Annotated in this window: 56 protein-coding genes (2 of these 56 cut by a window edge); 23 read left to right on the top strand and 33 right to left on the bottom strand. The window is 37.6% G+C overall.

Features of this window, described 5'->3' with window-relative positions; all coding sequences use genetic code 11:
• Positions 1-485 carry the 3' end of a LysM peptidoglycan-binding domain-containing protein gene (locus ABMA72_RS15345; protein WP_392860067.1) on the top strand. It extends 985 nt beyond the left edge of the window, so 485 of the gene's 1,470 nt are visible here — the last part of the coding sequence; its start codon lies beyond the left edge, outside the window; its stop codon occupies positions 483-485.
• Positions 486-517: 32 nt separating this feature from the next.
• Positions 518-1,648, top strand: coding sequence for a glycosyltransferase family 4 protein (locus ABMA72_RS15340; protein WP_393057806.1), 1,131 nt, complete (start codon positions 518-520; stop codon positions 1,646-1,648).
• Positions 1,649-1,661: 13 nt separating this feature from the next.
• Here ABMA72_RS15340 and ABMA72_RS15335 read toward each other — a convergent pair whose 3' ends face one another.
• Together ABMA72_RS15335 and ABMA72_RS15330 are read right to left on the bottom strand one after the other, a co-directional pair.
• On the bottom strand, positions 1,662-2,060 hold the full coding sequence (locus tag ABMA72_RS15335) for an ExbD/TolR family protein (RefSeq protein ID WP_392860070.1): 399 nt from the start codon (positions 2,058-2,060) through the stop codon (positions 1,662-1,664).
• The gene (locus ABMA72_RS15330) at positions 2,057-2,575 is read right to left on the bottom strand and encodes a MotA/TolQ/ExbB proton channel family protein (protein WP_392860071.1); all 519 of its coding nucleotides are present in this window, start codon (positions 2,573-2,575) and stop codon (positions 2,057-2,059) included. The genes ABMA72_RS15335 and ABMA72_RS15330 overlap by 4 nt, the downstream gene beginning before the upstream one ends.
• A gap of 206 nt (positions 2,576-2,781) precedes the next feature.
• Here ABMA72_RS15330 and ABMA72_RS15325 point away from each other — a divergent pair, with 206 nt between their 5' ends.
• Both ABMA72_RS15325 and ABMA72_RS15320 read left to right on the top strand, forming a co-directional pair.
• Positions 2,782-3,060, top strand: a complete 279-nt coding sequence (locus ABMA72_RS15325; protein ID WP_392860072.1) for an HPF/RaiA family ribosome-associated protein — start codon at positions 2,782-2,784, stop codon at positions 3,058-3,060.
• Between the two features lie 174 nt (positions 3,061-3,234).
• On the top strand, positions 3,235-4,053 hold the full coding sequence (locus tag ABMA72_RS15320) for a flagellin (protein ID WP_392860073.1): 819 nt from the start codon (positions 3,235-3,237) through the stop codon (positions 4,051-4,053).
• On the opposite strand, the gene ABMA72_RS15315 is transcribed toward ABMA72_RS15320, so the two are convergent.
• A complete protein-coding gene (locus ABMA72_RS15315; RefSeq protein WP_393057804.1) occupies positions 4,050-6,230 on the bottom strand; it encodes a cytochrome c biogenesis protein CcdA in 2,181 nt (726 codons plus the stop codon). The genes ABMA72_RS15320 and ABMA72_RS15315 overlap by 4 nt on opposite strands.
• Positions 6,231-6,473: 243 nt before the next feature.
• On the opposite strand from ABMA72_RS15315, the gene ABMA72_RS15310 reads away from it, so the two are divergent.
• From ABMA72_RS15310 to guaA, 4 genes are all read left to right on the top strand, one after another.
• Positions 6,474-7,193, top strand: coding sequence for a tol-pal system YbgF family protein (locus ABMA72_RS15310; protein ID WP_103219163.1), 720 nt, complete (start codon positions 6,474-6,476; stop codon positions 7,191-7,193).
• A complete protein-coding gene (locus tag ABMA72_RS15305) occupies positions 7,159-8,436 on the top strand; it encodes a hypothetical protein (RefSeq protein ID WP_393057802.1) in 1,278 nt (425 codons plus the stop codon). Before ABMA72_RS15310 ends, ABMA72_RS15305 begins: the two co-directional genes overlap by 35 nt.
• A gap of 93 nt (positions 8,437-8,529) precedes the next feature.
• Complete coding sequence (gene guaB, locus ABMA72_RS15300) at positions 8,530-10,008, top strand: IMP dehydrogenase (protein WP_393057800.1); 1,479 nt, start codon at positions 8,530-8,532, stop codon at positions 10,006-10,008.
• Between the two features lie 11 nt (positions 10,009-10,019).
• Positions 10,020-11,573 carry a glutamine-hydrolyzing GMP synthase gene (guaA, locus tag ABMA72_RS15295; RefSeq protein WP_392860081.1) on the top strand — a complete coding sequence of 518 codons (1,554 nt, stop codon included), beginning with the start codon at positions 10,020-10,022 and terminating at the stop codon, positions 11,571-11,573.
• A 350-nt stretch (positions 11,574-11,923) separates the two neighbouring features.
• Here guaA and ABMA72_RS15290 read toward each other — a convergent pair whose 3' ends face one another.
• From ABMA72_RS15290 to ABMA72_RS15250, 9 genes are all read right to left on the bottom strand, one after another.
• The gene (locus ABMA72_RS15290) at positions 11,924-12,271 is read right to left on the bottom strand and encodes a hypothetical protein (protein ID WP_392860085.1); all 348 of its coding nucleotides are present in this window, start codon (positions 12,269-12,271) and stop codon (positions 11,924-11,926) included.
• Positions 12,272-12,401: 130 nt separating this feature from the next.
• Positions 12,402-15,176 (bottom strand): fibronectin type III domain-containing protein, encoded by a 2,775-nt coding sequence (locus ABMA72_RS15285; protein WP_393057798.1) that lies wholly within the window; start codon positions 15,174-15,176, stop codon positions 12,402-12,404.
• A 384-nt stretch (positions 15,177-15,560) separates the two neighbouring features.
• Complete coding sequence (locus ABMA72_RS15280) at positions 15,561-16,472, bottom strand: hypothetical protein (RefSeq protein ID WP_392860087.1); 912 nt, start codon at positions 16,470-16,472, stop codon at positions 15,561-15,563.
• 106 nt (positions 16,473-16,578) lie between these two features.
• Positions 16,579-17,655: a hypothetical protein gene (locus tag ABMA72_RS15275; protein ID WP_393057796.1), complete on the bottom strand. Its 1,077-nt coding sequence runs from the start codon at positions 17,653-17,655 to the stop codon at positions 16,579-16,581.
• Positions 17,652-18,515 (bottom strand): TIGR02147 family protein, encoded by an 864-nt coding sequence (locus tag ABMA72_RS15270; RefSeq protein WP_393057794.1) that lies wholly within the window; start codon positions 18,513-18,515, stop codon positions 17,652-17,654. Before ABMA72_RS15270 ends, ABMA72_RS15275 begins: the two co-directional genes overlap by 4 nt.
• Position 18,516: 1 nt before the next feature.
• Complete coding sequence (locus tag ABMA72_RS15265; protein ID WP_392860091.1) at positions 18,517-19,023, bottom strand: hypothetical protein; 507 nt, start codon at positions 19,021-19,023, stop codon at positions 18,517-18,519.
• A 17-nt stretch (positions 19,024-19,040) separates the two neighbouring features.
• Positions 19,041-19,670 carry a hypothetical protein gene (locus ABMA72_RS15260; protein WP_393057792.1) on the bottom strand — a complete coding sequence of 210 codons (630 nt, stop codon included), beginning with the start codon at positions 19,668-19,670 and terminating at the stop codon, positions 19,041-19,043.
• Between the two features lie 24 nt (positions 19,671-19,694).
• Complete coding sequence (locus tag ABMA72_RS15255) at positions 19,695-20,321, bottom strand: hypothetical protein (RefSeq protein WP_393057790.1); 627 nt, start codon at positions 20,319-20,321, stop codon at positions 19,695-19,697.
• Between the two features lie 133 nt (positions 20,322-20,454).
• Positions 20,455-20,928, bottom strand: a complete 474-nt coding sequence (locus tag ABMA72_RS15250; protein ID WP_393057789.1) for a CBS domain-containing protein — start codon at positions 20,926-20,928, stop codon at positions 20,455-20,457.
• A gap of 97 nt (positions 20,929-21,025) precedes the next feature.
• Between ABMA72_RS15250 and ABMA72_RS15245 the strand changes: the two genes are divergently transcribed.
• From ABMA72_RS15245 to ABMA72_RS15220, 6 genes are all read left to right on the top strand, one after another.
• Positions 21,026-21,463, top strand: a complete 438-nt coding sequence (locus ABMA72_RS15245) for a YqaA family protein (protein ID WP_393057787.1) — start codon at positions 21,026-21,028, stop codon at positions 21,461-21,463.
• A 78-nt stretch (positions 21,464-21,541) separates the two neighbouring features.
• A complete protein-coding gene (dnaE, locus tag ABMA72_RS15240) occupies positions 21,542-25,171 on the top strand; it encodes a DNA polymerase III subunit alpha (RefSeq protein ID WP_392860098.1) in 3,630 nt (1,209 codons plus the stop codon).
• 36 nt (positions 25,172-25,207) lie between these two features.
• Complete coding sequence (locus ABMA72_RS15235) at positions 25,208-26,605, top strand: hypothetical protein (RefSeq protein WP_392860099.1); 1,398 nt, start codon at positions 25,208-25,210, stop codon at positions 26,603-26,605.
• Positions 26,602-27,525, top strand: coding sequence for a hypothetical protein (locus tag ABMA72_RS15230; protein WP_392860101.1), 924 nt, complete (start codon positions 26,602-26,604; stop codon positions 27,523-27,525). The genes ABMA72_RS15235 and ABMA72_RS15230 overlap by 4 nt, the downstream gene beginning before the upstream one ends.
• Positions 27,525-28,565, top strand: coding sequence for a quinone-dependent dihydroorotate dehydrogenase (locus tag ABMA72_RS15225; RefSeq protein ID WP_393057785.1), 1,041 nt, complete (start codon positions 27,525-27,527; stop codon positions 28,563-28,565). The genes ABMA72_RS15230 and ABMA72_RS15225 overlap by 1 nt, the downstream gene beginning before the upstream one ends.
• Before the next feature lie 97 nt (positions 28,566-28,662).
• A complete protein-coding gene (locus ABMA72_RS15220; protein ID WP_393057783.1) occupies positions 28,663-29,484 on the top strand; it encodes a hypothetical protein in 822 nt (273 codons plus the stop codon).
• Here the strand turns inward: ABMA72_RS15220 and sfsA are convergent.
• Positions 29,479-30,231, bottom strand: a complete 753-nt coding sequence (gene sfsA / locus ABMA72_RS15215; protein ID WP_393057781.1) for a DNA/RNA nuclease SfsA — start codon at positions 30,229-30,231, stop codon at positions 29,479-29,481. The two genes, ABMA72_RS15220 and sfsA, sit on opposite strands and share 6 nt — an antisense overlap.
• Before the next feature lie 81 nt (positions 30,232-30,312).
• Here sfsA and ABMA72_RS15210 point away from each other — a divergent pair, with 81 nt between their 5' ends.
• Positions 30,313-31,665, top strand: a complete 1,353-nt coding sequence (locus ABMA72_RS15210) for a hypothetical protein (RefSeq protein WP_393057779.1) — start codon at positions 30,313-30,315, stop codon at positions 31,663-31,665.
• Between the two features lie 10 nt (positions 31,666-31,675).
• Here ABMA72_RS15210 and ABMA72_RS15205 read toward each other — a convergent pair whose 3' ends face one another.
• From ABMA72_RS15205 to ABMA72_RS15195, 3 genes are all read right to left on the bottom strand, one after another.
• Positions 31,676-33,547 carry a DUF4105 domain-containing protein gene (locus ABMA72_RS15205; protein ID WP_393057777.1) on the bottom strand — a complete coding sequence of 624 codons (1,872 nt, stop codon included), beginning with the start codon at positions 33,545-33,547 and terminating at the stop codon, positions 31,676-31,678.
• Between the two features lie 59 nt (positions 33,548-33,606).
• Entirely contained in the window at positions 33,607-34,038 is a 432-nt protein-coding gene (locus ABMA72_RS15200; RefSeq protein WP_392860110.1) for a DUF3015 family protein, read from the bottom strand.
• A 130-nt stretch (positions 34,039-34,168) separates the two neighbouring features.
• Positions 34,169-35,533: a hypothetical protein gene (locus tag ABMA72_RS15195; protein ID WP_392860111.1), complete on the bottom strand. Its 1,365-nt coding sequence runs from the start codon at positions 35,531-35,533 to the stop codon at positions 34,169-34,171.
• Between the two features lie 179 nt (positions 35,534-35,712).
• Here ABMA72_RS15195 and pyrE point away from each other — a divergent pair, with 179 nt between their 5' ends.
• The 3 genes from pyrE (at position 35,713) to ABMA72_RS15180 (ending at position 38,847) form a co-directional block, all read left to right on the top strand.
• Positions 35,713-36,345, top strand: coding sequence for an orotate phosphoribosyltransferase (gene pyrE, locus ABMA72_RS15190; RefSeq protein ID WP_392860113.1), 633 nt, complete (start codon positions 35,713-35,715; stop codon positions 36,343-36,345).
• Positions 36,346-36,475: 130 nt separating this feature from the next.
• Complete coding sequence (locus ABMA72_RS15185) at positions 36,476-37,747, top strand: citrate synthase (protein ID WP_393057775.1); 1,272 nt, start codon at positions 36,476-36,478, stop codon at positions 37,745-37,747.
• Positions 37,748-37,815: 68 nt separating this feature from the next.
• A complete protein-coding gene (locus ABMA72_RS15180; protein ID WP_393057773.1) occupies positions 37,816-38,847 on the top strand; it encodes a small ribosomal subunit Rsm22 family protein in 1,032 nt (343 codons plus the stop codon).
• A 28-nt stretch (positions 38,848-38,875) separates the two neighbouring features.
• Here ABMA72_RS15180 and ABMA72_RS15175 read toward each other — a convergent pair whose 3' ends face one another.
• Positions 38,876-39,301, bottom strand: a complete 426-nt coding sequence (locus tag ABMA72_RS15175) for a hypothetical protein (RefSeq protein ID WP_392860119.1) — start codon at positions 39,299-39,301, stop codon at positions 38,876-38,878.
• 239 nt (positions 39,302-39,540) lie between these two features.
• Here ABMA72_RS15175 and ABMA72_RS15170 point away from each other — a divergent pair, with 239 nt between their 5' ends.
• The gene (locus ABMA72_RS15170; RefSeq protein WP_392860121.1) at positions 39,541-40,125 is read left to right on the top strand and encodes a hypothetical protein; all 585 of its coding nucleotides are present in this window, start codon (positions 39,541-39,543) and stop codon (positions 40,123-40,125) included.
• A gap of 56 nt (positions 40,126-40,181) precedes the next feature.
• On the opposite strand, the gene ABMA72_RS15165 is transcribed toward ABMA72_RS15170, so the two are convergent.
• Complete coding sequence (locus tag ABMA72_RS15165; protein ID WP_392860122.1) at positions 40,182-40,448, bottom strand: type B 50S ribosomal protein L31; 267 nt, start codon at positions 40,446-40,448, stop codon at positions 40,182-40,184.
• 123 nt (positions 40,449-40,571) lie between these two features.
• Complete coding sequence (locus tag ABMA72_RS15160; RefSeq protein WP_392860124.1) at positions 40,572-40,868, bottom strand: hypothetical protein; 297 nt, start codon at positions 40,866-40,868, stop codon at positions 40,572-40,574.
• Positions 40,869-40,994: 126 nt separating this feature from the next.
• Between ABMA72_RS15160 and rpmG the strand changes: the two genes are divergently transcribed.
• Entirely contained in the window at positions 40,995-41,171 is a 177-nt protein-coding gene (gene rpmG / locus ABMA72_RS15155) for a 50S ribosomal protein L33 (RefSeq protein ID WP_021268365.1), read from the top strand.
• A gap of 60 nt (positions 41,172-41,231) precedes the next feature.
• Here the strand turns inward: rpmG and ABMA72_RS15150 are convergent, their stop codons facing one another.
• From ABMA72_RS15150 to ABMA72_RS15105, 10 genes are all read right to left on the bottom strand, one after another.
• A complete protein-coding gene (locus ABMA72_RS15150) occupies positions 41,232-41,732 on the bottom strand; it encodes a hypothetical protein (protein WP_392860126.1) in 501 nt (166 codons plus the stop codon).
• 16 nt (positions 41,733-41,748) lie between these two features.
• Complete coding sequence (locus tag ABMA72_RS15145) at positions 41,749-42,273, bottom strand: hypothetical protein (RefSeq protein WP_393057771.1); 525 nt, start codon at positions 42,271-42,273, stop codon at positions 41,749-41,751.
• Positions 42,274-42,396: 123 nt separating this feature from the next.
• Positions 42,397-43,338 carry an ABC transporter ATP-binding protein gene (locus ABMA72_RS15140; RefSeq protein ID WP_392860129.1) on the bottom strand — a complete coding sequence of 314 codons (942 nt, stop codon included), beginning with the start codon at positions 43,336-43,338 and terminating at the stop codon, positions 42,397-42,399.
• Between the two features lie 16 nt (positions 43,339-43,354).
• Positions 43,355-44,317, bottom strand: coding sequence for an ABC transporter ATP-binding protein (locus ABMA72_RS15135; RefSeq protein WP_392860131.1), 963 nt, complete (start codon positions 44,315-44,317; stop codon positions 43,355-43,357).
• An 11-nt stretch (positions 44,318-44,328) separates the two neighbouring features.
• Positions 44,329-45,225 (bottom strand): ABC transporter permease, encoded by an 897-nt coding sequence (locus ABMA72_RS15130; protein WP_392860132.1) that lies wholly within the window; start codon positions 45,223-45,225, stop codon positions 44,329-44,331.
• Positions 45,225-46,250, bottom strand: a complete 1,026-nt coding sequence (locus ABMA72_RS15125) for an ABC transporter permease (RefSeq protein ID WP_393057769.1) — start codon at positions 46,248-46,250, stop codon at positions 45,225-45,227. The genes ABMA72_RS15130 and ABMA72_RS15125 overlap by 1 nt, the downstream gene beginning before the upstream one ends.
• Positions 46,251-46,261: 11 nt before the next feature.
• Complete coding sequence (locus ABMA72_RS15120) at positions 46,262-47,863, bottom strand: ABC transporter substrate-binding protein (RefSeq protein WP_392860135.1); 1,602 nt, start codon at positions 47,861-47,863, stop codon at positions 46,262-46,264.
• Positions 47,864-48,112: 249 nt separating this feature from the next.
• Positions 48,113-49,354, bottom strand: coding sequence for a hypothetical protein (locus tag ABMA72_RS15115; RefSeq protein WP_393057767.1), 1,242 nt, complete (start codon positions 49,352-49,354; stop codon positions 48,113-48,115).
• 199 nt (positions 49,355-49,553) lie between these two features.
• A complete protein-coding gene (gene ald, locus ABMA72_RS15110) occupies positions 49,554-50,663 on the bottom strand; it encodes an alanine dehydrogenase (protein WP_392860138.1) in 1,110 nt (369 codons plus the stop codon).
• Between the two features lie 85 nt (positions 50,664-50,748).
• Positions 50,749-51,537, bottom strand: coding sequence for an MBL fold metallo-hydrolase (locus tag ABMA72_RS15105; RefSeq protein WP_393057765.1), 789 nt, complete (start codon positions 51,535-51,537; stop codon positions 50,749-50,751).
• A gap of 66 nt (positions 51,538-51,603) precedes the next feature.
• On the opposite strand from ABMA72_RS15105, the gene ABMA72_RS15100 reads away from it, so the two are divergent.
• A complete protein-coding gene (locus tag ABMA72_RS15100; RefSeq protein WP_392860141.1) occupies positions 51,604-52,992 on the top strand; it encodes a M16 family metallopeptidase in 1,389 nt (462 codons plus the stop codon).
• Between the two features lie 19 nt (positions 52,993-53,011).
• Positions 53,012-54,391 (top strand): M16 family metallopeptidase, encoded by a 1,380-nt coding sequence (locus ABMA72_RS15095; protein ID WP_393057763.1) that lies wholly within the window; start codon positions 53,012-53,014, stop codon positions 54,389-54,391.
• Here ABMA72_RS15095 and ABMA72_RS15090 read toward each other — a convergent pair whose 3' ends face one another.
• On the bottom strand, positions 54,392-55,321 hold the full coding sequence (locus tag ABMA72_RS15090; RefSeq protein ID WP_393057761.1) for a hypothetical protein: 930 nt from the start codon (positions 55,319-55,321) through the stop codon (positions 54,392-54,394).
• Positions 55,322-55,455: 134 nt separating this feature from the next.
• Here ABMA72_RS15090 and ABMA72_RS15085 point away from each other — a divergent pair, with 134 nt between their 5' ends.
• On the top strand, positions 55,456-56,067 hold the full coding sequence (locus ABMA72_RS15085; RefSeq protein ID WP_393057759.1) for a hypothetical protein: 612 nt from the start codon (positions 55,456-55,458) through the stop codon (positions 56,065-56,067).
• Between the two features lie 14 nt (positions 56,068-56,081).
• Here the strand turns inward: ABMA72_RS15085 and ABMA72_RS15080 are convergent, their stop codons facing one another.
• The 3 genes in view from ABMA72_RS15080 to ABMA72_RS15070 are tightly spaced (at most 11 nt apart) and all read right to left on the bottom strand, a layout consistent with a single transcriptional unit that may run on beyond the window.
• Positions 56,082-56,420: a polymer-forming cytoskeletal protein gene (locus tag ABMA72_RS15080; protein WP_393057757.1), complete on the bottom strand. Its 339-nt coding sequence runs from the start codon at positions 56,418-56,420 to the stop codon at positions 56,082-56,084.
• Between the two features lie 9 nt (positions 56,421-56,429).
• Complete coding sequence (locus tag ABMA72_RS15075) at positions 56,430-57,167, bottom strand: hypothetical protein (protein ID WP_392860146.1); 738 nt, start codon at positions 57,165-57,167, stop codon at positions 56,430-56,432.
• 11 nt (positions 57,168-57,178) lie between these two features.
• Positions 57,179-57,671: the 3' portion of a L,D-transpeptidase family protein gene (locus ABMA72_RS15070; RefSeq protein WP_392860148.1), read on the bottom strand. Its footprint extends 569 nt past the window's final position; the window shows 493 of its 1,062 coding nt (coding positions 570-1,062); its start codon lies off the right edge, out of view — the gene reads right to left on this strand; the stop codon is at positions 57,179-57,181.

Below are 57,671 nucleotides of genomic sequence, written 5' to 3'. Positions count from 1 at the left end.
CTTCAAATGGTAAGAAGTCAAACGGTGTCTATAAAGTAAGACGTGGTGACAACCTATCAATTATTGCAAATCGTCTTGGTGTTAGAGTAACTGATCTAAAGAGAATTAATGGTATCAGAGGATCAAAGATTCTTGTGGGTCAAAGACTTAAGTATCATTCAAAAGGTGAGATTGTTACACATAAGGTTAGTCGAGGTGATAACCTTTCTGACATAGCTCGCAAATACGGTGTAAGTGTTTCGAAAATTAAATCTTTAAATAACCTTAGGTCTAGCCGTATCTTCATTGGGCAAAGATTAAAGATTTCGACAACGAGAGTACCATCAAGTGTAGCCTATAAGAGATACCGCGTTCGTCGTGGTGATAACTTAACTGCAATCGCTAGAAAATTTAAGACTTCAATCGGTACGATTAAAAAAGTAAATGATATCTCAGGATCTGCTTTATATGCGGGACAAGTGATAAAAGTTCCAAGTGAGGGATAGGCAAATAGTTGCCTTTCCCTTATACTAATCAAATGAAAATTGGATTTGATGCAAAGAGAGCATTTCATAACTTCAGAGGCCTTGGGAATTACTCAAGAGACCTCATTGCAAGTTTAAGTCGCTATCACACACAGAACTCATATTATCTTTTTACACCAGAATTTGATGACCCTAGGGCCATCCACTGGTTAGATCAATACGATAATTTAAATATTGTTAAGCCTAGTGATTTTTGGTCAAAGAAATTCCCAGCAGCATGGCGATCATTTAAGGTTGCAGATGAAGCAAAGAAATTAGAAATTGATATTTTCCATGGCCTATCACATGAGCTACCAAATGGAATTGAGAAGACTGGAATTAAGAGTGTCGTGACAATTCACGATCTTCTCTTTATGCGTTTTCCTGAAAATTTCAAGTGGCTTGATCGTCAGGTCTATCTTCGAAAAATTAAATATGCTACGGAAGTTGCAGATGTTGTTCTAGCAATTTGTGAGCAAACGAAGAGTGATTTAATAAATTATCTTGGTTGTGACCCAAATAAAATTAAAGTAGTTTATCAAACATGTAATCCACGTTTTTATTCTCCTATCCCTGTTGAGAAACAAGTTGCAACAGTTGAGCGCTATGGCGTTAATGACAAGTTCATTCTCTATGTTGGAGCAATCGAGCCAAATAAGAATGTTCTAACTCTCGTTAAGGCCTATGCTGATATTAAAAAATCAATTAATCATAAGCTTGTTATTATTGGAAATGGTGGTAGCTATAAGAAAGAAATTGAAAGCTACATTCACTCAAAAGGCCTTGAAGATCGCATCATGATTTTGTCAAATGTGACTAACGATGACCTTCCGGCATTTTATCAGCGAAGCGACTTATTTGTTTTTCCTTCTTTCTTTGAAGGGTTTGGTATCCCAATCATTGAAGCTCTTTTTTCAAAGACTCCTGTCATCACTTCTAAGGGATCTGTATTCCCTGAAGCTGGTGGCCCAAATACGATTTATATCGATCCTAAAGATAAGCATGAGATGAGTGAGCAAATTATTAATGTTCTTACGAATTCAGATCTTGCTTTTGAGATGGTAGAAGAGGGCCGTAACTTCGTTGAAAAATTTCATCGTCGTAAGACGGCCCAGAATTTAATTGATTTGTATTCTTCTATGTAAGGTTTTTCTAAATCTACTTTTCAGTAATTAATGAGAGGTTAGTTAAGCTGTATTTCTTTAGAACATCTAAAATACGCACTAGCCTCGAGTATTGAACTTCCTGGTCAACTCTAAGATCAATCGGCTTATTCTTATCTTTAATGGCCGCAAGTTCTGTATCAAGCTGATCGACAGTGTACTTCTTACCAGCGATGGCAACTTCTTCTTTAGATAATTCAATTGTTAATACTTTAGAATCTGCAGATGCTTGTTCTCCTGATTCTGTTTTTGGTAGATTTAATAGAAGTGCAAGCTCAGACTTCTTAAATACAGTCGAAGTCATAAAGAAAATTAAAAGTAGAAAGACGACGTCAATTAATGGGGTGATGTCAGCATTTGCTTCTTGTCTTGTTCTTTTTGTGCGAGAACTCATAGAACTTTTTCCATAATTTCTTTTTCAAGCTTTGTCTCTAGTTTATCTACTGAACCCAGTAGGTAGTTGTGACCAACAAAGTGAGGGATTGCAACGATCATTCCACCAACAGTTGTAATAAGTGCCATTGAAATACCTTGAGCAAATGATGCTGGATTTGAAAGTCCCGTTTCAGACATTACATGGAAGGCCGTAAGTACACCAACAACTGTTCCAAGAAGTCCAAGAAGAGGTGAAATCGTAGCAATAATCTTAACTGTGTTTAGACCTTTTTCAACATTCATAATATGTCCGGCCAGATATTGCTTTGCAATCTCGATAGTTGATGAAGTATCCATGTGCTCACCATTATCTTTGATTTTCTTTTGAATATCATTTGATGTCTGTGCCGTCATTTTCATCTCTACTGAAAGAAAATAAGCTTTTGATAACATGATTGCCCATCCCACTACATTGATAAATAGTAGAATATACATAATTAGACCACCCTGTTGGATGTATTCATATAAGCGCATTGCGTCTCCTTTATTATAAAACATATTAATTTTATTATAAAAATGGGGCCATGAGAACACTAAAATATTTTGATCAGATATGCTCAATTCAAACAATTTATTACTTTTAGAGAATTTTACAGAAATCTAACATAGCTCAGATAATTAATTGTGCTGGCCTGATATTATATATCCATAGAGGAACACAGGAAAAAATTGGAGGTCCTATGAACTACGAACTAAGCTTTCATAACGTTGATCACTCAGCTGCTTTTGAGAATTATGTAGCTAAAAAGTTAAAGGGAATTTCAAACGACTTTAGGAATGTGGGTCATATTCAGTTCGTGGCCGATAAGAAAGGTCCAGAATATGTATTCTCGGCCAATGTGAACGGTCACAAGCATCAGTTCCACAAAAAGGCCAAAGGAGATAATGTATACCAAGCAGCTTCTGATGTCTTAGTTGCTTTTAAAAACTGGTATCGCGACCAAAAAATTGCAAGCTAGTTAAATAAGATACTAAAGTACTAGGTTAATTTAACTCTCAATTCAAACTAAACATGTGCCCAAAGTTTTTTACTCAGACGTATAAACTTTGGGCATTTTTTTCCGATAAATTTTAAGTAGTAGACTCTTTCATGGTGGAAAGGGATCTCAAAATTTAAAGGATAGTCTTCAGGGATGAGAGTAGGGACTAATGTCACATCACAGCTGGCGCAAAGGATGCTAAGTGAAGTGAACGATCACCAAACGAGTGAGGTTCGCAAACTAGCAGGTGCAAAGCGCATTTATCAGGCCGCAATTGATCCGGCCGGTGCAGCGATATCTCTTAAGATGACGGCCCAAAACCGTTCCAATCTCCAGGCCCAGCGAAATTCAAATGATAGCTTTTCAATGCTTGAAGTTGCAGATGCAACGATGGGGAGTATGCAAGATATCGCAATTCGCCTAAAAGAGCTTTCAATTCAAATGGCCACTGATACCTATAATGACAGTGACCGCATTAATACAAATCGTGAATTTAAACAGCTTGCTCGTGAAATCATTCGTATTCAAGAAAATGCAGAATACAATGGAACAAAGCTTTTAAATGGTGGCCGTGATTTAGAGATGCAAATTGGAATTCGTAACTCTGAAAAAAATGATCGTATTAAATATAATATCAGTGATGTCATGACTTCTAATCGCAAATTACTCAGTCAAAATGTTCTTACAAAAGAAGGGGCAAGGTCAGCGATGGGAGCGGCCGATGCTTTAATTGATAAGATCTCTCACTCTCGTGCCAAAGTAGGTTCAACAATGAAGAGGGTAGAGAGTACGACAGTTAATCTACAACACAATTATGAAAATTCAGAAGCGGCAAGATCAAAAATAGAAGATACAGATATTGCTAAGGCGACAGCGGCAAAGGCCCTGGATTCGATTAAGATGGAGTCTGCAACAGCATTCCTAGCGCAAGCAAACACTGCGCCAGGAGCAATTGCAAAGCTTATTGGTTAGTTAACACCTAGGGCTTTCTTTACTTTTCCAAGTGTAATGGTTTCACCAAGTTTAATTAATTCACCATTTTCATTGATAACAAAATAGGCCGGAACTCCAACCATTCCTTGCGACTCTAGCCACTTTCCAATGGCCTCATCTTTACGTGTCCAGTCACCAAGTAGAAGGTCGACTTGATTTTCAGCAACCATATCTTTGAATGAATCAGTATTGATGACAAGCTTTTCATTTACCTTACAAGTGATACACCAACGGGCAGTAAAGTCGATAAACGTAAGCTTCTTCTGATCAATGCGCTTATTCATTTCTTCTTGTGTCCACTTTGTCCAATTAAGGCCTTCTCTCTTCTTATCTTCAATAAGAGAGTTTCCATTTCCACCAGTATTTAGAGGTGTTGTAATCGCTGAGTAACCTAAGTAGAAAACAGGCACGATGATAAGTAACGTTGTGATTACTTTCTTCGTCATATGTTTTCTCATATAGAAAAGGAAGAAAGTAAAAACAAGGGCCGAATTAATGTACATCATAGCAACAGGAGAGCCTACAAGTGCTGAGTAGACATCAAGTAGCCAAACAACTGTAAGAATAAGAGTTAGCCCTAAAAGCTTCTTAACATGATCCATCCACATTCCTGGTCTTGGCAGAAAGCGAATAAGTGCCGGAAAGATACCTGTTAGGATAAATGGAGCACTTAAACCGAATCCAATTGCTAAGAAGATCATTACGATATTTGTGCTAGACTCTGAAAAAGCAAAAGTCAGTGCTGTTCCAAGAAATGGAGCTGAGCACGGAGTTGAAAGAATTGTTGCTAGGACACCACTAATAAAGTCTCCGTAGAAAGTATTCCTAACTTCAACATTTCCAAGTTTTGTTCCCCCTGGAGTTTTAAATTCGAATAACCCAAAGAGATTAAGTGCCATTGTGAAAATGACAAAAACCATGATGGCAACAAACATCGGTGATTGAAGTTGGAAGCCCCAACCAATTTGTTCTCCAGATGACTTTAGCCCTACAACGGTAAGAGCAAGTGCTGCAAATGTTGCGAGAACACCTAGTGAGTAGAATAGGTTATGTTTTAATATTTTTGAACGGCTTTCATTTGAATGCTTTATAAGCCCAAATAGTTTTAAAGAAATAACAGGTAGTACACAAGGCATAATATTTAAGATCAAACCACCAATAAATGCCATTAGTAAAAAGTAAGGTAGGGAAGAAGAGCCTTCCTCGTTACTGACAATCTTTACGTCTTGAACAGCTTTGTCATTATTAACTTTAGTCAGACGCGAATAGAATGTTTTGAAAGATTCTTCGTTTGTGCCAAATGAATTAATATCGAAATCAACTCGGTATGTCTCACCAATAACAGGGTCATTAAAAACAAATTTAAAGGCCAGAGGTTCAACAAAACGTCCATCGGCCGGTAAAGGGTACTCAGGTTCTAGGTATTCACCATCCCAATCTAGTTGATAGAGGCCATAGTGATTTCCTTTTGTGTCTTTATAAAGAGCTTCTCTTTTAAAACTAATAGGATTTGTCGTATAAGGTGTTAAGACATTTTGTCCGGCACTAAGCTTTTGATTGTCTCCTGTAATATTGTAGACGAGAGCTAGTCCTCCTTCATACTTTGTTAGTTGAAGGTTTAGGTATGTCGGAGTTTCTCTTAGTGTTGGAAGATTATTAAATCTTTTTTCCATTTCTGAATTTGCTACCTGAATCTGATTATCTTTCGACTTAAAGATCCCGCCGTCAAAGTCACCCTTAATAATCTTTTCCTGTGGGATACAAATATCGTGGCAAATTAAATACTTTAAATGGACTTCAAAATTCTTTGCGTTATCAAATGAATTTCCTAAATAATAAAAGTAAGTATAGTCTCCTTTATGACCAAAGGTTTGAATATCACCTTTCTCAATAAATTTATGAGGTGTTGGCCATTCAACTAAATCAAGCACGATCTTATCGCCACCTTGTTTAAACTCAACTTCAGTTGCTAGTCCTGAATCACCTGGGTTTTGCCAGTACGTATGCCAACCATCTTTATTTCTTAAGTTGATTGTTAAGTACTTATTACTGTCCTTTTCAATTGTTGTTACCTGGGCCTTGAGTAGGTCTGAGTAATCTTTTTTATCGGCGTAGGCAAAGAGGGTGATGGCAAGGGCCAGTAGGATTCTGTACATTATTTTTTCCTTAAAATTTCTTAATTAATTTCATACCTTAGCGGTATTATACGCTAAAGCATGACGCTAAATCTAGGAATTGACAAAGATTTGACGATAAAAGCTGTTTCCTTAACATTGTGAAAAGATCTTAACATTCACATTGGTAAATCCTTGAAAATACGTAGTTGCAAATTTTGCTAAATATTTTAGTCCATTATCCGAAAAGATGAGCGAAGAGGTACTAATAACGAGGAAAAAAAAGTGAAAACCGTTAATTCTTTATTCTTTGGACTTGCATTGATGTCGCTAACATCGTGTAGCTATGTGGAGCATTTTGAAAAACGCGCCCAGGCCATTAACGAGTTAGAGGACAAGATTCTAGTTTTATCAAAAGAGAATCAAGAGATGAATAATAAGCTTATGCAAGCTAATTACAAAATCAAAACTCTTGAAAGCAAGAATTACTATCTCGAAACACAACTGAAAGATAAGGCTCCTAAGAAGGAGAGTTATACAAAGAGAACAATTGCAAGCGTTGCTCGAGTGGACAGTAATGATCTCGTTAAATATGACGTGTACAAGTGGGACGCTAAGGAAATGGTCTCAATTGCACAAAAAGAATTTGATTCAAAGAATTATGAAAAGAGTGCGCAATTCTTCAATGCATATACAAAGAACTTCCCAAATTCAAAAGAGCTTGATGCTGACTTCCTATTTCAGGCCGGTGTTGCAAGCTATGAGTCTGGAAAGCACTATGATTGGAGTGAGAAGTACTTCACGTATTTAACGAAGAAGTATCCTACTTCAAAATACTACCTAGGTGCAAAGCTATGGCTAGGTATGAGTTATTTAAAGCAAAATCGTAAAGACGAATTCTTCGCAGTAGTAGAAGAATTCAGAAAGAAATATAGAAACACTCCTGAATGGAATATCCTAAGTGGGCACTATGAGAAAATCGTACAGAAATATAAAAAGAACTAGTTTTCTAATCTTAGCATTTATTTCAAGTCTCGCTCTTGGTGCCGAAGCGGCAAAAACACCAAGGGCCGTCGTTGCGAGAGTGCAGGGAAATGTTTTTGTTACTAGTAATCAACAAACTAAGAAATTGGATGCAGGTAGCTTCATCTATGACTTTGATGATATTTTTACTGAGGTAGGTGCTGAACTTGTTTTTAGAGACTACTTTGATCACGAATATCATGTTTCAGGTTCAAGTTATATTTCAATGCTTAATAAAATTGTTGAGCTTAAATCTGGATATGTTTGGGTTAAGTCAATTGAAGAAACAGATGATAAATTTCAGCTTCAAACAGTAAATGCAACAATCTCTTATGATAGTGGAGAGTATATTGCTTCTTATGATCCAGAAAATGGAAAGACACAAATTCTAAGTATTACAGGAACTCATACAATTAATAATAATGTTTACGAATTTATGAAAGAGCAAGTTGGCCCAGGCCGTTTCTCTTTTGTTAAAGAAGATTATGAAAATGGAGCGCCAAGAGTTCCAACACCTATTTCTTCAAGTGCATATGAAGCGGTGACGTCTTTATTTCCTGCGGTTAAGCCGATGAATGAACGCACTCTAGTTGCAAGGGCACCAAGACATAAGGATAACAAGATCTCACAAGAGCTTTATAATAAGACTCCTAAAAGATCGACAGCTTCAGTTACTCTTAGAGAAGATATGAGAGTTTCAAATAAACCTGGTGAAATTGTTGTTAGACAATCTCATACAGTAAAAACTCGTCGTGATATTGCTTCTGTTGGAGTTGAAGGTGGGGCGAGAGCAACTCGTCTTGAACAATTCTATGAAGAAAAACTTAAGGAGATGGCAAAAGAAGCTCCTAAGAAGAAAGTCGTAAAGAAATTTAAGCCAGACTATAAAACAAAATCTGATGTCGAAGTTAATGTTTATGGCCCTAACTCTAGGGTTCCTGCTTCACAAGAGAAGGCGCCTGCTCAAATGCAAAAAGAGCGTGAGTATGAGAGGGAAGCTCCTCAAGAAGGAGTACGTCCTGAACGTAAGTTTAGACCAGAGAAACCTCAATCATTACGTAATCCAGCATCGGTTCCATCTCCAGTTGATGAAGAGGTTAAGAATGATGTATTCGAGACTTCACTAAGAAGAGAGTATTTAAGTCAACAAAAGCACAGTGATGCTGTAAACAGCCTAATAAATGATCTTGAGAGTTATAGTCAGGATTATAAAGAAGCCTACTAAGAAAAAAATCCCGGTATGATAAAAAAATGATCTCAGTTAAAATATAAGCAATTATTTTGCTTATATTTTAACTATTTAGATGGGATCAGTCGTATGTCTATTTCACAAATTCCTCAGGCCCTCACTTATGATGATGTCTTAATTAAGCCAGGCTATTCAGAAGTTTTGCCAGGAGATGTTTCACTAAAAACAAAATTTTCACGTAATATTGCTTTAAATATTCCAATCGTCTCAGCTGCTATGGATACAGTAACAGAATCCAAGACGGCAATCGTTATGGCCCAACAAGGTGGTATCGGTGTTATTCATAAGAATATGACACCAGAAGATCAGGCCTGGGAAGTTGAGAAGGTGAAGAAGTTTGAATCAGGTGTCGTTCTCAATCCAATTACAGTAAATCCTGAAATGCAACTGGAAGAAGTTATTAGACTTACCAGTAAGAATAAGATTACTGGTGTTTTAGTTGTTGATTCAGAGAACTACCTTGTTGGTATTCTTACAAGTCGTGATATTCGTTTTGAACAAAACTTAAATCAGAAAGTGAAAGATATCATGACTCCAAAAGAGAAGCTGGTTTTTGCTCTTGAGGGAATTGAATTAGATGAGGCCCAAAAAATTCTTCATAAGAACAGAATTGAAAAGCTTCCAATTGTTTGTAAGAACGGAAAGCTTAAGGGTCTAATTACAATTAAAGATATTCTAAAACGTATTAATTTTCCAAATTCAAATAAAGATGCTCTTGGGCGCCTAAGAGTTGCAGCGGCCATTGGAGTTGGCGACAAGGAAGTTGGGCGTGCGAAGCACCTTATTGCAGCAGGCGTTGACTGTATTATTATTGATACAGCTCATGGCCACTCAAAAGGTGTAATTGGAATGGTGAAAACTGTTCGTGGTCTAATCCCTAAAGACCAAAGTGTTGATATTATCGCAGGAAATATTGCTACACCTGAAGCTTGCTTAGCACTTATTGATGCTGGAGTTGATGGCGTAAAAGTAGGAATTGGGCCTGGTTCAATTTGTACAACTCGTGTTGTTGCAGGGATTGGTGTTCCTCAACTTTCTGCCGTTATGGATTGTGCTGATGTTTGTTTTAAAGCGGGGATTCCATTCATTGCAGACGGTGGGATCAAATACTCAGGTGATATCGTAAAAGCTCTTGCCGCTGGTGCAAGTTGTGTCATGTTAGGTTCTATGTTTGCTGGTTGTGATGAAACGCCTGGTGAGATGGTTCTTTATCAAGGTCGTACTTATAAGGTTTACCGTGGTATGGGCTCTCTTGGAGCAATGAAGCTTGGTTCAAAAGATCGTTATGGCCAAGGTGATGTTGATGATCAAAAACTTGTTCCAGAAGGAATTGAAGGGCAGGTGCCATATAGAGGAAGTCTCGCTTCAAATATCTATCAATTAAATGGTGGGATTAGAAGTGGTATGGGCTACGTTGGAGCTTCAACAATTGTTGAAATGCAAGAGAAGGCACAGTTTGTGAAAATCACGGCAGCATCTCTTAAAGAAAGTCATCCACATGACATTATGATTACGAAAGAAGCGCCAAATTATCAAATTGAAAAATAGGAAATAAAAATATGAGTGCAAGACAAATTTGGATCGTGGACTTTGGTTCACAGTACACACAACTAATTACAAGAAAATCACGTGAGCTAGGTTACTCAAGTGAGATCATCACTGTGAAAAAGGCCCGTGAACTTTTCAGTGAAGGCAAGAAGCCAAATGCTCTTGTTCTTTCAGGTGGCCCTCAATCTGTTTTTGAAGATGAAACAAATTATGACTTTGTCTTTGAAGATGAAAATCTCCCAATCCTAGGTGTCTGCTACGGTATGCAGCTTATGGGTAAATACTTTGGTGGTGTCGTTGAGAAGGGAACAATCGGTGAGTATGGCCATGCGAAGATTCATTTAATTAATGGATTTAAAATGGATGGTGTTCCAGAAGAAGTTAATGTTTGGATGTCTCACTCTGATCATATTTCAAAACTTCCTGAAAATTTCAACCTTGTGATGGAATCAGCAAATGGACTTGTTTCGGCGATTGAGCATACGACGCGCCCAATGATGGGGCTACAATTTCACCCCGAAGTTGAACATAGCGAACACGGGAAGGATATCCTAAATCACTTCTTTAAAGATATCGCCAAGCTTGAAAAAGATTGGGATGCAACAGAGATGCTTGAAGAAGCAAAAGAGCTTGTACGTGGAATTGAAAAATCAAAAGTTCTATGCGCTTTCTCTGGTGGTGTTGACTCTCTTGTCGCAGCACAACTTTCACATGAAGTAATCGGAGATAATCTTTACTGCTTCTTCGTTGATCATGGACTTCTTCGTCCACAAGATTACCAGCATATTGAAACGCTAAAAGAAAAAACTCAACTTAATATTGAAGTGATCGATGTCAAGGCCGAGTTTATGGCAAACTTGGAAGGTAAGTCTGATCCTGAAGATAAGCGTAAGGCCATTGGTAAAACTTTTATTGATATCTTTGAGATGAAAGTAAAAGAATACCAAGAAAACCACGGAATTAATTTTGAATACCTTCTTCAAGGTACTTTATACCCAGACGTTATTGAATCAATTTCTCCACATGAAGAAGATGGAAAGTCAGTAACAATTAAATCTCACCACAATGTTGGTGGGCTACCTGAGAGAATGAATCTCAAACTTCTTGAACCACTTCGCTATCTTTTTAAAGATGAAGTTAGAAAGATGGGTGAGGAGTTAGGACTTGAGCATGGTTGGGTTCATCGTCATCCATTTCCTGGGCCAGGAATTGGAATTCGCGTTCTAGGTGAGCTTACTGAAACTCGCATCGCTCAGGTTCAGCAAAGTGATCAAATCCTTTTTGAAGAGCTACATAAGAATAATCTTTACGAATCAACTTGGCAGGCACTAACTGTTTTACTTCCAGTAAAAACAGTTGGGGTAAAAGGTGATGGCCGTGCATATGAAGAAGTTATTTGTCTTCGTATGGTTAACTCAAGTGATGGGATGACTGCGACGTGGACTGATATGCCACACGCTTTCTTATCTCGTGTTTCAAATCGCATCACTAATGAGGTTAAGGGCATCACTCGTGTGGTTTATGACATCACGTCAAAACCTCCTGGTACCATTGAATGGGAATAGCCGCGGCATCTTGGCAAAGCCAAGATTTGACGCGGCTATAGCGCCCCACCATTTGGAATGAATCAATACTTCAACAAGCCGACGTTTATGTCGGCTTTGTTGCCTCAGGCGCAATGGGAAAGTTAGTTTTGGTACGCGCCACCTTTTCGAAATTTCAAATACTTAAAAATTTATATTGTTCAAAAAGTCGATAACAGGCCTACTTTGGCCAACTATTTTAAGTAAGCCTAATTTCTAGCTCTAAATATATTAGTTAATTTAATAAGACATTAGTTATTAGCTTCGACTTTCTTGTCTAGGACTTAAATTACTCGCTAACTTATTTAAATCTCGAAAAGGTGGCGCGTACCTTACTTAGTACAAACCAGCTTATAAACAGTTGCACCATCAACGCTAACTAGCTCAAAGCGGCTGTTTTGGTCAAATGTTGCTGTTGAGACGATCCCTTGAGTGTAGTCGGGACCAAATGTGATTTTAGCGACAAATTGTTCTTCGTCGTACTTTGTGAAAACGAAGTATGCTTCGTCGATATCTGCGTGAATCTTTGCATCTGTATAATCAAATGCTCTTTCTAATTTCACTTCTTTAAGTTGAGATTGTCCTCTGTCATCTAAGTATCTCTTAGAACCGATACAATCCATAGATAAGGCCGAAGATGCTAAAAGTAATGTTAACGTAATTTTTGCGATCTTTTTCATTTGAACTCCTTACCCTGATTTGTGAGATAAGGAATTCTAGTGAAAAAGAAACATCAAAGCAAAAGATGAAGCTTAATAGTTAGAAAGTGTTAGATTTTTATCACTTTCTTTCTTTGTTTTTTGCACGTTGTTACCAACCAAATAATACGGTCTCATCTTCGTCACCACTTGCACTATTATTATTAGGTTGATACCAGGCCTGAAATTTGTCAGGGGACTCAAATACTGAGCCAGAGGCAATATTGGTACTTAGATAGGCTCGGTAAGGCACGTCATCCTCATCAGTTGTTCTTGTTAGGGTAATGGTCGAGCTCGTTCCATCACTTCCATCTATCACCGTGATAACAGCTGGAGAGAGGGAAGTGAAGGCCACAAAGTCAGCATTGGTATTAATTCCAAATGAGTTCTTCATTAATGCTGTTGGTACAAATGGTGCTGCACAGTATCCGTTTGAGTCAGCTGTTGAATTTCCAATCATTGGAATGGATACGTCTGAAACAATACGTGTTGCTTGTGTGTCATAGAGGTTTCGATTTCCACTTACTGTGTGTGCATAAGTTGTACCGGCCGTTAGTGTTGCCGTTTGAGTTATGGACTCTGAGTTGTAAATTGTCACACTATTGCTACTTGCCGCTGTTGTGATATTTCCAGTTGTTGAAGGAAAGCCAATAATATCAGTGGCCGTTGGGAGAAGAGGTTTTGGGTCCACGTGATCAGTACCAGTTCCTGCCATCATGTAGGCCAATATATATCCCGTTGAGTTGAGTTCATAAGAAGCATAAGTTGAAACAGTTAGTGTTGTTGAAGTTCCTGCTACTAAGCTCGCAGAAGTAACGACAGCACCATTTCTTGTGATTTCAATCTCAGAATCAGTGTAGGCATAAATTGAAATATTGCTGACACTTTGTCTTGTATGATTAAAGAGAAAGCTTTTTCCCACCCAACTTGTTGGGTTCCAAACGATATTCGCATTCTTACTTGCGGAAGTGCTATTGCTGTCACTTCTTCTTCCTGCAACAAAGAATTTCCCAGTTGCCTCAATAGTATCAAATTGAGCGCAAGTGAAACTATGAGTGTCTGTCTTGTTAAAAGTTCCAGAGATAGGTGTTCCGTTGTGTTCAAAAGAGTTTCCATCTTCAAGGGAAACGAGACGACAAGAAGTCGCGCCTCCTACATTTACGGCCATATAATTGGATTGAAATATTGGAATATCCGGAAGCGTTTCTGAAATTAGAATATTCGATGATTCAGAATTGTAGGCACCATTAGTTGCATAGACTCGGTAGCTATACTCTGTGTCTGGTGTAAGTCCCGTGTGCGTAAAGTCTGTTAGGGTATGAGTGGCCGTGATTGTTTGCCAATTTCCGACTCCTTCTTTGTAATCGATTTGATACGCGCTAATTGCTGGCCCATTAGGATCTGGAGTTGTCCAAGCAATTTTAATTGAATCAGTGGTTCTCTCTACTAGAGAAAGGTTATTAATCTTATTTGGTGGTGCTAAGACGTACCATGAAGAAGATGAGGTGATTGTTTCATTTCCTGCAGAGTCAATTGTTTTTAAGATGAGATAGTATTGTTCTCCTTCAGTTAGTGTGACACCAGTGTATTGATATGAAGCAGACATAAAGGGTGTATAACTTGCTCCAGGCAAAATATCTGCATCTGCTGGAGATGTTGAAATTGCCACTTCATAACCTGCAATTGAGCTTCCTGTTCCGTCAGCACTTGCTAGTGAAAATGAATCTGAGGCGCTTGTTGTTGCATCTGTATTTAGGCTTATCGTAGGTGGCGTTGGAGCGATATCATCGTGAATGATGTCGTCACTAAGGCAGTCTGACTCATAAAGCGTTACAGTTCTAAACTTAATATAGACATTGTTGACGCTATTTAATGAAGAAAGAGTCCAAGGAAGAGATGTTGCATAGGCTTGCCAGCTTCCTCCCGTCGAGCAACTCGCATCTGTTGTAATATACATTTCGTTCGCATTTGATGCTGTAATACTTAAAGTTGCACTTGTTTGATTTGTAGCACTTTCTCCGCTATTGATGGAAAAGCTTATGGTATGTGGAATATCATTTGTCACTTTGATTCCACTTGTATCACCTGGAGTTATGGCCAAGCTTGCATCATGGCCAGCACCGTCTTTAATAGTTCCACTATTAAGTTCAATTGCAGATGAGAGAAGAACTCCATCTGTTGGGTCATTATCAGCACTTGTGATTGTATATTCAAAGTTAAGTGTGTTTGTTCCAGAACCATTTTTGTAATCAAGAAAGACATTACCACTATCTAGTTGTAGTTCAATTCTTGGACTTCCTGTTACCACAACACTTTCATCAAAGGTTACAGCAAAGTTTAAGATATCATCAATGATATAGCTGCCATCAGCTGGAAGTGTCATAGAAGAAAAGCTTGGTGCTTGGGTGTCCACAAAAACAGAAGGGAAGCTCTTATTTGTAAAAGTATCTGTTAATGCATTTGCTTGATCGTCTTCAATCGTTGCACTTGAAACATCCAGAGGAGAGATCGTAGAAATGCCATCACTATCATTATCTGTTGCGGCCACGATATATTCAAAAGTAAATTCATCAGTTCCACTTCCTGAGACATAGTCTGCAAAAACAGTTGTGGCACCAATTTCTAATTCAAGTCGGGGAGTGCCACTAATGACTGTTGCGGCCTTGTTAAAGTTAACCGAGATAGAAATCGTCTCTCCAAGTGTGTAGTAACCAGGTGTTAAGATCGTAATATTATCAATATAGAGTTCTCCCGGAGGAGTCTGCTCATTGCCAATACTTACTTTCTTTAGGGTTTCCTCATCAGCTCCTGCGGAACATGATGTTAATGTTATTAAGAGGAAAGCGACGGAAGTTATTAATATTACAAACTGTTTTATTTTGAACATGTTTGCATTATCGGACAAAGATAATAAATATTTATAAATAAAATAACTGACAAAAGTCAGTTTCTTTAGAAACTCGTGCTAAACCATTGTAAATAATAAATATTCACTTGCTTAAAATGAGAAAATAAATTTCTTTGAAAGATAGTTGATACTCATACTTGGTTTTTACTTTCGACAAGTTTAGTTGTCAGAAGTTCAGTTACTGAATGAGCTTCAAAAGATCCTTGCTAAATGCATTGGACATTAAGGCCGAGAATAAGAAGATGAAGAATGTTGCCATGACTTGTTTGATAAATTTCTTTTCCATGGTGAAATCTTACTAGATTTTAATAATTGAAAATACTTTTTTGATAATTGCCTAGGTAGTGTTCAGTTTTTTTAAAACTACTGTGCAAAAAGGTTAAGCTGGTCAAGGCGTGACTCGTGCTTAGAAAAGATTGTTTCGACTGAGTTTTCAAGAACTTCTCGTTTCTCAAATCCATTATCGTAAGTTTGAATAACAAAGAAAGACATACGTGGAAACTTTGCCTTTAGCTCTTTCATGGCATCAGTGATTAGATCAATATTACCAGCGTCATCATCGCTCATACCAAAACGATGATAATCAGAGTAACCATACTTTTGGATGGCCAGCTCAACAGACTCGATAATTGCCTTGTACTTAAGCTCTGGTACATTATAGTCTTCATCACGGCCACCAAGGCGTACACGTGTCTCAGGGTTTGAAACGGCGTAAACAGTGTGGAAGTTTGGCATATTAGGCAGGTGACCTTCGTTATAAATAACTTCAATTCCTTGCTTAATAGTGTCTTCTCTGTGACCACGAGCTGTAATGATAGAAACAGGTCTTTGATTATAAGTTGCATGGAAGAAGTGATTCCAGCTCGGAGCTTTCCAAGTCGAATCACTTCTTTCAAGTGCATCCTGGATATCTGTGATAAGTGATTGCTTTCTTCCGGTTAGTCGTTGAGTAAGCGAAAGATCTGAATCGCGGAAATTTCTAAAAGTTCCCGTCTCATCATCGAAATCCATGTGATAATTTGCGTATGGCCCTTCTTTTCCAATGATCTTGTTATGGGCAGCAAATTCGTGAGAAGAAAGAAGCTTCTCTTCGCCTGTCTCATTGTGAAAGATGATAATTGGAGTTGAAAGGAAAACGACATTGTCGTCAAAGTCGAAGAAATAGAAAGATTTTCCACCAAGGTGGAAGTTGCGATCATTTTCGCGAGGAAGCTCAAAGTTAAACTCAAGCTGCTCCTTATTCTTTGGTGTTTTTTTCTTACGAGTAAAAACCATGTTGTCTCTCTATAAACTTTTATGCCGTATATTCGCAGAAGTCATGGTCGCGTTCAAGAAAAGAGCTTAGTATCTGCAATATTTACAGATACTAAGTTATTGAAAATTAATAGCATTTACTATCGTTTAGTAGGGTGATCGTCGCCGATGTCATAATTTTAAGGTCATTGCTATCAAATACCAGTGAGCTATTTGATAGGGCCGAGAGACTTTGCTCAATTCCCGTACATATCATCCAATCTTCAGAGGCAAAGCTAATTGCACTTAAAAGATCATTCGTATAGTTTGAAATGATATAACTATTTTCTTTAGTCGGTTCAAAATTAGTCATTCTAATTTTAAAGAAGAAGTCGCGTAGAAGGATAAGTGCTAGGCGATTTAATAAAGCATAGTTCGGTTTGTTCTCAATTTGAGCAAAAGATAATTGGTCCACCATTGGGATGATATCTCTAAGAAGCTTATAATCTGCTCTTAGGTTCTTTAATCTATTTAAATCACTCGTTTGTTCATACAATTCTTTTGATAGTCTCAGGTTTAGAGTAATAAGTGGTGCAAGATCGATAGTGTTATATCTGTCGAGGGAAAGGTTTCCTTGCTTAAAATACGTTAGCTCTTCTTGAATTGAGCGTGAATTAAATGAGCGCAGCTGAGTGTTTTCCACGATGTCGAATGACTGCTTGGCCCATTTCATTTTAAAGTCTCCAACATTTAAGATATCATGTTTAACTAATACCTTTGTCGAGTAGACATAATTATCATCATTAATTCCTTGGGCCCTTAGTAGTTCGTGCAAAACCATAATATTGGCAAGGCGAGAGTTCTTAAAAATACTATTCCAATGAAGTTCTGGAATAGCTTCACCAACATATAAAGTTATTTTCCCAGGCTCGCCAATAGCACTGACTGGATTTCCAAGGTTATCAATTAAGATTTCTTTAGAAGTACTAATCGTCTTGATATTTAAATGAACCTTAAGAAATAGCGGTGAGACAAGTACATCACTTATCGATTTAAAACCTTCTTTATAATATTCAAGGATACCATTTCCTGTATTGATGAATCTAAGCCTTACAGTATCGCCACCATTACCAACACCTGAACCACCTTCTCGAAGAACAGGACGTTCTCCTGCATGAGTGAAAAGTGTCAAAAAAGATAGTGCTAAAATTAAAAGTACTTTCATTGGTCAACCTTATTTGAAATAGCAAAGAAGTTAATTGCTAAGTGATATAATTGATTTCCTTCAAAGTCCTTCTCGATAAAATTTTGAGAAAATTCCTCTCTGAATTTTCTTAATTCTTCCTTCGCTCTTGGAAGATTTTCGGCGCGAATTCCAAATGTAAAGCCAGAGAACTCTCTGTCTTGTACATCTTGTTTTGCAACGGCCTCTTTTGCAAGATCTGCAATATTCTTATGATATTCTTGCTTGGCAAGATTTGGGATGTCATTTGCTGTAAAGACTGTCCCGTGGGCCTTGCGATAGCTCCCATCGATAAGAGTGAGCATTTCAAGCTTCGTTAATAATTCGACGCTTTTTCTAATCTCAGTAAGAGGGTAGTTATGAATTAATAATTTTTGAATCTTTATTGGCGTAAGGTCCGTATCAACCAAGCAAAATAATTCAAGGATAAAGAAGTTAAGAGGGTTTCTAATCAGCTCGTAACTGTCAACTTCATAAACTTCTAGAGTTTCATTATTTCTTTGAATTGATTTTAAATAGAATAGTTTCTCTTCTTCTGACTTCGCTGCTTGAAGTTTTACTAACTTTTCAAAGTAGTCAGCTTCATGCGGGCCAAGCTTTAAGTCTCTTGCAAGAGTCACAATATACTTACTTGGAAGGTTACGCTTTCCATTTAGAACCTGGTGGAGCTGAGAATGGGAAGTTATTCCAAGCTTTTGGGCCCAAGATCTAATGGAAAAGTTTGGGTTAAGCTCTTTCTTTTTTAACCAAGTATCTCTTAGATAAAGAGAAGCATTCACGTAGTTGTAAATATCTACGGAATGCTTTTCTGATAAATATGGGGAAGTTGTTTGGATATCCAATCTATTTTACTTTTAAATCAAGTCCGTAATCTAAATTCCAAGTACAAGTGTAATTATTTGTCCCTTTTGTTTTTTGGGTCATATTCTCAGGGATTGAAATATTCACTTTACCTTTTTGGTAAGTCAGAGTTCCGATATTAAGGTTTTGTAAATAGTCTTTTTTGTTACGATATAAGTCGTATCCTCCAAAGCCATCTTCTTCACCGATGAAACTCATTGCAAAACCTGCACATTTCTTTCTGTCCTGTGACTTTAATAGAACAGTGATTCTGCCTGTACTTGATTTTGTAATCTGAACGTCTAACTTAATATTTAGTGTCTTACTTTTTCCATAGTAGTCTTCGTAATCAAAACAAAGAAACTTGCCACAATCAATCTCAAAATAACCAGTGTAAGTTAAAGAGATCTTTTTCTTTCCACTATATTCGCCTTCAATTGATTTCTTTCCAAGTGCCTGAGTGCTTAATGAGAGTGTTAGTAGGGTAATTACTGTTATTAATCTTTTCATTTTTTATCCTTATAGTATTATTTCTTTAGGTTTACGTTTAATCCGTGCTTAAGATCCCATACGCAGTTGTGACCGTTGCGACCTTTTGTTAGCATTGATAACTCTTCTGAAATTGCAATATCTAATTCTTTTTGCGCATAAGTTGCAGTACCAAAGACCTCATTTTTTAAGTATGATTCTTTGTTTTTGAATAGATCATATCCTCCAAAACCATCGGGCTCACCGATTAGCTTGATTGAGAAACCCGCACACTTCTTCTTGTCTTGTGAAGAAATCATAAGAGTAATTCTTTCTGAACTTGTCTCAACAACTTTTGCTTCAAGTCTAACTTTGAAAATATTTTCGCGAACATAGCTATTGTTGAAGCATACAGATTGCTTGTAACTTTGAATCAGGATGAATGTTCCGATGATTCCAATTGGTCCAAGTGACCACGCTGCTCCAGCAGCACCTAGTGAAAGTGCATTGTAGCCAAGTCTTCCATCGAATGAGCATTTGTTAAGGAGTTTAACGCCATCGTAGTTTAAGGAAATGCTTTCTTTACCCTTGTACATTCCCGTGATGCCATTATCTTTACTACCAAAAAGTGCGTAAGTATTTGTACTTAAGATGATTGTACTAAATACTGCGATTAATACTTTTTTCATTTCTCTCTCCCTAGTTCTAACTTATTAGTTACAACCATTATTTCTCATAATTCTATATGCGCTTAAAACATTCTTTCTCTTAGTCACGACATCGTTTGTGACTAGAACAAAAGTTAAGCTCTTTTTTGCACATTCATAACTTCTCGAAAATGTACTTTCTTCGATCAATTCAATGGCCAGACTTGCAACACGATTTAAAACTGCAATTTCTGTTTCATCATTCTTTGATCTTTCACCTTCTGCTAAACCTCTTGCAAGGATGTCTTGAACATACTCTCTGTGGTTTCCGTAGCACCAAAGACAAAGTCTTCTAGAAAGTCTGTCGTGAAATTTATTAAGATCACCAATTGCATCTCTTAAGTGTCTTCTTAGAAAGAGAACTTTGTGCTCTGGTGTTTCATAAATTTCAGTACCTTCAATTGCACTTGCAAGAGTTGTGTAAAAATAGAAGAAGTTCTTTTTTGGAGTGCTATCTAGAACAAAGTGTGAAGCATCTAGCAGGATTTCTAATTCCTCTTCATAAGTCACGCTTTCAAAGCCTGATACAATTGCGTTCTCTAAAATGAAACTCGTATCTTTACACCACTTGCTAACTTCGGCGTTAGTTGTAAGGGCCAAAAATGTACAAATAAAAACTAATAACTTTTTCATCGAATCCTCCCAGATCGTTTCCAATGGAGGTGTTGTATCGATTTAAAAGTCAAAGTTGAACGCATTTGTACACAAACTGTATCAAAAATGTAAACAGCTTGTTTCAATATCAGTAAGATTTATGTAGTCAGGACTACCAGTTGGTTCCTTTCATATTATGAATGACTTCAAATACAGAGGTTCTTTCAATAATTCCAACAACTTTCTCGTTATCAACGACAGGAAAGGCATGGAAAGGATAGTGAAGAAAGAGTTCAACGATGAAGGTGAGGTTGGACTTTGAAGGAATGGTTACAACATTCTCGCTCATATAGTGTTCAACGAGTGAAGAACGGTGGTTGTAGTATTTCGCATCGAGACTGTATTTGAGGCAGTCTTTTTGTGAGAGGAATCCTACTATATTGTTAAGTTCATCGACGACAGGAAGTCCTGTAATATTATGCTTGATGAAATATTCTCCTGCTTCCTGCATATCCATTGTATTTTGTAAGGGTGCAAGGTCTTTGATGACACGATTAATGATATTGTAGCTGGAAGTGAAATGTTCATCTTTTTCTCTTTGTCTTGGCGCTTTATCTCTTTCGATAGGTGGAGTGTAGTTAACCATTATGCATCCCTTTTTTGTTTAAACCTATCTCAAATTGTATTGTTAAAACTTGAAAAGATTTTGATTAAATGTAGAGAAATCATCATAATAATTAACAATGGAATTAATTCAAGAATATGGCATTGTAGGGCTTTTTTTCATAAGTTTTGCCGCCGCAACCATTCTTCCTTTTAGTTCAGAAGCATTTTTGTTTGGTGCCGTAAAAGCAGGCCTTTCAAAGATTGATATCTTTTGGGCGGCAAGCCTTGGCAATTTCCTTGGAGGGGTTAGCTGTTTTTATCTTGGCCAATTAGGCAAGCTTAGTTGGTGTGAAAAGTATCTGAAGATTAGTAAAGATCAAATCAATCGCTGGCAGGATTTAATTCAAAGCTATGGTCCAGGACTGGCCATTTTGACATGGCTTCCCATTGTTGGGGATCCGTTAGCTGTCGCGCTGGGTTATTTTCGCTGTCACCCCAAATATGTTTTTGTGACAATGTATATTGGCAAAGCCCTGCGTTATGTCTTTGTAATTTGGTTGGCAAATAAGCTCTAAGAATATGACAAAACACCTTTAAAATGGGATAATTAAATAGCACGACACACTGATTAATTAAGACATTTTGAGGACTCCATGGAACAAGATAGTAACGTCGAATCTAATGAAACTAGCGAAACGAAACCACTAAAAGAAACTCACCCAGATAGCTTTGTACACCTACACTTACATACACAGTATTCACTACTGGATGGTGCGATTCGTTTAAAAGATTTAATTCCACAAGCTAAGGAATTGGGTGTTCCAGCAATTGCACAAACTGACCATGGTAATATGTTTGGTGCCATTGATTTTTATACTCGCTGTAAAGATGCAGGTATTAAACCAATCCTTGGTTCAGAAATTTATTTTACTCCGGGTTCTCGCTTTGATCGTCGTGCCGCAAAGAAGTCTGCAAGTGTAAGCTCACAAGATGCAGAAGAATCTTCAAGACAAATTCACCACCTCATCTTACTTGCTAAGAATAATACAGGTTACCAAAACCTTTGTAAGCTTCTCTCAAAAGCTTATCTTGAAGGTTTCTACTATAAGCCACGTGCTGACGTCGAACTACTTCGCGAGTACTCGGAAGGTCTAATTTGTACGACTGCTTGTCTTAAGGGAGAGGTTGGCTACAATTTCTTTACTGGCCAAGACGATAAGGCAATTCGTGCTATTGAAAAGCTAAGAGATATTTTTGGCCCTGACGACTTCTACCTAGAGATCCAAGAAAATGGGATTCCAGAGCAAAGAATTGTTAACGAAAGAGTTATTGATTTTGCACGCAAGAATGACATTAAACTTGTTGCGACAAATGACTCTCACTATATGACACCTGAGGATGCGACTGCTCAGGAAGTTCTCCTGTGTATCCAAACAGGAAAGACCTACGCTGATGAAAATCGTATGCGTATGACGTCGCAAGAATTCTATTATAAGTCACCTGAAGAAATGAGAGCGGCTTTTCACTATGCACCTGATGCCTGTGATAACACGCTTGAGATTGCAGATAAGTGTAATGTTGAACTTTCTTGGGAAGATGAAAACGGTAATCAAATTTATCACTTACCAGATTATGAAATTGATACGGACGAAACTCTTGATGAGTACTTCGACCGCGTAACTAAAGAAGGTCTACAAGCTCGCTTTGATGGGCCTCAATTTAGAAATATTGTGAACCAACCAGATTGGGAAGAGCAGAAGCCAAGGTATTATGAGCGTCTGCAATATGAGATGGATCTTATTAAACAAATGGGATTCGTTGGATACTTCCTTATCGTTGCGGACTTCATTCAGTGGTCAAAGGATAACGGGATTCCTGTAGGTCCTGGGCGTGGTTCCGGAGCAGGTTCTCTTGTTGCCTACGCACTTACGATTACCAATATTAACCCGCTTCCATATAATCTACTTTTTGAGCGTTTCATTAACCCTGAACGTATTTCGATGCCTGACTTTGACGTCGATTTCTGCCAGGCGGGACGTCAGCGAGTTATTGAATACGTAACGCAGAAGTACGGGGAAGATAAAGTAGGTCAGATTATTACTTTTGGTAAGCTTCAGGCCAAGGCCGTTGTAAAAGACGTTGCCCGTGTTTACGACTTAACATTTGCTGAAGCCAATATGATCTCAAAACTAATCCCTGATGAAATCGGGATTACACTTGATAAAGCAATTGAGATGGAACCGAAACTTCAGGAGCTCATTGAAACAGATCCTAAGATTCGCCAAATCTTTACGATTTCAAAAAGACTTGAAGGACTATATCGTCACGCTGGTATTCACGCGGCTGGAGTTATCATTACCTCTGAACCTCTAGTGAATTACTGTCCACTTTTTAAAGGTGCTAAGGGTGAAAAGGTTGTTCAATTTGATAAGGACTTTTCGGAGTTAATTGGTCTTGTAAAATTTGACTTCCTTGGACTTAAGACTCTAACGGTAATTGATTACGCTTCTGACTTTATTAAGCGTGACTATGATCCAGACTTTGATATTGAAGCTATTGATTACGAAGATAAGAAAGTTTATGACCTTGTTTCTGAAGGGGACACGATTGGAGTTTTCCAGCTAGAGTCTTCTGGGATGCAGGATTTATGTCGTCGTATTTCTCCGGATACACTTGATGATATTACGGCCATCAACGCCCTTTACCGTCCAGGTCCAATGGGATCGGGAATGCACGATGAATTCGTTGAAATCAAGCACGGGCGTAAAGAAGAAACTTATCCATTTGAAGATCTAAAGCCAATCCTAAACGATACTTACGGGATCATTATCTACCAAGAGCAGGTTATGAATATCGCTCGTAAGGTTGCAGGATACTCTCTTGGTCAAGCGGATATGCTTCGTAAGGCGATGGGGAAAAAGAAACTTAAGGAGATGGAGCGCCATAAGCAAATCTTCTTAGATGGTGCAAAAGAGAGAGACTACGATCTTAAGATTGCTGAAACTCTCTATGACCAGATGGCGAAATTTGCGGAGTACGGTTTCAATAAATCTCACGCCGTTGCCTATTCATATATTGCTTATCAAACAGCTTTCTTAAAAACTTATTACCCACCAGAGTTTTACGCTGGTCTATTAAGTACGGAACTTTCTAATACAGATAAGATCACGACAATTATTAACGATGCAAGAAATCACGATATTGAAGTTCTTGCTCCATGTGTGAATGAATCTCTTTGGTTATTTAACGTTGTTGATGGAAACCTTCGTTTTGGAATGGGTGCTATTAAGGGTGTTGGTGAAGGTGCAGTTGAAGAGATTGTACGTGAGCGTACAGAAAATGGGCCATTTGTGGGCTTTATTGATTTCTGTGAGCGAGTAAATCTTAGACAAGTTAATAAGAGAACAGTTGAAGCATTAATTCGCGTAGGTGGATTCGACGGTTGTGAAAAAGAGCTAAACCGTCGCACGATGCTTGAAAATATGGAAATGGTTGTTGCTTACGCAAGTAAGCGCCAAAAAGAAAAAGAGATGGGACAGACTAATCTCTTTGATATGGCAGAAGGATCTGAAGATACTGGTGCTAACAAACTTGATCTTGAACACACGGCCGACTGGGATGATAGAGAGAAACTTCTTTATGAAGCTGAGTTAATTGGTGTTTATGTTTCAGGTCACCCTCTTGATCGCTACCAAGGTGTTATTGAGCAGATGGCCTCAATGCCTATTGGGCAAATTCAAGATATTGATGGAACATCAAAAAGAGATATGGTTCTTGCAGGGATGATCGTTGAGAGAAAGCCAATCATGACAAAGAAAGGGGATCGCATGTGCTTTGCTACCCTAGAGGACTTGTCAGGTAAGATTGAGTGTATTGTCTTCCCAAAAACATTTGTTCAATATGAAGAGATTCTATTAAGTGATGATCCAATCATTATGACTGGACAGGTAAATTTGGCCGAGGAACCGCGAAAATTCTTCCCGTCAAAGATTCAAAAGCTTAAAGAACAGGCCGAAGAAAGAGTGTCATCTGTTCGTCTTAACGTTCCAATGACTTCTTTAAATGAAGGGCGTCTAAACCGTCTTAAGCAGACGATTTTAGGTCACCGAGGAACTGTTCCACTGCATATTATTTTTGAACACGATTCGGGAAGAGCGAGAATGCCGCTCGGAAGCGACTATCTGGTAAACCCAACACCACAAATGGCGGCAAAAATTAATGAGATTTTTGATGCTGATGCGGTGAAGTTTATTATTGATGGAAAAATCAGCGATGTAGGGTAAAATACTTAAAGATATATTTAAATCTAGGGATGGATAATGAAGAAACTAATATTATTGCTACTTTTAGCAACAAATACTCTTGCAGCATCAGTGAGTGCAAGAGGTCAGTTCACATCACAAACAGGTGACTCTTTATCTTTTATTAAAGAGCAACTTTATGCCAACGCTGTTAGAAATGTTCTCGATTCAGAGCTTGAAAAACTAGGTCTAGACACTAAGACATTCTGGCAGAATTATGAAACACAATTTGAAGAATATTTTGCGCCGATCAAGGAGACATATGATCGCCAAACAGGTGCAGTGGATGAAGAAGGTAATCCTGTCGTTCTAACAGGCAGTGCTCTGGAAAGATATGAAAGAGGCCTAAGAAGTAAGAGACTAAAGGCCCGTGCTTCATTTGGTGGGTTTAATTCAATCATCTCTTCTTATACTGTTAAGAAAATGTCTAAGTCACTATCTCGTGCCGATACTCACTACTACAATATTGATGCAAAAGTTGATCGCAAACTTGTTTCTGAGATTTACTACCGCTATATCGGGCAAGGTAAGACAAGAAATTTTACAAAGCTATACCTAAATATCAATTACAAGCTTAAAGACCTTACTTGGGAAGAAGTGGGAGTTAGTTCTCAGTCCAAATTTACTGATGTTGTTGAAGACCACTGGATTAAGGAATTAACTGGAAGTGTTGGTGGTGTCTTTTTAGAGGGGATTGAAATTGTTAATCCTTCGACGAGACAAGAGATCTTTGAACATCTAAAGAAGCCTCTTTCTGCACTACGCTCAAGTGAAGGTGAGATCCTAGGGACTCGTCAGGAAGAGTTAAGAAATTCACTTATGCTAACTCTTGATATTGTTCTTGAAAAAGAATTTAAAGATGAAAAGCAAAAACAAATTAATATTCAAACATATGGTGGAATTGTTTTAACGGATTTACGTGACGGCACAATTGTAAACTTTAAAGATTTTGAGGCCAAAGGACAGCAGTACTCAACAGTTGATCCACATAAGCAAAGTTCAGATATTGCTAGCTTTGTTTATCAACTACCAATTTCTGAAATGAAGGGCCTCAAGAGAACGATCAAGGAGAAGGTCTCTGTAAAGAATTCTTTTGATATCGTTCTAAGAAATACACACAATATTAACGAAGCTTTTGACTTTGCAAGTATGCTTAAGGAAGAGGGCGTTGTTTACTTCTTTGACCCACAAATTACTTCGACTCTTCAAAATGTCGTAAGTATTAGTATCACATTCTCTGGTGATAAAGATAAGGCCATGGATGTTTTAAAGAAGTTCTCAAACACAAAGCTATCAGATCAAGCTTCAATTAAAAGAGATGAGAATTTACCATTTGTCTTCAATATTATTCATGCTGGAGAGAATGGAAAAGTTATTAAAGAAGATAAGGAAGCCACGAAGGCCAAGAACCTATGATTAAGTATTTATTACCAATTTTACTGATTATAACAACATCGTGTTCTCTTTTAGCACCTCCGCAAAGAAGAGATTATCACGGAAGAAAAGAAAGAACGACTCAGCGTCAACACTTTACAGGTGTTAAGAAGAAAGTTGCACTACTAACTTTCTTTAATGAATCTCCATTTGGAGGACAAGACCTAGGTGTTGTTGCGACAGAAGAATTACGTCGTGAACTTCAAAAGACGGGACAATTTATCGTTGATCCTATGTCTGCAAGGTTATTTGGTTCATCTAAACAAGTTTATTCTCAAGGTGGCTCTAAGCTTGTTCAGATGACAAGAAAGGCCAAGGGTGAGGGTGTAAACTTTGTTGTTTTCGGACGAATTATTGAGGCCAGAGTTAGAGAGAAGTCTGATGAGGTTGGATTTGTTAGAAGCACAAAGAGCTACAGTGAAGCAAAAGTTGAAATTAGAATTTATGATGTAAATTCAAATAAAGAAATCTATACGGATACCCTTGATGGTTATGCTGATGATAATAGCTACCGTTTCTTTAAGTCTGATCGTGACTCTCAGACGAAGTATCGCCAAGACCTTCTTCGTTATGTAACAAAGGTATCAGTTAGAAAATCTATCCCAAGAATTCTTGATACGGCCCAAAAGCTAGAGTGGATAGGCCGTGTTGCAAAGATCATTGGAAATAATATCTATATTAATGCTGGACGCGATTCTGGGCTTAATATTGGTGACGTTTTAAAAGTTGTAACTGAAGGTGTTGATATTTATGATCCTGAAACTGGGGCACTAATTGGTGTTTCTAAAGGGGAGATTAAAGGAACAATTGAGGTTGTCGACTTTATCGGTGCAGACGCTTCAATTGGAATTCTACATTCTGGAGGCTCTGTTCACGAAGGTGACTTTGTTAAGTTGTACTAATGATTTATTCTCTTGCGCGCAATTTCTTATTTAAACTCGATGCTGAAGATGCTCACGATCTAACGATTGATTTAATGGAAAAGTTTCCCGTTATGTCTGAAATCTTTCCAAGCTATCGTCGTGATAATTTAAAATTAAAAGTTGGAAATAATATCTGGGCAACTCCCATTGGACTTGCTGCAGGTCTTGATAAGAACTGTCGAGGCTACCAATTTCTTTCACACCTTGGTTTTGGTGCAATTGAAGTTGGAACAGTTACTCCTAGGCCTCAGGCCGGAAACCCAAGGCCAAGACTCTTTCGCTATATTGAAGAAGAGTCGATTCGCAATTGTATGGGTTTTAATAATGAAGGTGGAGAGTTTCTTAAGAATCAGGTTCGCTTGGCCCAACGTTCAATTCCGCTAGGAGTGAATATTGGTAAGAATAAGGATACGCCAGATGAGCTTGCTTATGAAGACTACGCTTCTTTGTATCAAGACTTTAAAGAATTAGCTGATTATATTGTCATCAATGTCTCTTCGCCAAATACACCAGGACTTCGCTCTCATCAAACTCGTGAATCACTAGAGAAGATTTTTGCGGCCCTTGAGCGTAAAGAAGGTGAGGTGGACCTCTATCTAAAGATCTCTCCTGATATCGAAGAAGATGAGATTGATAGCATTATCAAAGTTGCAAGTGACTATAAGCTTACAGGTATTATTGCAACTAATACGACAATTATGCAGGAGCGTGGTGTCGGTGGTGTATCTGGAAAGCTTCTATTAAAAAAGGCCCGTGGAATTCGTAAGGCCTGTCTTGATAAAATGAAAGAATTTCCTAATCTCGAATTCATTGGTGTAGGTGGATTTTCATCATATGAAGATGTCGTTGATTACTGGCGTGATGGGGGAAGGTGCTTACAAGTATATTCTGCATTTGTTTTTCAAGGGCCAAAGCTTTTACAAAACCTTAATAAGGCCATCTTAAATGATATGGAACTAAAGGGTTTAAATTGTGTTGAGCAACTAGTTGAGCACTATCATCATTTAAATTCATTGTAAGTTATTAGATTTACATATGAACTAAAACTTAAACTTAATTTTTTCCTAAAATTAACCGAAACGAGTAAAAAGGTTGGTTAAACATTTAAGGAAAGAAATGATTAAAGGCTTAGTTCATACTGTCGTTATTGCATCATTAAGTGCATTTGTATTTTTCACTAGTAGTGATATTGAAAGTACTCTTAAGCAAGAGCTTGGCAGTGGTGCGAATCCTTATAAACATGTAGATCGCTCTCCTGATTTTGTAAAACGATCAATTGCATCCTTGTCTGATGACGTTACGGCCCGTGCTCTTAAGAAGAGAAGGGTTGAGGATATGCATATGTATAAGTCCTATGAAGAGTCCTTATCTAAGCTTAAGGGTTGTATGCGAACTATTTGTCAGGAATACTTCACAAGTGAAGAGGTTTCTGAAAATTATGATAAGTATGGGGATTTTGTCACAGCTAAGATTAACGAAAATATTAATCAGCTTTATAATTTCACATTAAAAAGAGGCTTTCGTTCTCATTCAATTATCACAACAGCTTTAGACTTTATTGACCTTGGTAATGAAGATTTAAAGAAGAATCTCGTTTTACTATTAAGTACACAAAAAAGTGATCTAAGATCATTGAATGCACTTATTCAATTATCACAAGGTGTGTACGGAAAAGATCTTCATTCACTCATTATTTTAGAATTAGAGAAGTATGCAGCATCTAAAGAATTTAAAGATAAGGTAAGTGATCAAATTGTAACGGTTTTAGCCTCTAGTCGTAGCAATGAGAACTCTCTCATTACAAAAGAGCTTTACCGCTTTATTAATAAAGATAACCTACAGAAGTTTAATCATCTTCTAACAAAGATTCCTAACGAGAGTCGTGTTTACTCTCAGCTCGCAAATCATATTGAGAAATTTGAGTCCACTAATTTATAGAACGACTTTTAATTTCTTTGCAATTGCTATTTCATTTTCATTTAAACTAAGTTGGTAGGCGAGTATCTGTACTCCAACTTCTTTGGCCTTAATTAGTAGTCTCTTGTATTCCTTATCGATATCACTAACATTGAAGCTTTTCACATCTTCACGTGAAATAATATAGAGCATTGTGGCCTCATGGCCTTGTTCTTTTAATGCCATTAGTTCTTCAAGGTGTTTTTGTCCACGAGTTGAGACTGCGTCTGGAAATTGAGCTTGCTCACCAATTTTTAAAGTAACATTCTTTACTTCAACAAAATTATACTTAAAGCTTGCATCTTCAAGCTGCAGGTCTTTCTTATCAATCTCTTTATTACTTAAGAGAAAATCAATTCTACTTTTTCCTATTTTTACTTCACTCTTAAAGTATTCATAATCTTTAAGCTCTTTGAATTTTCCAAGCTCGAGTCCTTCTTGAACGATTTTATTTGTCAGTCCAGTATTAACCATAATCCAAGAGTCACCGTTAGATATCATTTGAGCAGAGAATTTTAGTTTTCTTTTTGGATCATCCGAGTGAGTCATGAGAACTTTCCAATCTGGTTCCCAACAGGTCTTCATACTTCCTGTGTTAGCGAGGTGGGCCGTTAGGACATCCTTAGACTTATACTCTTTAAAGTTCTTATCCAATTTAAAGTCTAATAAAAATCGTTTATAGCGTTCAATAATTGTTCCTAAAACCAATTCATTTTCTTTAAATTGCATATTTTTCCTTGTGTGCAAGTTGCTAAGCATCTGTAATTATATGTTACAATTAGCAATACGATATCATTTTAAGAGGACTTTGTGAAAACCGCTTTAGTTATTTGTGACAATGAAGTTTTAAATTCAATTTATAGTGTAAACCTCAAAACATATACAGAGTTGAATTTAATTTTTACGTCATCATTAGACGAGGCGCTTATTCATATTGAAGATACCGATATCCCAATTGATTTACTCGTGACGATGGCATCCATTGGAGATGAGGATACGGCCCTTTTGGCCTTTCATAATCTTATTGAAAATGACCGCGACATCCCTTCAATTGTTATTGGAGAAGGGGATCTTGTTCCAGATGAGAATTATGTTGTAAAGAATCAATTTGATATTCCAGGAATTTTACAAAATATTTTTGAATGCTTAAAAATTACACCAAGAGAAGTTTTGGCCGTTGTAACTGAAGAGTTATATGAAATGCCAATCCGTCTTTTCTTTCCATTTAATAAAGCATTCTGTGACACATACTATATGCTTGAAAATGATGGTGTTAAAACTCCGGCCAAGATCTATGATACAGACAGTGATGTTTGGCCTAAGGTAAGAGAGTTTTTAGATCAGAATGTTTCTCATCTTCTTATTCCTGCAAGAGAGCGTTTTGCTTTTACGAAAAGAGTGACAGAGCTACTTATCGAAAGTATGGAAAAAGTAACACCAGAGACACCACAGCAAGAATCTTTAGATTTTGTCGAACAGAGTATTGATGCGATTGCTGAGCAATTATTTGAAGATGAAGGCGTGACTAAAGAAGTCGTCCAGTTATCACAAATGTGTATGGATACAATGGAAGAAGTTATCGATAGTGTGCCTGATCTTAAGTCAATTTTAAAAGACCTCGCTGCTCTAAAATCGGGCTTTCTTTATAGTCACTCGATTATTGCTGGTTATGTTTCTTCTCACATTCTTGAGAATGTTGAGTGGGGTGGCCCTGCTCACAAAGAAAAGCTTAAATTTGTTCTCTACTTTCATGATATGTACCTTGTTCAGGTGTATAAGAAATATCCTGATCTTATGTATGAAGATAAGATTATCTTTGATCCTCAGGTTTCTGAAGAGGATAAGGAAATCATTATTAACCACGCTGCCGAGGCCGCGGACGCAATTAGGCGCTATCCAGCTTGTCCATTGGGTGCCGATGTTATTATTATGCAACACCATGGTACATCAAACGGACTTGGCTTTGCCACAAGCTTCAAAGATGATATTTCACCACTTGCAAAAGTTCTGATTATTGCTGAAGCGTTCACTGAAGAGATTTATCAACGAATTGAAGATCGCCAGAAGATCAATGTTGAAGATGTGATCACTAAGTTACGTGAACGATTCACTAAGCACACATATAAGAAAATTATTGAAACGCTGGCAACGATTAAAATTTAACTTATATCAATTAGTAAAAGTAGTTTAATCCGGCCACAGCTCTCTGATAAATACTATCGTAGTATTCATAAGCAATCTTAAGGCTCACATTCTTAGTGAAGTGAAATCTTGCCTCAGTATTCCATTCATGAAACTTATTTAAGCTACTATGGTTTCTAAAAGCATACTGGTAGCTTCCTTGCCATGATAGGTACTTTCCTGAATAGATAAGTCTTAGCTTAGGCCCATATGTTAGAGAGTAGTCATAGTCAGATTCGTAGATATATGAGTTTTGAGTAGCGATAAATGCTGCTACTGCGAATTTTTCATTTCCAAGAGTGTAGCCAAGATCAAAGTCCAGGTATGGATTTAGCGTTCGGCTTTGATATGTAAAGCTCTCAGCAAAACCAAAACCAAATTGCCAGCTAAGCTTTTTTGCAAAGACACTAACAGGCCTAAGGGCCTCGATACGGGCAAGTTTTGCATCAACTAATCTAAGGCGATCTTCTTGATAGCGATTGTAATCAAATTTTAAGTTCACTAACTCTGTCGTGGACATTGGTAGATAGCCATCTTGGCGATCGAGTGCATTGTGAAGAGCACCACGAAATTCGAAGTTTAGGTATTCTCCATGTGTATCAAAGCTAGAACCTAGAGTGATCTGATTTGTGTAGTGGCCCTTGTCAGGGGACTTTGGCATAAGAAATTCATAGTTAATATCTTGTGACTTTGATGCAAGTTTTGCACGCTTACTATTGATACGAAACTTCTTTGTTCGATACTCTTTTTTCTCTTTATTCTTTAAAGATTTTGTTGCATCAACATCAGCATTTTTAAAGTCCACATAGAGGTTATAAGTATCCAGAACAAAGAGCTCTTTTGGGTTATCCTTGATATTGCTAATATTTTTTGAATTCTTTACAAGCTCTTTAAAAAGTTCAACTTGTTCCGGGGCCATCTCATTATATCTTGCTTTCAATTTTGTATAAGAAGCAGGCCTAACTTTAATATTCTTTACGATATCATCTTGCTTGAAGAGAGCATAGATCGTATCAACAGGTGGAACTGTAGTATCAATATTGTCGATTAATTTCCAGTCTGTTCTTATCGCATCCACGAAGGCCAAAATATGATAAGAGCAATTCTTCGTAAAGTAGAGGTAATCAAAATAGGCCCTATTCATCTCAAAAAGGTGGGCCTGAAAATAAATGAGATCTTCCTTATCTAGGTTTAATTCATAATCCCATAGATCTCTTGATTCCATATTATTATATTCTTTAACTTTCACATAGTATGGCATCATGGCATACATGCCCTTAAACCCACCAAAGATCCCTTTGTAGCCATAGACAAGAGGATTGATGGTATCAACCTTAGCACTAAAGTCGACTCCATAATCTAAGAGGTCATTATCTTGGTTTTCCGAAGACTTTGATCGAACACGAAAGAAGGTGTGGCCAAAAGTTGATGCCGGCTTTTCAATAAAGTAAGAAGAAAAAATGATTGATACAGATGAGATATCGATTTTTTCAATATAAGCTTGGTAAGCAGGACAGTCTTTTAAATTAAGAGACTGATTAATTAATTTATGTTCTTTTAAAAGCATAAATCTTGCAGGGAAAAGACATTTTGGATGGTTATTCATGTCTTTGATTGCAGCAGATTCAATGCCTGAAATTGACTTTTTTAATTCTTGGAGAGGAGAAGTCTTTCCCTCTTTTGAGAGGAAGTATTCGTCAGCTTTCACAAGGGATTCATAGCCGAACAGTCCCTTTTCATAACGGATTAGCTTTAACCACTTTTGTGATTTTGAAAAAGAGTCTAGGTTAGATGGTGCCCACGTTGCATAAGACGTTTGTCCAAAGACAAAGGCGAGTAGTGTTGCAGTAAAAAGTAATTTCATTCTTTAATCAACTTTGGCGTATTAAAAATGGCCTACAGCTTTCGCCATAGGCCACCATATTACATCGCTAATACAGATTGGATGTTGTTGTGGATTGTTTGAGCGTCAGCATTTTCAGCAAAGATCATATCAAAATTTTGCTTAAGGCTAGCTTTGTTAGCTGCTGGAGCATCTACTAGTGCAAGGTATGCATTTAGGCTTTCACCTTCACCACGAGCAATATCACTTGAAAGTGCGATCATGTTGTTTTCTACAAATGATACAGCTGCAACACGTGCAGTTTTCGCATCTTCACAACCAAGAGTACCTGTTGACATTGCAAATGTCTGGTTACCAAAGATACCGTTTGTAGTTGCTGCTAATACGTTAAGAGCAAGTCCTGACTTACCTTCGAAAATTACCGAACCAAGACCACAACCAGCTGGCCCGTGAGCTGCCATTGCAGAAGAAGTAACAACTGTAAAAAGAGCTGCGCATAATAGTTTTTTCATCAATAAACTCCTTAATATTGAGATGTTTGTAAAACAATACAAAGAGTTTAACTCAACTAAGAAAAAAGTAAATTAAAAATCCCTCGTTTTTAATAGAGTAAAGGACTCCATCTTTTAAGAAATCTTTAATTTACAGAATCGTCCTTTGTAGAGCGTTAAGTGGGTCTTTAAAGTTACCTTGATTGTAAACTTCCTTAATCTCTCGGAAGATATTTAATAAGTTTTTTTTGCCGCCGGTACTCGTACATAACTTTAAAATGTAGTTATTTGCTAGGATAAATGCGCATGAGTGGGCCGTCAGTTTATTTGTACTTAACTTATGAGGAAAGCCATCTCCTTTAGGTCTTTCATGGTGTTGGGCCACGACAAAGTCTGCCTCAGGATAGCCTGTGAAGTATTGTGCAATTTCGGCCGCCTTAAGAGGGTGGACGCGATAATTTTCCTGCTCACTTTCTTTGAACATTTTTAGCTGTGGGTCTTCTAGCGACTGAATCGAAGCAAGGTCTTCATTATCAAGCATTGAATCATACAGAAGTGAAGCAAGTCCAAGTTTCTTTTTAGAAGTTTCAGAGGCCCAACCTAGCGCCTGAAGAATAAAGTGAGATAAATAAAGAGTCATAATCGATTGTGTTGCAACATCAAATGGCCCTTTTGGAAATAATGAAAGAACATTACGATACTTCTTATTTTCAAGAATAATGTCGCGACTGCAAAGAATAACTTCATCACATAATTTGATGACGTTCTCAGACACACCAACTGTTTTTACATATTGATGAATAAGAAGAACCGCCTTAATTTGATTCTCAATAACTTCTGAGTCTTGTAACTTCTTTCTACTTTCAAATGTTTTTAGAAGGTTCTCGATTCCTTCTTCTAGAAATTTTAAATAATCGTTCTTCTTTAAATAGAGAACCTTGATATTCTTTCTTGCATAAGAGTGGATCGTTGAATGAGAGTACTTCTTATTTGCTGAAATAATCTTTGTATACTTTGTTTGTGTTAGCTCTAAGTAGACATCATAGGCGATAGTATCAAATAAATAGAAGCCACGAATTTTCATTGGTAGTAAATCTTCGTCTTCGAATTCTTCGATGCTTGAGCCGAAGTCTTCACTTTTTACCCAAGCGAGGGCCTTATTTACTGCGGCCATAAAGTCTTCTTCTTCAATAGGGCGCATAAGGGCAGAGCTTGATTCACTTCGTGCATACAGAGCATCTGGAATTCTCTGCTTAATCATGGCCTCCATACCAATAAAAATAAATGGCCTTTGACCAGTAATGGAAAGTATTTTTCCTGCTAGTTGAGAAGGGTCTTCGTTTTTAAGAGAAACTTCTATAATGATCATGGCAAATGGACCTTCAAAACTTAATAGGTCAATTGCATCATCACCACTAATTGCGCAATGAAGTTGGATATTTGGAAAACAATTAGAAAATGAATCCCTAATATATCCCCATTCATCCTTCTCATCACAAATATATAATGCTTTCAAAAACGTACTCCTTTAATCAACTAAATAATCAATTCTTTTAAATATATCCTCTACATCGGTAAGTTATTGAAATAATAAAATTTAGTTAGTAAAAAAAATAAACAAACAATTGATAATTATACAAGAATTCGACTTTTTAAGATGGATAAATTTGTTTAAACTATTTTAAAGGGGTTAGCATGACAGAAAAGACAGTCGCTCTTGTAAAAGAGATGATAAAATTTGGCTTAATTAAAATTTCTCCACAAAATCCATTTAAATACGCTTCTGGTAAAACAGGGCCTATTTATTGCGACAACCGTCTTATGTCTTCAGATCCAAAAATGTGGAAGCTTGCTATTGAATTAATGTGTGAGCAAATTGATGAAAATCAACTTTCTTATGACTTTATCACTGGTGTTGCAACTGCTGGAATATCTCACGCAGCAGCATTAGCATATCATCGTGGTGAGCCAATGAATTACGTTCGCTCAAAGCCGAAGGCCCATGGCACTGGTAAAGTAGTGGAAGGAAAAGTTGGCGAAAATAGTAAACTACTTTTAGTGGAAGACCTCGTTAATCAAGGCTCAAGTATTGAAAAAGTCATTAAGCTTATTCGCGAGCAGGGCCATGTGGTAGACTCTGTGCTGTGTTTGGTTGACTACCAAACTCCCAATGCCAAAAGAGTTGCCAAAGAGCTAGGAATTGATATTTTTTCTTTAATAAATCTGAATCAATTAGCCGATATTTGTTTGTCGCAAAAATTGATCGAAGAAAGAGGCCACGCCCTTCTTATGAAATGGCAGCAAGACCCAGATAATTGGGAAAATTAATGCAACGCTGTGCATTTTAGACGCAAGACGTGTCGACAGATTTAGCAAAAAAAGATATGTATCTACTTAATTTAATTCGTATTTTTTAACGTATTTAAGTTATATCCAACTTAAATTTTGGAGGAATAAAATGGCCGATAGTGCAAAAATTGAAATCAATGGTCAAACTATTGAAGTTCCTGTGATCAAAGGAACTGAAAACGAAGTCGCTTTAGACATCTCAAAGCTAAGAGCACAAACAGGTGCAATTACTTTAGATATTGGTTTTGTTAACACAGGATCATGTACGTCAAAGATTACTTTCTTAGACGGAGAAAAGGGTATTCTAAGATACCGTGGTTACCCAATTGAACAACTTGCTGAATCTTCAAACTTTGCTGAAGTTTCATACCTTCTTTACAATGGAAAACTTCCAACTGTTAAAGAACTAGATGCGTTCAATAAAGAAATTTCTGCTAATAGCAAGCTGCCAGGTGGTGTTGAGAAAATTATCGACCAATTCCCTGGTTCTGCTCACCCAATGGGTGTTCTAGCTGCTGCGATCTCATCTCTAAGTGGTTTCTACCCAGAGTTTCTAGATCCAGAAGCAACAGAAGAAATCAAGAACAAGGCAATTGTTCAACTTATGGGACAAGTAAAAGTAATGATGGCGCAATTCTATCGCAAGACGATGGGAAAAAGCCCACTTACTTCAAATGCAAAACTTGATTACTCAGCAGATTTCTTAAATCTAATGTTTGATGGTGAAGTTGACCAAGACGTTGCTGACGCTCTTGATACTCTTCTTATCCTTCACGCAGATCACGAGCAAAACTGTTCTGCTTCAACTGTAAGAGTTGTAGGTTCTTCACACGCTAACGTATTTGCTTCAATTGCAGCTGGTGTAACAGCTCTTTGGGGACAACTACATGGTGGTGCAAACCAAGCAGTTCTTGAAATGCTTGAAGAAATTAAGAAAGATGGTGGTGATTACCAAAAATTCATCGAGAAAGCGAAAGACAAAGAAGATCCATTCCGTCTTATGGGATTTGGTCACCGTGTTTATAAGAACTTTGACCCACGTGCAAAGATCATTAAGAAAGCATGTGACACAATTCTTACTAAGCTTAAAATCGAAGATCCACTTCTTGATATCGCTAAAGGTCTTGAAGAAGTTGCTCTTAAAGATGAGTACTTCGTTAAGCGTAACCTATATCCAAACGTAGACTTCTACTCTGGTATTATCTACAAGGCACTTGGAATCCCAACTAATATGTTTACAGCAATGTTCGTATTAGGACGTCTTCCAGGTTGGCTATCTCAGTGGAAAGAGCTAAGAGAAGATGGAGCACGTATTTCACGTCCTCGCCAAGTTTATATTGGTGAAAACGAAAGAGATTACGTAGCGCCAGAAAAAAGATAGTATAATCTTTTAAAGCATATTTAATTTGGGCCCAAGGACTTCTTGGGCCTTTTTTATAGGAAGTAGGAATGTTTGAATACGATAAAATTTTAAAGAGTCTTTTAAATCCAAATCTTAATAAGCAACAGCTTGCAAAACTTATTGGGACACAATCAACTCAATTTACAAGTGAGCGCACTAAGCTTAAGAATAATTACTCTGATGAAGATTTAATCAGCGCTTATACATCATTTTACTTTCCTACAAACGCTCTAAAACTTGAATTCTTAGTTGAGCACTTAAGTGAGCAAATGAAGGCAGAAATATCTAAAACTCATATCTTGGATATTGGAACTGGGCCTGGAACATATGCCTTTGCGGCCAGTGAGTTATTTTCAGAAGCTCTCTCATTTACGGGAGTTGATGAATCGAAGCTTATGATTGACCAGGCCAATAAGCTAAACGATGAGTACTTTCAAAACTCTAAAATTAGTTTTTCACAGACTCTTCCAAATGTTGATGATGCCCCACGAACTCTTATCTTTGGAAACTCGATTAATGAGATGGGAATGCCTGCGGCCTTTAAAATCATTAAACGTTATAATCCTAAGTTCATTATCTGTATTGAACCAGGAACAAAGGATGTTTTTAAGGACCTGTTAGCTCTTCGAAAGAAACTTCTTCTTATTGATTATAAAATTCAATATCCTTGCATGGGACAGGGAACTTGTCCTCTTGAAGGAATCGATGACTGGTGCCACCAGTCGATAAAAACATCCCTAGACTTCGAACTTGAGTCTCTCTCACAAGTTGCTAAATTAGACCGTAAGGTCATGCCTGCAACAATTCACTTCTATGCTCTTGAGCATGTTGAAGACAAGGCCGGACAAGCTAGAATCATTCGTCTTAAAAAGAATGTTAAACATGCATTCCTTTGGGATGTTTGTGATGAAAATAATAAGTCCGTTACTCTTGAAGTTCCTAAGAAGCTTTTTAAAAAGAAAGTTGTCAAACAACTAGAAGAGATCTCTTCAGGAATTAGTGTGCGCTATACAATCGATAAGGAACTCGAAAACTCTACGGTACGAGTTAAGAGTATTGTCGTTGAAGGGATTGAATAGGGGGGCGACACTTAGCTAGGCTACCCCACTATTTACTTTTTAACTCTTTGACTTCGTAGATAATTTTTTCTTTATCCATTTTGAAGTGTGGCATCGTTAAAACTTTAGAGAGAACATCTTTAGCTAGTTTTCTCATCTCTTTTGTTTCGAGAATGGCCATAAGTCGATTTACTTCTTCTTCAGTGTAATTGGCCTTTATACGCTTTTTGATTTCTTCTTTGATATCAACGAAGCTTGTATTGTCATCAATAATTTTTTCGAGTTTCTTATTATCTAAACTCTTTGCAGACTTTTCTATCAATTGTCTCTTAACAAAATCCGCACGCTCTTTTGAGTCGTTGATTAAGTATTGTTCTTTGATAAGAATGTCGGCGATATAATTGATCTTATTATCAAGGTTTGCCAATGCCGAATTTGATAGTAGAAAAAATGAGAGAAATAAAATCTTACGCATAGAAGTCCTGTCTTTATATTTTTAAATTTTAACATGGAATAAATTTTTAACCATAAGTGTAACCAAAGTTTTTTTGTAGATGATTCCTTAAGCTTTGTTACGCAATCACTCAATTTTATATTATCTCCACTTAGATATGTTTAGTAATATCAGTATGTTATGAATTTTTCTTCTCATCTTTTTATTTAGTCACGCCGAATAGTATTTGAGTGATTAACTAAGACAAAGGAGAGAGGGCCTTGAAGAAAATTATCATGTTACTTTTTATGCTAGCTACTATGACTAGTTGTGTGTCTGAGGATGATTTAGATTCTGTTTTTGGCCACTGTCCTTCAAGTGAAGATATTTCGGGGCCAGGTTATTCTGTGGATTTAACATCTGGCCAGCGAGTCGCGCAAGAGCTATGGATGAATGGAATTATTGGTGCAACTATTTATATGGACCGAATCAGGCTTTTTATGTCTTCCGAGAATTTAACTTCAATTACAGTAAGTGTATATAGAGACCTTGAAGAAGCACACTTGCACACCCCTGATGATGGCGTCTTAGTAGGAAGTGCAACTTTAACTAGTGGGCTGGGGAGTGCTGATCCTGCAACAGAGCATGACCTTTACTTTTCTTCCCCTGTTCCTTTTCAAGTTGGGAAAACTTACTATCTTGTTGTTGATACTGCAGGAGGTGACTTTTCGATGTCTATTACTTCTCCTGGGTATTTGTCTTATACAGGAGTTAGAGTCTATAACGGTTCAAGTTGGAATACTCCATACGGTTACGATACAAATATTTCATTTGATACGTACTACTCACACTGTACAGGTATCTAAAAAAAAAGCCTCGCAATGCGAGGCTTCTTTTATATTCGAAAAATTTAATTCGATAATTACTTTTTCTTCCCAAGTGAAGCGTAAGAAGTACCAAATTTCTTTCTGAACTTGTCAATACGACCTTCAGTATCAAGAACTTTAGTTTTCCCAGTATAGAATGGGTGAGAAAGACTTGAGATATCAAGCTTTACGTATGGGTAAGTTTTCCCATCAAACTCTTCTTCTGAATCAGCTTTGATTGTTGATTTTACTACAAATTTAGTGTCTGCAGAGATGTCATGGAAAAGAACTTCTCTGTACTCTGGGTGAATACCTTTTTTCATTTTAAACCTCGTTATCTTTTGCATTGCTTGGTACAATGCTGATTTAGTATTAATTAGAGATTTGAGCAATTTCGCCCATATAGGACCATTTGTCAAGATCTAATGTAGTGCTTCCAGTACTTCCTAGTGAGCGCTACAAGAACCACAGCCTCCGCCAGACTTATCGGTAGGATCATTGAATTGCCAATGTCCATATTTTTCATTGATAAAGTCAATAGCGCTCTTTAAAGAGCTGAAATCTCGTTGGAATACTTCCATATCTTCACCGTCAACAACAGTAACTGAATAGAGGATGAGCTCTTTTATTTGCCCATCTACTTCCTGGACATCTCCAGTCATGCCAATGAATGACTTAAAGTGCTCGCTATTGAAGTGAGCAAAGTTCCAGTTCTTTAGATTTACAAGATTTTGTGTTTCCATGCTGTATTTTTAGCAGTTGGCCCTTGCCATGACAATGTATTTCTAGTAAGTTTCTAACCTACGAATTGTAATTTGTATCAATTAGAGAAAACAATTTTAAGGTTTTATATATTTTAGGAGGCAGTTATGGCAAAGGGGCCAAGAGTTATCATTACACTTGAGTGTACAGAAGCGAGAAAGAATGGACAAACTCCATCTCGTTACACAACGACTAAAAACAAAAAGACTCACCCAGAGAGACTTGAAGTTAAGAAGTACAATCCTTTCTTAAGAAAGCATACACTTCACAAAGAAATTAAGTAATTTGATCTTTCAAATTTACATATAAAAAAAGCCTCGCATTGCGAGGCTTTTTTTTGCTTATTATTCAAACTGACATTCGTATTCGGCTGTTTCCAGTGACTTCTTTGAAAAGAATTTCTTTTTAAAGACATGGGCCTTCATTGAAGAAGGGTTATCAAGATTGAAGTCAACTTCTGTTGTGTAACCACGACTAGGATCTCTGAAAGAGAGGTGTGTCTCGCCATTGTCACTTACTAAAACCTTCGCTTTCTCAAACATTCTACCGTTTTCAAGAATTGTTGGGATAATACTTAGTCCCTCATAATTCTTTTCAGTATTCCAAAAAGACACTTTATAAGTTGTATTCTTATAGTCTGAGTATTGATTCTTTATAATTCCAAAACAAGCGACTTCACCAAGGAGCATATTCTCTTCAAGAACGTACGACTTTGCTTTCACGCGATTACACTTAATTACATTTGAAATTTTGTTCTCTGGCCAGCTTGGGTCAAAGAGTGTCTCATTGGCACAGAAATTTGCAAATACAGAAGATGTTAGTGCTAGTAAAATAATTGCTTTCATATACTTATCCTTTTTCTTAAAGAGCTTTCTTTAGGTATTTAACAACTTGATTTTGTGAAGGGGCCTTTACCGCCTTACGCTTTCTATTATCGTTACGATGTCCACCAGTCATTGTGTAGAAAATAGATCCATCACAAAGAGCACCAGTCTCATTAAGCATCATCAGCTCATTAATAATTTCTTCTGTTGATACTTCAACACCTTTCTTTGCAAGCTTTGTTTGCAATTGTGCTGCTTGCTCTTGTTGAGATTCCGCACTATTAAAGAACTGAACATAACCTTTAAGCTTTTTCTGTTGTGATGTTAGGGCCAGTCCTACTATTGGAAGGGCAAAGTATGCAGGAAATGCAGGAACACCAACCATGTATAGACCTATTGCTGTTACCGCATGGTAGGCCGACGTATTCTTTCTAAGTGATTTGATTAGCTTGTTATTATTATATGCAGTGATATCTGCTTGATATTGCTCAGAGCAAGATGATGCTGCAGCTGTTGAGCATATTGTTGCAATAATTAGTACTTTTGCGATGATTTTCTTCATCTGATCTCTCCTTCAAAATTTTTGTTTGAAGGCTTATATCAATTTTTGAGAGTAAATAAAAATAAGTTGAAAGAATTACAAAGAAGGCCCTCCAAAGGCCTACATGTGGAGGGCATAACATATCTATTTTTCAATAACTTCGTGGCAGAAGACATCTCTACTGTCGATGTGACGACACTCTGGAATTTTGCTCTTACAATGCTCTACTGCAAGAGGGCAGCGAGTATGGAAGTTACAGCCGGTCGGTGGATCAAGAGGTGAGGGAAGTTCCACATTCTTAAGTGGAGGGAATGTCTTAATCACTTCGTTTTCAACAGCATGAGCTGATTTTAAAAGTGTTTTCGTGTATGGGTGCTGAGGAGTATTAAAAATAACGTCACTCTTTCCATACTCACAAACTTTTCCAAGGTACATGACAAGAACCTTATTTGCGATATAACGAACAACTGAAAGATCATGTGAAATAAAAATATAAGTGAGGTTAAACTCCTCTTGAAGATCTTTTAAGAGATTTAGAACTTGTGCCTGAACTGAAACATCAAGTGCCGATACTGGCTCATCAAGAATTAAAACTTTTGGTTTTAAGATAAGTGCTCTGGCTATTCCAATTCTTTGGCGCTGTCCTCCACTAAACATATGAGGGTACTTGTGAGCATGAGCTCGACGAAGGCCTACCGTTTCCATTAGTTCACAGGCGCGCTCAAAAGCTTCTTTCTTCGTTACCTTTTCATTAATAAGGAGTGGGTCTGCAATAATCTCCCAGGCCTTCTTTCTTGGATTAAGTGATTCAAGAGGATTTTGAAAAACCATTTGGATGGACTTGTATAATTCTTTTGATGAAAGGGTTGAAAAATCTTTTCCACCAATTGTAATACTCCCATCCGTTAACTGTTCAAGGGCCATGAGACATTTTGCAAGAGTTGATTTACCACAACCTGATTCTCCAACAATTCCAAGTGTCGTTCTTTCTTGTAGTGTGAAGCTAAGTCCATCAATGGCCTTGACGAATTTATCTCCAACTGGATAGTGCTTCTTTAAATTATTTACTGTAATCGTATTGATCATATTTTATACCTAATTCTTAATTTAATGGGTGAATACAACGAAGAGAACGATCACCGTGGATCACAAGCTTTGGTAATGTTTCACATTGTTCTGTCGCATACTCACATCGCTTTCTAAATTGGCAACCAGTTGGGCGGTCTCCTAAGTCTGGAACCATTCCTTTAATTGAGTAAAGAGGAGCGTTGATATCATTTGTAAATGATGGAATTGATTTTAAAAGCCCTGATGTATAAGGATGGCGAGGAGAGTTGATCACGGCCATTGTAGGGCCTCTTTCAATTACTTCTCCTGCATACATTACCTGTAAATTTTGTGTGAAGTCTTTAACAACTGCAAGGTCGTGGGAGATAAAGATAACGGCCATACCAGTTTCTTTTTGAATCTCATCTAAGAGTTCGAGGATTTGTTGTTGAACAGTAACATCAAGGGCCGTCGTTGGCTCATCCGCAATTAAAAGCTTTGGGCTTGAGGCGATGGCCATGGCAATCATTACTCTTTGGGCCATTCCTCCAGAAAGCTCATGTGGGTAGGCCTTCATACGCTCTTTTGGTGCAGGAATTCCAACTTGGATGAGTAGTCTTTCAACACGATCTTTTCGTTCTTGTTTTGAAAGCTTTGGTTCGTGAATCAGTAGAACTTCTTCAATTTGATTCTCAACCGTATAGCATGGGTTTAGACTACTCATGGCATCTTGGAAAATCATACTGATGTCACCACCGCGAATTTGTTGCCATGATTTCTCGTTAAGCTTTTGCAGATCAACTCCGTTAAAGCTTAACTCATCAGCTGTTACAATGGCGTTATCATCAAGAAGACCCATGATGGCCATATTCGTGATACTCTTTCCACAGCCTGATTCACCAACAATTCCTAGTGTCTCACTTGCTTCAACTTCAAATGAAACATTACGGACAGCATGAATGAGTCCTTTTTTGGTTTTAAATTGTATATTTAGATTTTTTACTTTTAATAAGCTCATATATTATTTCTTTATCGTTTAAGTTTAGGGTCGAGGGCGTCTCTTAGTCCGTCTCCAAAAAGATTAAGACCTAGAACAACTGCTAGAATACAAAGACCAGGTAGTGTCACAAGCCAAGGAGCACTTTGAATATAAGGCCTTGCATCACTTAGCATAATTCCCCATTCTGGGGTAGGGGCCTGGACACCAAGTCCTAGGAAGCCTAGGGCCGCAGTAGAGAGAATCCCTTCAGATAGGCCAAGTGTTACTTGAACAATTAATGTCGCCATACAATTTGGTAAAATCTCTTTGAGCATGATGCGAATAGGAGAGGCTCCAAATGTTTTCGCAGCTTGCACATACTGAAGATTTTTAATCTCCAAAACATTTGCACGAATAAGGCGTGTAAATGAAGGAATACTTACAAGAGCAACTGCAAAGACTGCATTCATAAGTCCTGGCCCAATAACTGAAACGACAATGATGGCAAGTAAGATACTTGGATAAGCCATAAGGATATCAATGAATCTCATAATGACTGCATCCGTTTTGCCACCAAAGTATCCTGCAATAAGGCCAAGCATTGTGCCAACTAATGTTGAGATCAGAACAATTGAGATTCCAACAAAGAGGGAGATTTGAGCACCATAGATTAGACGGCTAAGAACATCTCGTCCTAGGTCATCTGTTCCTAAGATGAACTGGAATGACCCACCTTCTGCCCAAAAGGGTGGCAGGCGCAATTGACCTGGAAAGATTTCACTTGCTCCATGTGGTGCAATTAGAGGTGCTAGAAGTGCGATAATAATAAAGCCTAGAACAAGTGCGAGACCAAAGACCGCTCCTTTATTATCGCTGAAGTGATCAATAAATTCTTTGAGAATTTGAATATTTGTTACATTTGAGTTTTGAGTGTTTTGCGCTTCCATTATTTAGAACCTGAAATTTTTGGATTAACAATTGAGTAGATAATATCCACACACATATTGATGAAAATAACCATCAGAGCAATAAAGAGAATTCCTCCTTGGATGACTGGATAGTCGCGGGCGTGAATACTTGCCACAAGCCAGCGTCCAATCCCTGGCCAAGAAAAGATTGTCTCCGTTAGGATCGCCCCAGTGATGATACTCCCAAAAAGAAGGCCAATTACTGTTACAATTGGAATAAGGGCATTACGTACAGCATGCTTCCAAACAATCTTTTGATAGCTTTGCCCCTTGGCCTTGGCCGTTTGGATATAAGGTGCCTTTAATACTTCAAGAACACTTGATCTCGTCATACGAGAAATAACGGCAAGAGGAATTGTCCCCATAGCAATGGTCGGAAGTATGAGGTGTTTTAGCGCGGAGGTAAAAGGCGCAAATCCATCAAAGGAAATTACTTCTGGATTTAGTGTGTCGATTAACATCAGGCCTGTCACTCTTGGGACATCAAAGAGAACATCCATTCTTCCGGATACTGGTGTGATTCCCATATTAACTGAAAAGATAATGATAAGAATTAATCCCCACCAAAAAATTGGCATTGAATAACCAACAAGTGAAGTTCCCATCAGGAGGTAGTCCATAAAGGAGTTACGCTTTAAGGCCGCATAAACTCCGGCCGGTATTCCTATTAAGATGGCAAAGATCATGGCACAAATTCCAAGCTCTAAGGTGGCAGGAAAACGTGAGAAGAATTCATTAATAACTGTTTGTTTGGTGACAATTGAGATTCCAAAATCACCAGTGAAAATATTCTTCATATAAATGAAGTATTGCTCTAGGATTGGCCGATCTAGTCCTAAGGTTTTTTGCATGGCCGCATAGACTTTTGGATCTGCCCCACGTTCACCTAATAAAAGTAGAACTGGGTCACCGGGGACTAAGCGAACAACGATAAAGGAAAATAAACTAATCCCAATGAGTGTTGGGATTAGCTGTAAAAAGCGTTTCTTTAAAAAATTTTTCATATTACTTTTAGTTACTCGAGTGAAACTTTATCGAAGATATCGTTTCCTAGAGGGTGAATCTTATATCCTTTCACGTTACTTCTCATTGCACGGTGTACAGTTGAGTGGAATAAAGTGATCCAAGGAACTTCTTTTTTGAATACTTCTTGGGCCTTCATATAGTGGGCCGCTCTCTCTTTCTTATCACTTAGGCGCTTGGCCGCAATAACTTCGCGGTCATAATCTTTATTACACCAGTTCGCATAATTTGATCCTGCCTTCGCACCTTCACAACTTAGAAGCATATAGAGAAAGTTATCAGGGTCTCCATTATCACCAGTCCAACCCATCTGTAGCATCGCATGTTCGCCTGCATGGGCCTTCTTTAGGTAAGTTGGCCAGTCGTAAGTAACTAGCTCTACTTTGATACCAATCTTAGCAAGGTCTTCTTGCATAAGTTCACCCATCTTCTTTCCATTTGGGTTATATGGGCGTGAAACAGGTAGTGTCCAAAGAGTTGTGCTAAAGCCATCAGGAAGTCCTGCTTTCTTTAATTCTTCTTTGGCCATCTCAATATTGAAGTCATAATCTTTGACGTCGCCATTATATCCCCAAATCGTCGGTGGCATTGGGTTCTTTGCAACTGTTGCATAACCAAGATAAATTGGCTCAATATATGTCTTGCGATTAAGTGCATAATTAATGGCACGTCTTACATGAATATTATCAAACGGCTTCTTTTGTGTATTTAGAGCAAGATAACCAACATTTAGCCCTGGGCCTGAAAGAACAGTAATGTCTTTATTGGCATCAAGTGCAGCAATATCAGTTGGTGCTGGTTGAGTAGCTAGGTGACATTCTCCGGCCACAAGTTTTTGCGTTCGAACTGAGGCATCAGGTGTGATTGAAAAAACCATACGCTTAATTTTTGGAACACCATTAAAGTATTCTTCATTTGCCACATAGCGGATCATTGTATCCTTCTGGTAAGACTTAAAGATAAATGGCCCTGTTCCAACAGGTTTACGATCCACAACTTCAGGAGTTTTGGCCGCTAACATCTTTTCACCGTATTCACGAGATAAAATACTCGTGAAGGCCATGGCAAAATTTGCAAGTAGGGGAGCTTCTGGATGGTGTAATGAAATTTGGAGTTGATGCTTATCTGTTTGCTCAATACTCTTGATGATATTACTCATTCCCATTCCATCCCAATACTCATAGATTCCTCCACTTACTTTGTGGTATGGGTGATCTTTCTTGAACATGCGATTAAATGACCAAACGATATCGCTCGCATCTAGATTACGAGTTGGCTTGAATTCTTTTGTTGTGTGAAATTTTATATCTTTACGAATATTGAAAGTATAAGTTAGCTGGTCATCAGAAATCGTCCAGCTCTCTGCAATTGAGGGGATGATATTTGTCGATCCAGTTTCAAATTTAACAAGACGATTATAAAGAGGGTAGACTGCAGCATTATGTGATGGGCCATCTGTTAAAAACTGTGGGTTAAAGCCAGAAGGAGAGCCCTCTGAACAATAAACAAAAGTTGATTTATTGGCGCCGCCTTTTCCTGAACATGAGACAACAAGTGTGGCCATCATTAATATGGCCATTAAGCTTTTAAGCATTCTTCTCTCCCTTACTTAAAATAAATTAAATTAAATTTTGTTTAATCAAAATGATACGTAGCATTTTAAGCCTCGTAAACAACGCCTCGCGACAATTTGATTAAATATAACTTCTTTTTACTAGATTATTGTGAGGAGAAAATAATAGAAGAACCCTCTACGTGGTAGTAGAGGGTTCTTTATTATAAGTGGCCTTCATCAATTCCCTAATATTGAAGAAGGCCCTTATTTTAAATAAGGGCCAATTTATTAAAACTTAGCTTTTGTATTTAATGTGTGTGTTACTGACTTTAGTTCTTGCCCAGGTACTTTTGATACTAGTGGAAAGAATGTAAGTGTAACCTTAAGCTCACGTGCCTTTTCAAATGGGCCGAGAGGAAATTTCTTAATCTTTTCAAACCCATGCTTCTTTAACTCTTCTTTGAATAGAATATTTCCATTATCAAGTAGAGACTTATTGAAATTTAGAAGATCAATTGTTTTCTTAAAGTGAATCTTCTTCTTTTCTTTGTCGTAAACAACGATTTCTGCTCTTAGTTGCTCCATTCCTTCTGTGAAGTTAGAAAGCTCTAATTCAAATTGACCTTTGATCCCAACTTTCACATTTTCTGGATTTACTAGAATCGGTGCTTTGGCCTCATCAAGGTCGAAGAACTCTACTTTAAGTGTTGACTCATAATTGTAGTCAGAAGCTCTTGTGAAGTCTGATACCTGGAAATTAATTTGAGTCGCATCTTTATTTAAGTTTTGTACAAGAGTATCAAAGCTCTTAAGTTCATTGCTAAATTCAAGTGTGAAGTTTGCATCAGCTTTATCAATTGCACCAAGGTATTGTACTTTTACTTTGTGAGTTACATTTTCCATTTCTTTATAAGCAACTGTACGAGTCTTTGTACATGAGTATGGCTCTGAACGGTACTTTGTTACATCACGACATACATATTTTTGGTAAGGAACATTGTCACATACATTGCGTCCTGGACGAGTGTGACATCTTCTAACTGGTACATTACGACAAACACGATCTTGGTATGGAACTGAACGACAAATTTCGCGTCCTGGTTTTGTCTCGCAAACACGACGGCTATCACGTTGACGACACTCTTGTCTGCCATTTACTGTACGGCAAACTCTCTGACCTGGAACTGTACGACATTCTTGTCTTGAAGGCCCTCTTGTACATTCGCGACGATATTTTGTTTCATAACGACATTGGTAATCGTAATCTGTTTCACAAATTTGACGACTTGGTTCCCAACGACATTCTCTACGATAGTCTGTTTCGTATCCACACTCTGTGTCTTGGTATGGAATTTGGCGGTAACATGTCCCTTCGTATGGCTCTTCTTTGTACTTAGTAACTTCAACTTCCTTAGCTAGTACTTGTACATCATTATCACCACCATTGAATGAGAAGTTTAATTGATGATCGCTTGCATTCGCAGCGAGTGTGTAACATGCGAGCATAAGCCCGATTATAATTTTTGACATTTCTCCCCCTTAAAAAATAACAGTTGAGAGTTTTTATCGAGATTTAAGTGAAATTGAAAAAAATACGGTGGTAAATTTTAAATTAACCTCAAAATGTAAGATATTTTGAGAAAAATGACAGTTATTTAGTGTGGATATTTAGGGGCCAAACGATTTTTGGTAAGAAAATGGCCCCAGGTCGGGGCCAATATTTTAAATCTTAGTTTAGATTAAGTGGAGTGTACTCAAGGTTTAGATCTTCAGCGACTTGCTTGTACACAAGCTTACCTTTATAGATATTGATCCCTTTCTTGAATGCGTCGTCCATCATTGCAGACTCTTCAACACCGTACTTAGCAATCATACGAGCATACTTAAGAGTTACGTTTGTCAGTGCATAAGTAGAAGTTTGAGCTACCGCACCTGGCATATTTGCAACACAATAGTGGACTACACCATCAACTAGGAAAGTTGGATTCTGGTGAGTTGTTGGCTTACAAGTCTCAATACATCCACCTTGGTCAACAGCAATATCAACAACTACTGAACCTTTTTCCATCTTAGAGATCATCTCTCTTGTTACAAGCTTCGGTGCCTTTGCTCCAGGAACAAGAACTGCACCAATAACAAGGTCTGACTCTTGTACTGCTTTTTCAATATTATCGATATTAGAGAATAGAGTCGTGATTCTGTTATCAAATAGATCATCAAGTTCAGCAAGACGCTTAGTTGATAGATCGATAGCAGTAACATCTGCACCCATACCCATTGCCATCTTAATTGCGTTAGTTCCCGCAACACCACAACCGATAACAGTTACTTTTGCTCTTCTTGTACCAGGTACACCACCTAGAAGAACACCTTTTCCACCGTGGTCAATTTGTAGGTAAGCAGCACCAATTTGAGTTGCCATTCTTCCTGCAACTTCTGACATAGGAGTTAGAAGTGGAAGTGAACCATCTGCTGGTTGGATCGTTTCGTATGCAATACAAGTTGATCCTGATTCCATAAGACCTTTTGTTTGTGGCTCATCTGCCGCAAGGTGAAGGTATGTGTAAAGAATATGGTGAGGTTTTAAAAGAGCAATCTCTCTTGCTTGAGGCTCTTTAACCTTGATGATCATTGTTGATTTTTCAAATACTTCTTCAAGTGATGGAAGAATTTTTGCACCAGCTTGAATATATGCTTCGTCAGAAATTCCAATTCCAACACCAGCATTAGTTTCTACGTAAACTTCGTGACCATCGTGGATAAGTTGTCTTACACCACCTGGAACTAGACCTACGCGATTTTCGTTATTTTTAATTTCCTTAGGAACACCAATAATCATAAAAACTCCATTGAATTGAAGGCGTTAAAATACTCATAAAATTTATGAGGCAAATATAATTGTTTTCATTTGCTATTACAATATATTAAACCTCGAATTTTAACCCGTCATAGGCAACTTTGACACTTCCATCTGGAAAGTGATGGTCACACTCTTTTTGCAAGCTGTCGTGATCCAGTTCATGGCCCATATGAGTAAGATAATTATGCTTAGCACCTATTTTTCTGATGTATTCAAAGCTTCGCTCCACGTAGAGATGGGCAGGGTGTGGCTTGTGTCGCACACAGTCAATGATTAGGGAGTCTAATTCATATGAACGCAGTTTATCGATCTCGGCCTGTGGAATCTCATGACAGTCTGAAATAATGGCCAGCTTTCCAATAATGAGGCCAAGTGTTATGCCATTTCCATGTGGGAGGTTTATGAATTCACAATCTAAATCACAAATCTTACTTACTGTATTCGGTTCAATTTCATTGAGTAAAAGCCTCGGACTTGAGCCAATGTGGCCAGGGTTATTTCCAAAAATATAACCAAATCTTATATTGATAATATCGGCACTATTTTGATCAGTGTAGAGGTTGATAGGGTGCTTAAATGTGAATGTCCTTATATCGTCGATGCCGTTCAAGTGGTCTGCATGGGCATGTGAAATAATCACCGCACTAACGTCCTTAACTCCCTCGCGCAATAATTGCGTGCGAAGATCTGGCCCCGTATCAAAGAGAATTGTGGTATCATCATGTTGGATTAAAAATGATGTTCGCATACGTTTATTGTGTTTATTAGAGCTCGTGCAAACTGGACAGCTGCAGCCTAACATTGGAATACCTGTACTTGTTCCGGTTCCTAGGAACGTAACTAATAAATTCATAACTTTATATTGCCAAGAAAATCATAAGTTTTTAAGCTATTTATATTAACTTTTATTGGAGATTTGATGTTTAAAGCAATTAATTTATTTGCCTTTATTACTGCAGCTCTTATTCTAAACTCATCATGTTCATCAACTAATGAAGCTAAGCATTCTGGCGACACTGATCTAGGGTCACTCGAGCTTAATATTGATGTTCAAAAGCACACTTTAGATAATGGCCTGCGCTTACTACTTGTTCGCGACTCGAAGTTACCGATTGCCTCAATTTACACTTTCTATGATGTTGGTGGCCGTTACGAAAGAAAGGGCACGACTGGAGCAACTCACTTTCTTGAGCACATGATGTTTAAGAAGACGAAGAATTTCCCAGCAGAGTATTTCTCTGACTATATTGAAACATATGGTGGGAATTCAAATGCCTACACAACATTTGATAACACGGTCTACTACGAGAATATTGCAGCTCCAACAGTTGAGAAAATGATTGAGCTTGAAGCTGAAAGAATGGCAAATCTCATGCTTGAAGAAGTACCTTTTGAAAAAGAAAGACAAGTTGTTCTTGAAGAAAGAAAGATGCGCTATGAAAATAGGCCAAGTGGAAAGATTCATCTTGCGATGATGAAAGCAATGTTTAAAGGAACTCCTTATGGAGGATCTGTAATAGGGGACGCAAAGGACGTTAAGGATTTAGATCGCAAGCAAATGCTTGAGTTCTACCATGACTTCTATGCTCCAAATAATGCCATCATGGTTATTGTTGGAGATATCAATCCTTCTTCAACACTTTCTAAGGTTAAAGAGACAATTGGAAAAATTCCAATGAATAAGAATCTTGTCGCTAAGAAGGCAAAACTTGATGATGCTGGAAGATACAAGAGACAGGCAAAACTTCCTTATGTGAGAAGCCTTAAGGGACAATCTAAGAACCCAATGTTTAGACTAGCTTTTCCTGCTGTATCAGTTACTCATGAAGACTCATACGCTCTGGACTTCTTATCTGATATTTTAGGAACTGGAACAAGCTCTTACCTTGTTAAGAATTATGTTGTTTCAAAGTCACCAAGACTATCAAAGGTTTACTCGTATAATTATGGCCTTAAAAATGGTGGGATCTTCGTCATTGGAGGAGAGCTTCTTCCAAAGAAAGGGATCAAGGATACTCGTCGTAGACTACTAAGATCACTTAAGCAGTCTTGTTCTAAAGCAATCACACCACGTGCAGTTCAAAAAACTAAGAATATGCTTCTAAAGCAATACTACGAAGCAATTTCAACAAATGATGGTTTAGCAAGTTTTCTAGGTTCATCAGAGTTCTTCAATGGTGACTATAAAGAATATAAAAAACAACTAAAGAGTTATAGTGAAATGACTGTTGATCAGGTACGTGATGTTTGTCATCGTTACATTTCTGGTAACGATTATGTTTTCTTATCAATTTGGGATCGTAACTAGAATGAAAGGATTAGTAGCTATGAATAAAATTTTAAAATCATTAATCATTGCATCCACATTCGTAAGTGTTGGTGCCAATGAACTTGTCGATAAAATTGAAAAATTTAAGTGGGATAATATTGATGTCACTTATATTCAAGATGATAAGTTTCCAACTTATAATGTCACGATCTTCTTTGCTGACGGTGCCATTAAAGATGGACGCACTAAAGGTGTAACTAAGATGATGTTTGATCTACTGGAGAGTGGGACAAATCGTTTTAGCTTAAATGAAATTGCGGACAACTTAGAATTCTATGGTGTTTCAACTTCTTCAAATGTAACACATGAATTCTCAAGCTATACTTATAGTGGACTTGCAAAAGATGTGATTCCAACGACAAAGAAAATTTGTCATATCTTTAGAGATGCTGTTTATCCAAATCAAGAATTATCTAAGGCAAAGAAATCTCTTATTGCACAAAGACAAAATCTTGTTTCAAATCATGGTGAACTTGCTTCAACGGCGTTTCGTTCAATTAGTTTAAAAGGAACTCCATATGTTTCAGATGTAAGAGGTAGGCTTCATGATATTAAGCGTATTAAGAGAAGCTACCTTCAAAGTCGCCTGAAGTATTTTAGAGATGATGTGAAGAAGAAAGTTTATATCACAGGACCTCGCTCACTTCTTAAAGTAAAAAATATCATTACTGACGAATGTGGCTTCAATGCTAAGGCAAGCTTCATTAGAAGATTGGACACTGAGGTTAAAGAGATAAAGAAATTTAACCCTGAAAAACCTCTTATTCACTTTGTTGAAGTCCCTAAGGCAAACCAAGCACAGGTGAGAGCAGGGGTTTATATTGCAAAGAAACAGGACCCTGGTTTTGAAAATCTTGAATTTATGTCTCAATACTTAGGTGGTGGATTCACATCGATTCTTGTTAAAGAATTAAGAACTAAAAGAGGTCTAACATATTCAGCGTGGGCAACAGCTGGTATGCAAAAAGATTACGGACGCTCGATACTTTCAACTTTTACAAAGGAAGAAACAGTAGGGCAGATGGTTCAAGAAGTCGTGAAGATTTTAAAAGACAACTCTGAGGCCACAAATATCTCAATGGAAGAAATTGAAAAGGTTAGAAAGGCCGTTAAGGGTGGATTTGCCTTTCAATTTCAAAAGCCATCAAGCTTTATGAGACAGCTTGTAAGTCTTGATAACTCTCAAGTTGATATCAAAAGATTCCTTGAGTACACAGAGTCTGTTGATAAGATTTCACAAGAGGATGTTGCAAAGACTGTTTATGCGGCCTTCCCATATGATAAGGTACAAATCGTTGTTCTTGGCGATAAGTCCATGAAAAAGGCCTTAAGCAAGATCGGAAAGATTAAAACGTATTCTTATAAGAATTTTCTCTAATCAATACTCTGGGACAACCAGAACATGGGTAGGGCCGGAAAGGCCTTGCCCAATTGTCCTTACCAAAGAATAATCACTAATATCAATTTCCACTAAGTGATTATATGAATAATCAGAAACAATAATATTTCCACTATGCAGTTGTGCAACACCTCTTGGATTTGCAAGGTATGTCGTATTGCTATAACTCGCTCCTGTTGCGCTTAGAGTACTGTCATATTCGACAACTTGGTCGGTAGTTCCACTCCAAATTCCAACAATATCTCCATTATCTAACTCGATAGCAAAGTAGCCATCATTTGCACCAGCAGGACTTCCCACACTATTTTGTTGAACACCATCTTCATCATAAGTCCTAATCTGATCAGAGCCACGAGAGCTTATTAGAAATCCACCATCAGCTAGTGGTGCCATACCTTGTCCAGTATTAATAATATTTGTAATAGGAAAACCTGAGGTCTCTCTTTGATGTCCATCTCCCAAAGGCGTAAATAGCTCCAGATTATTAGATTCAAGAACGGCGATATTTCCATTTGCTAATTCTGTCACACCTCTAAGAGCTCCGTTTAGGCCAGAGTGAACAATCACGTCAGAAACCTTTCCGGTATAGGCATTTACTCCTAGAACTCGGTCATTACCATCAGTTGTAAAAAGAAGCTGATTATTCTCGCTTGACCAACCTAGGGCCAAAAGTAGAACACTATTACCAGTAGCCTGATAGATTGTTCTCTTAAAGACTCCATTACTATCAAGCTGAACAATTGAGTCGGCCGTATAATTCATAACTATGATATCTCCTGGCTCAAGATAATTCCCACTAGGTGCCGGCAGAGGCTCTGCTTTGATGACTGACTCGACTTCCTTACAAGAATTAAGGCCAAGGATTAAGGTGATAAAAAATATTAGCTGTCTTATTTTTAACTTTCTCATGCCTAAAGAATCGGGCCAGGCCTAAAATAAAGTTAGTTGTGGCCTTAAATAGATTAGATTGAGAAAAAACTTCCGCCTATCTTGTTTCAGGAAATTTTATTTTCTTTTTGTTACAATAGGTTAGAGGTGGTTAATTGAGCTTAGCTAAATATTTAAAACTATTCACTTTACTTCTTCTGTGCTTCCTTGGCCAAGCTGCCAAGGCCGAATTCTCCTACCTGAAAATCGATGGAGTCTTTGGTATTGGAACCAACGATAAAATGGACCAATATGATACGGCAACGAGTGGTATCGGCTACAACTTCTCCTATGGAGTAAGAAATCGTATTACAGGTATTGAGGCCTTCTACACTAGTGTTAATTTAAAAGGTGACATTAGGCACGGAGGAGTCGATCGTGTGGCCGTTCAGTCACTTGCTATCTACGGTGTTGAGTTCCATATCTATCCAACTCAAAGACTGGCCATAAGAATAGGCTACGCCTTAACTTCTTTTAACGATTATATTGAAGGAAATTCTGACGAAAATATTTTTGCAGGTGCCGCAAATACATACGGACTTAAGAAAGAAACAACCCTAGGGGGCCTAAGAGTAGGTGTGGGTTATGACTTCTTTCACATTGGAAGAACAACTCATTTTCACTCAAGTTATACTTATCAGGAAAATGGTGATGGCCATGAGAATCTAATCTCATTAGGGATTGTCTTTAAATTTCAACGCGGAATTCTTGATCGCTTAATTCGCTAAGAACTCAGAAAAAATTATGACTCTAGTGTATGCCCTTGCATATTAACCTTTGCTCCTGGAGCAATATTAATATTCTTAGCAACAATTTGACCTTTAACTGTTCCTGTAGGGAAGACCTTAACCTTTCCTTGTGCAGTAATATCACCACAAACAACACCGTAGATATTTAAGTCACCACAGCGAATACGCCCTTTAACATTTCCTTGTGGTTCAATTGTGAGTTGATGTTTCTTATCAATTTGAATATCGCCTTCGATTGTAGAGCAAATATGTGAAGGTCCTGCTAGAACGATATCTCCTTTGATCACTGAGCCAATACCAACAAATGTAAAATTTTGATCTCTTAAATCCATAATTGGCCCTTACTTAATCTCTTCTCTGAAAAGTTGTTGATGAACAATATCACCAAGACGGTTAAAGATTAGAATTTTAAACATAACAGTTTTGTTCTTTGGCATATCAAATTTAGCTGTTACTGGACGAAAGCGTGATGTCGCAAATGATTCACCCTTTGTGTAGTTAAGAGAGAAGTTTCTAATTGAGTCTCCACCTTCAGGATAGTGAAAGTAGTTATTTCCATCAAATAAGAAGATATGAATATAACCTGAAACCTTATTATTATCTTTTGTAATATTGATAATATTAAAGTTTAGCTCGGCCTTATCATCTTTCTTCGTGACCTTTAGATCTTCGATATTAATACTGGCCGGACTCGTAAGGTCTTTCTGTCCCTTAACAGGAGCAATAATATTAAGTGAACTGGCACTAACTGCACTGATCGTCTCATTAGCAAGGCGATTCGTTAGATCAAGATTAAGAGTTGTTAGTTCTGTATTCTTTTGTGCCAGAGTCGAGTTCTCGTCTCTTAAATTTTTGATAATAAGAGGTTCTTTGGCCTTAATAAGTTTTTCGATATTCTTCGTATAAAAGTAAGAGCCAGCTAGGGCAAAAATCGAAAAGACTGTTAGGACAACTGGTACATAAAGAATTGCTTTATACTCACGTGGAGAAAGCTGTAAGTATCTTGGTACTTTATTATTTTCATAAAGAATGAAAGACAAATTATTCTTTGCCTTTGAACTACTTGATGGTGTGGACATCCCGTTCCCTTTTAATTTTCGCTATATGGTCTCGTTAAAGTGAGATTCAATGTGAAAATTTGTTTTGGGTCTTGCGAAGTAAAGAACCTCTGTGATGGTTCGAAACTTAAGTGCTCCCTCTCGTTTGTAATATCCATTGGAATACGCTGCCATCTCTCTGCTACAATTTTCCATTTGTAGTAAGCATCACGTTTTAAATAGAGTGTTTTCTTTCCAATGTCATTAATTGTATTACTAGTGTAGTCTTGCTTAAACGTTACGACAACATAGTCATCAGCTTTTAGGACAGTAAGGTCCTTTAGTTGAATTGACGGTGTCCCTGGGTTTGCAAATACGGCCCTTTTATATTGAGCAAACGAATTATAGCTTCCACGTGTTGGGTCAACAAAGTCTGTGCGTGAATAGAAATTTAAGTAGTCTTTGATATTCTCTGTTGACCAAGCTGTTAGCCAACCATTAACAGTATCAAGAACTTCATTCTTCTCTTTTAACCATGTTTCTTTG

Origin of the sequence: Halobacteriovorax sp. CON-3, assembly GCF_043196995.1 — a bacterium.
Lineage (GTDB): Bacteria > Bdellovibrionota > Bacteriovoracia > Bacteriovoracales > Bacteriovoracaceae > Halobacteriovorax_A.
The sequence above is the reverse complement of the archived record's forward strand: the minus strand, read 5'-3'. Positions and strand labels throughout refer to the sequence as shown.

Bases quoted from the DNA above. Each gene is read 5' to 3' on its own strand.
- ABMA72_RS15095 (WP_393057763.1), top strand. From the start codon at position 53,012: ATGAATAAAATTTTAAAATCATTAATCATTGCATCCACATTCGTAAGT.
- ABMA72_RS15285 (WP_393057798.1), bottom strand. From the start codon at position 15,176: ATGTTCAAAATAAAACAGTTTGTAATATTAATAACTTCCGTCGCTTTC.
- ABMA72_RS15205 (WP_393057777.1), bottom strand. From the start codon at position 33,547: ATGAAATTACTTTTTACTGCAACACTACTCGCCTTTGTCTTTGGACAA.
- ABMA72_RS15090 (WP_393057761.1), bottom strand. From the start codon at position 55,321: ATGAGAAAGTTAAAAATAAGACAGCTAATATTTTTTATCACCTTAATC.
- ABMA72_RS15255 (WP_393057790.1), bottom strand. From the start codon at position 20,321: ATGAAAAAGTTATTAGTTTTTATTTGTACATTTTTGGCCCTTACAACT.
- ABMA72_RS15330 (WP_392860071.1), bottom strand. From the start codon at position 2,575: ATGCGCTTATATGAATACATCCAACAGGGTGGTCTAATTATGTATATT.
- guaA (WP_392860081.1), top strand. From the start codon at position 10,020: ATGAGTGCAAGACAAATTTGGATCGTGGACTTTGGTTCACAGTACACA.
- ABMA72_RS15325 (WP_392860072.1), top strand. From the start codon at position 2,782: ATGAACTACGAACTAAGCTTTCATAACGTTGATCACTCAGCTGCTTTT.
- ABMA72_RS15080 (WP_393057757.1), bottom strand. From the start codon at position 56,420: ATGGATTTAAGAGATCAAAATTTTACATTTGTTGGTATTGGCTCAGTG.
- guaB (WP_393057800.1), top strand. From the start codon at position 8,530: ATGTCTATTTCACAAATTCCTCAGGCCCTCACTTATGATGATGTCTTA.
- ABMA72_RS15280 (WP_392860087.1), bottom strand. From the start codon at position 16,472: ATGGTTTTTACTCGTAAGAAAAAAACACCAAAGAATAAGGAGCAGCTT.
- ABMA72_RS15275 (WP_393057796.1), bottom strand. From the start codon at position 17,655: ATGAAAGTACTTTTAATTTTAGCACTATCTTTTTTGACACTTTTCACT.
- ABMA72_RS15180 (WP_393057773.1), top strand. From the start codon at position 37,816: ATGTTTGAATACGATAAAATTTTAAAGAGTCTTTTAAATCCAAATCTT.
- ABMA72_RS15245 (WP_393057787.1), top strand. From the start codon at position 21,026: ATGGAATTAATTCAAGAATATGGCATTGTAGGGCTTTTTTTCATAAGT.
- ABMA72_RS15185 (WP_393057775.1), top strand. From the start codon at position 36,476: ATGGCCGATAGTGCAAAAATTGAAATCAATGGTCAAACTATTGAAGTT.
- ABMA72_RS15140 (WP_392860129.1), bottom strand. From the start codon at position 43,338: ATGATCAATACGATTACAGTAAATAATTTAAAGAAGCACTATCCAGTT.
- ABMA72_RS15100 (WP_392860141.1), top strand. From the start codon at position 51,604: ATGTTTAAAGCAATTAATTTATTTGCCTTTATTACTGCAGCTCTTATT.
- ABMA72_RS15290 (WP_392860085.1), bottom strand. From the start codon at position 12,271: ATGAAAAAGATCGCAAAAATTACGTTAACATTACTTTTAGCATCTTCG.
- rpmG (WP_021268365.1), top strand. From the start codon at position 40,995: ATGGCAAAGGGGCCAAGAGTTATCATTACACTTGAGTGTACAGAAGCG.
- ABMA72_RS15315 (WP_393057804.1), bottom strand. From the start codon at position 6,230: ATGTACAGAATCCTACTGGCCCTTGCCATCACCCTCTTTGCCTACGCC.
- sfsA (WP_393057781.1), bottom strand. From the start codon at position 30,231: ATGCAATTTAAAGAAAATGAATTGGTTTTAGGAACAATTATTGAACGC.
- ABMA72_RS15120 (WP_392860135.1), bottom strand. From the start codon at position 47,863: ATGCTTAAAAGCTTAATGGCCATATTAATGATGGCCACACTTGTTGTC.
- ABMA72_RS15160 (WP_392860124.1), bottom strand. From the start codon at position 40,868: ATGGAAACACAAAATCTTGTAAATCTAAAGAACTGGAACTTTGCTCAC.
- ABMA72_RS15130 (WP_392860132.1), bottom strand. From the start codon at position 45,225: ATGGAAGCGCAAAACACTCAAAACTCAAATGTAACAAATATTCAAATT.
- ABMA72_RS15075 (WP_392860146.1), bottom strand. From the start codon at position 57,167: ATGTCCACACCATCAAGTAGTTCAAAGGCAAAGAATAATTTGTCTTTC.
- ABMA72_RS15265 (WP_392860091.1), bottom strand. From the start codon at position 19,023: ATGAAAAGATTAATAACAGTAATTACCCTACTAACACTCTCATTAAGC.
- ABMA72_RS15225 (WP_393057785.1), top strand. From the start codon at position 27,525: ATGATTTATTCTCTTGCGCGCAATTTCTTATTTAAACTCGATGCTGAA.
- ABMA72_RS15230 (WP_392860101.1), top strand. From the start codon at position 26,602: ATGATTAAGTATTTATTACCAATTTTACTGATTATAACAACATCGTGT.
- dnaE (WP_392860098.1), top strand. From the start codon at position 21,542: ATGGAACAAGATAGTAACGTCGAATCTAATGAAACTAGCGAAACGAAA.
- ABMA72_RS15340 (WP_393057806.1), top strand. From the start codon at position 518: ATGAAAATTGGATTTGATGCAAAGAGAGCATTTCATAACTTCAGAGGC.
- ABMA72_RS15200 (WP_392860110.1), bottom strand. From the start codon at position 34,038: ATGAAAAAACTATTATGCGCAGCTCTTTTTACAGTTGTTACTTCTTCT.
- ABMA72_RS15105 (WP_393057765.1), bottom strand. From the start codon at position 51,537: ATGAATTTATTAGTTACGTTCCTAGGAACCGGAACAAGTACAGGTATT.
- ABMA72_RS15125 (WP_393057769.1), bottom strand. From the start codon at position 46,250: ATGAAAAATTTTTTAAAGAAACGCTTTTTACAGCTAATCCCAACACTC.
- ABMA72_RS15250 (WP_393057789.1), bottom strand. From the start codon at position 20,928: ATGGTTAACTACACTCCACCTATCGAAAGAGATAAAGCGCCAAGACAA.
- ABMA72_RS15135 (WP_392860131.1), bottom strand. From the start codon at position 44,317: ATGAGCTTATTAAAAGTAAAAAATCTAAATATACAATTTAAAACCAAA.
- ABMA72_RS15220 (WP_393057783.1), top strand. From the start codon at position 28,663: ATGATTAAAGGCTTAGTTCATACTGTCGTTATTGCATCATTAAGTGCA.
- ABMA72_RS15320 (WP_392860073.1), top strand. From the start codon at position 3,235: ATGAGAGTAGGGACTAATGTCACATCACAGCTGGCGCAAAGGATGCTA.
- ABMA72_RS15175 (WP_392860119.1), bottom strand. From the start codon at position 39,301: ATGCGTAAGATTTTATTTCTCTCATTTTTTCTACTATCAAATTCGGCA.
- ABMA72_RS15145 (WP_393057771.1), bottom strand. From the start codon at position 42,273: ATGAAGAAAATCATCGCAAAAGTACTAATTATTGCAACAATATGCTCA.
- ABMA72_RS15115 (WP_393057767.1), bottom strand. From the start codon at position 49,354: ATGTCAAAAATTATAATCGGGCTTATGCTCGCATGTTACACACTCGCT.
- ABMA72_RS15305 (WP_393057802.1), top strand. From the start codon at position 7,159: ATGAGAAAATCGTACAGAAATATAAAAAGAACTAGTTTTCTAATCTTA.
- ABMA72_RS15235 (WP_392860099.1), top strand. From the start codon at position 25,208: ATGAAGAAACTAATATTATTGCTACTTTTAGCAACAAATACTCTTGCA.
- pyrE (WP_392860113.1), top strand. From the start codon at position 35,713: ATGACAGAAAAGACAGTCGCTCTTGTAAAAGAGATGATAAAATTTGGC.
- ABMA72_RS15165 (WP_392860122.1), bottom strand. From the start codon at position 40,448: ATGAAAAAAGGTATTCACCCAGAGTACAGAGAAGTTCTTTTCCATGAC.
- ABMA72_RS15150 (WP_392860126.1), bottom strand. From the start codon at position 41,732: ATGAAAGCAATTATTTTACTAGCACTAACATCTTCTGTATTTGCAAAT.
- ald (WP_392860138.1), bottom strand. From the start codon at position 50,663: ATGATTATTGGTGTTCCTAAGGAAATTAAAAATAACGAAAATCGCGTA.
- ABMA72_RS15335 (WP_392860070.1), bottom strand. From the start codon at position 2,060: ATGAGTTCTCGCACAAAAAGAACAAGACAAGAAGCAAATGCTGACATC.
- ABMA72_RS15260 (WP_393057792.1), bottom strand. From the start codon at position 19,670: ATGAAAAAAGTATTAATCGCAGTATTTAGTACAATCATCTTAAGTACA.